Raw genomic sequence first — 57,671 nt, 5'->3', positions numbered from 1 at the left:
GCCGGAAGTGCGGCTTCTTTGGCTGCAATGGCGAAGTTCGGTTCAAGCGCGCCGATTTCGTCGCGCACCTCAGCCGCAAAGACAGAAAGTGCTGCGTCAAACGCACCAACCTTGCCTTCTGGCAGAACGATGGTCGCAAAGGATTCACGCGGGATGGCATTGCGCGCCGTACCGGCATTGATCGAAACGATCCGGGTGTCGAAATCACGAATGGCGGTGCGCAGGAAACGCGCCATCAGCTTGTTCGCATTACCAAGACCCAGAATGATATCAATCCCCGAATGACCGCCCTTAAGACCGGTCAGGGCAATATCGCGAGCAACATAACCGGCAGCAACTGCTTCGGGCGTGTAATCAAAGGTCGCGACCAGATCGCCACCACCGGCACAACCGACGCAAAGCTCGTACTCGTCTTCAGTATCAAGGTTCAGAAGGATCTCGCCCTTGAGACGACCCGGCTCAAGATTCATCGCACCGGTCAGCCCGCGCTCTTCGTCAACCGTGAACAGAAGTTCAAGTGCCCCATGCTCCAGCCCCTCTTCAGTCATGAAGCCCATCATGGCAGCAGCACCAATACCGTTATCCGCGCCAAGCGTGGTGTTGTCTGCGGTGATCCATTCGCCATCAATCAGCATTCGGATCGGATCGGTATCAAAATTGTGGGTCGAACCGGAATTCGCCTGGGTCACCATATCAACATGGGCCTGAAGGATCGTCATTTTACGATCTTCATATCCCGGTGTTGCCGGTATGGAGATCACAAGATTCTGACCACCGTCACGGAAATGCGTCAGACCTTTGTCATCTGCCATTTTTTCAAGAAGCTGAAGAACGGCTTCTTCCTTGGTCGACGGGCGCGGGGTATCGCAAAGTTTCTGAAAGTTTTCCCAAATTGCGACTGGCGCAATTTTGCTGATCTCGTTCACGGTGGCGCTCTCCTGTGTGGTCTGACCAGCCGTTTTCGGCTGAATATCTGGACTATGCGTTTTCGCGGGTTATCCTTGTTGATTACCCTATCGCAGGCCGAATTTAAAGCGCATCTACGTATTTTTGCGCAACCTGCAAATAAAGCGACAAAAAGCCCGCTACACTCGCAGAAAACAGCCTGAATTTAAGGAAACACGCAAATAAATGTCAGCCTAGTCGACCCCGACGGTTGTACTGCGCCGCTGCAAAAGCATCACATCGCGCCATTGTCCCGCCATTGGACCATAACCCATCCGTCCAAGACCACGTCGAAGACCGATCTCTTCAAAGCCAAGCCGCTTATGAAGGGCGATACTTGCAGTGTTTTCGGGAAAGATCCCGGCCTCCAGAGACCAGATACCCAGTGCCTCGCTTTCTGTGATCAGGCTGGAAAGAAGAGCCTTTCCAATCCCCTGCCCCTGTACATCCGGGTCAACATAAACCGATATCTCGGCAACACCGCGATAGACGCATCGGCTTGAAACACCCGACAGTCCTGCCCAGCCGGTCACACGGCCGGTATCATCGCAGGCAACCAATCGGCATTCCTTGAGATGTCCGTCATCCCAGTTTTCCCAGGTTCCTGCATTTTCCTGAAATGTTGCATTCCCGGTTGAAATACCGCGCGCATAAATATCAACCACAGAAGCCCCGTCCTCAGGACGCATTGCACGAATGATCATGCTTCATACTCCGGCACAAACACGGTTTTGTCACAGGCAAGATTAAATCGGGAAGAGTGGGAAAAACTCAACCATCAAACGCGAGACTGATCAAGAACTAGCTATCCTGTTCGCGCTCGAACGTCCGGAAGATCAGCTGGTCGCGACCGGCTTCCTTGGCGGCATACATAGCCTCGTCGGCAAGTGCCATTGCTTCGGCCAGCTCAATGAACCTTTGCCGACCTTCACCGCCAACTGTTGCGCCAAAGCTTGCGGTAACTTTGGCAACAGCATCACCATCCTTTTCAACCGGCACTTCGATCGCGCGGATCATATTTGCAAGTCGTTCGCCAATGCGCTTGGTCACGGCTGCGGTTGCAGATGGCAACAGGACTGCGAATTCCTCACCGCCCAGACGTACAACGAGGTCATCATCACGCAATGCCTGACGCAGGGTCTCGGCCACTTTTTCCAGCACCCTGTCGCCAATAGCATGACCATAGGTATCGTTGATATCCTTGAAGTAATCCAGATCAAGGATGATCAGACCAAAGACCCAGCTTTTGTCTTTCAGATGACGAATTTCACGCAATCGACTGACGGCGATTTCAAAACCACGCCGGTTCAAGGCACGGGTCAGCGGATCGGTCGATGCAAGAGTATCAAGCATCTGTTCCTTGCGCTTGTGATCGGTGATGTCGGTGGCAGATACCATCACCCCGCCACCTTCCATCATATTCATGCGAATATCGGCCAGCCGCCCGGACGGCGTTTGCATTTCATCAAGCGTCGCGTGCCCGTGACCATTTTGCTTCATCTTCGCATAGCATTCACGAAGGGCTGAAATATCAAATGACGGGCTATCATCCTCGGATTTCGGAACGCCAAACAGACGGGAAAATTCGTAATTATGATGAATGACCTTAAGGTCGCTATCAAGCATCGCCACCGCTGATGGCACAAGCCGGATCACTTCGGTTACCGCCTCTTCAAGGCTTGCCTTGGCGCGTACCAATTCTTCATTCATTTCAACTTCGTCGCGCACATCATGCGCGGTCGTAAGAATGGCGGGTTTTCCGTCATGCCAAAGAATGCGTTCGTCAGTCAGGTCACGCCAGACCGAACTTCCATCATCAAGGATGTCCCGGACGCGGTGTCGTTCACCGCGCAACGCACCACTAAGAATACCTGCGACATGCTTCAGCGCGCGTGGGCGGTTCTGTTCCGGTATAAAGCGCAGAACATTGGGGTTTTCCATGAACTTGCTGGCATTTTCCGACCCCATAAGATGGGCAAAGGCATCATTGACATACAGCGCGGTCATATTGCGATGGACCATAACCCCGATAAAGGAGCGCCCCAGCATGTGGTCGACCTGCATGGCGGTAGTGCCATTGTCAATCATCTGTGCCGTGGTCAGAACAGCGTTACCCTGTCCCCATTCAACAGTTTCGTCGCTGATTTCCATCCAGACCGGCGTACCATCCGTACGGATGTTGTAGACTTTCTTCCAGCCGTGAAATCCGTGACCTTCCTGAAAGCCTTCGGACAGTTTGGCAGCCTCGTGGTGGAAACTTGGCGGGATGTATTGCCGCATGTCAGGTTCGCTCATGAAGTCCTTGACATCCCGGCGACCGAGCATCTTCGCATAGGCGTCATTGACATACACGGCTTTCAAATCCTGATGTACGACAACTCCCACGCGTGACCGCCCATACAGACGTGCGATTTCTGTTGGCTCAAACCGCATCAACGTCTTGTTTCCCCCGAAACTCTGAAATGCGAAGCCACATGTTTTCCCGTCACGTGGCTTTAATGATGCCTTAAATAGTACAACAGTTCAGGTATAATTAAAACATAGGGATGCCCTACCTATCCCAACGACGACCTGTTAAACCGGCATGGCCAGCACCACTACAGCCATGCGTTTCATCAAACACATACATAAGAATAAAAGAATATCACTTCCAGTTTAAAATTATTCCATCTTTTCGCGCATTCAAAACATGCCCGTCAACGAACAATCATGGAAAAGAAGCAATGCCTCACAAAACTTTTGACATCATCCAACGCAAACGTGGTTGGGACGGGTATTTCAAACTTGATGTCTATCGCTTACAACATGACAAGTTTGATGGCGGGAAAAGTGCAATTCTTCAGCGCGAAATCCTGGAACGCGGGCATGCTGTCGCCGTCCTGCCCTATGACCCTGTACGTGATGAAGTCATTCTGATCGAGCAATTCCGTCCGGGCACATTGTCGGTTCAGGAGCGCTATCCTGATATGCCCGTATGGCTGATCGAAATTGTCGCAGGCATCATCGAGGATGGCGAGACCGCCGAAAACGTCGCACTCCGTGAAACCATCGAAGAAGCCGGTTGCGAGATCATCGCACCGCTTGAAAAGATATCACAATATTACGTGACACCGGGCTGTTCGAGCGAAACAGTCACCATGTTCTATGGGCGGGTTGATGCATCAAAGGTCGGCGGCATTCACGGTCTCGACGAAGAAGGCGAAGACATTCGCGTCTTTACCGTGTCCGCAGAAGAATGCTTTGCCATGTTGCAGAATGGACAACTCTGCAATGCAACGACAACCATTGCCATTCAATGGCTGATGCTGAACCGCGACCGCATCCGCAAGGAAGCTGGCATTTAGCATCTGTTTCGCAGCATTTCGACGACTGTGAAATTCAACACAAACTTTTCGTTGTAATTTCCAAACTATCTTGACTTTTGTGTAATAAAGTCCCAATCAACAACTAATCAAATTTTGAACCCAACCACGTTTGGAGTCTGTCATGGACATACGCAATGGCACCATCGAAGCCATTGGCCGCACCCCGCTTGTGAAGCTGAAAAAGGTTTCCGAGCTGACGGGTTGCACCATTCTTGGCAAGGCCGAATATGCAAATCCGGGCGGATCGGTCAAAGACCGTGCTGCCCTTGCCATCATTCGTGATGCCGAGGCCCGCGGCCTTCTGAAACCCGGCGGCGTGATTGTCGAAGGCACGGCTGGCAATACCGGCATTGGCCTTGCTGTTGTGGGCAACGCGCTTGGCTATCGCACCGTGATTGTCATTCCGGAAACCCAGAGTCAGGAAAAGAAAGATCTTCTGCGTCTGCTTGGTGCTGATCTGCGCGAAGTTCCGGCTGTACCCTATCGCGATCAGAACAACTATGTGCATGTTTCCCGCCGTCTGGCCGAAGAACTGGCACAAACCGAACCCAATGGCGCCATCTGGGCCAACCAGTTTGACAACGTTGCCAACCGTCAGGGCCATATCGACACCACTGCACCCGAAATCTGGGAACAGACCGACGGGAAGATTGATGGCTTTATCTGTGCAGTCGGCACTGGCGGCACGCTTGCCGGTGTTTCGCTCGCGCTGAAAGAGCGCAACAAAAACATCCAGATCGGCCTTGCCGATCCGATGGGTGCGGCCCTTTACAGCCACTACAAGTTCGGTGAACTGAAATCCGAAGGCAGCTCGATCTCCGAGGGCATTGGTCAGGGCCGTATCACCGCCAACCTTGAAGGCGTTGACATCGATCACCCGTTCCAGATTTCGGATGAAGAAATGCTGCCGATCGTCTTTGACCTGCTTAAGGAAGAAGGTCTGTGCATGGGCGGATCGACCGGCATTAACATTGCCGGTGCAGTGCGCCTTGCCCGCGAACTGGGCCCGGGCAAAACCATTGTCACGATCCTGTGCGACCTTGGCACCCGCTATCAGAGCAAGCTTTGGAATCCCGAATTCCTTAAGGAAAAAGGTCTTCCAAGCCCCGATTGGCTGTAAGTCCCAACGCCTTGTCCAACACAAAACCCCGCCAGTCGAACTGGCGGGGTTTTGTTTTTGTCATCTGCCTTGAACGCAGTTTCATGTCGCGTCGGCCAGTTCCACTGACAGGGACGAACGCCCTTTCTCCTTGGGAACGGCCTGAGCCGCTTGCGATGCCAACCGCCACAGATAAATGCCGCACAGAAGCGCACCAACCAGCAAGGCACCGGCAAATCCCGCCACCGCATTCCAGCCACCATGTGACCAGAACCAGCCACCGACCGAGCCCATGATGCTTGACCCAAGATAATAGGCCAGCAGATAGAGCGACGATGCATGGCCTTTGGAGGTCTCGGCAAGTCGCCCGACCCAGCCGCTTGCAATCGAATGGGCAACGAAAAAGCCACTGGTCAGAACCACAATGCCACCAATGATCCCGCCAAGGCTTTCAAGCATGGTGAGCGCAACACCAAGACCGGCCAACAAAATCCCGACCACAAGAACCGGCCCCCGGCCTAGCTTGTCTGACAAAGCCCCGGCAAGGGATGACATCACCGATCCACACAGATAGACCACAAAGATCAGACCGATCTGACTTTGACTAAGGCCATAGGGCGCATCAGATAGCCGGAACCCGACATAGTTAAACACCGTGACAAAACAGCCCATGGCAAAGGCACCGACCAGAAACACAAACGGCAATCCGGCATGTTTAAGGTGCCCGCCCCAGGCCCGCATATGGTAGCGCACCTGAAAGCCCGGACGGCGAACAAAGTTGCGCGATGCCGGCAACAAAACAGCAAAGCCAAGGGCTGCAAGCAATCCAAGAGCCCCCATGGCCCCAAGGGCCGCGTGCCAGCCAAACAGGTCAGTCAGAAAACCGATCACGACACGACCACTCAGGCCACCGATTGCCGTGCCACTGATATAGATGCCCATAGCCATGCCCAACCCTTTGGGGTCGATTTCCTCGGCCAGATAGGCCATGGCAACAGCGGGAACACCACCAAGTACAAGTCCCTCAACCGCGCGCAGCGCCAGAAAGGCATGCCAGTCCGAAAGAAACGGCGCGATCACATTCAGGATCGATGCCACACACATCGACACCAGCATCAATTGTTTGCGCCCGGTGGCTTCGGACACGGCACCGGCCAACAAAATGGCAAAAGCCAGAAGCCCGGTGGTCAGTGACAGCGCAAGCGAGCTTTCAGCAGGCCCGACGCCAAAATGATCGGCCAGTTCGGGCAACAGTGGCTGCACACAATAGATCAGGGAAAAGGTCGCATATCCGGCAAGGAAAAGCGCAACACTGATCCGGCGAAATGCGGCAGAACCCGGACTGATCCAGACCGGTTCTGCAGGCATATGCGCATTGGTGGACGCGAGTGGGTTATCAGTACGCTGGGGAAGCGCACTTATCGACGATGCCGACATGGCTGTTACTTCTTGCACATGGGACTCAGGTTCCTGTTCCGAAGAAACAGACATTTGCGACCTCGTTTAGAAGGGTTCGTGGGGTATGGTTATGATTGCATTCCTTTCGTCATCCGTCCAATATATGGAACAGTCATTCTTGATATTCTTTGGATATATCGTAAATGGAACTTCGTCATATTCGCTACTTTCTGGCCGTCGCCCGCGAAGGCAATTTCACCCGCGCCGCCGCCCGGATCGGCATCGGTCAACCGCCACTTAGTCAGCAAATCCGCGACCTTGAAACCGAAATTGGTACGGCCCTTTTCCATCGCGTACCCCATGGCGCCGAACTGACAGAAGCCGGATCAGCGTTTTACGATGTGGTTGTCCAATTCCCCGATCTTGCCGAACGTGCCATTCGCGCAGCCCAGCGGGCCGGTCGTGGCGAAGTCGGGTCCATTCGCGTCGGGTTCACCGCCTCTGCCGCATTCAGCCCGTCCGTACCTCGGGTCTTTCGCGACTTTCGCCGTGCCTATCCCGGTGTCGAAATGACGCTTGAAGAAGCCAACTCGGCACAGCTTGTCGCAAGCCTGCGCGAAGAACGCCTTGATGCGGTGTTTCTTCGCCAGGATGCGATTGCAGGAGATGGCATTCGCCTGCATGTGATTTCATCCGAACCGATGGTGGCCGTGCTTCCGGCCGGTCACCCGGCCGCACGGCACGACAAGATATCGCTGGCTGACTTGCGCGATGATGCATTGATCCTGACGCCGCGGGCCGTTGGCCCCACCCATTTCGACAAGGTGGTCACCGCCTGCCGTGACGCCGGGTTTGAACCGCAACTGGGTCAGATCGCCCCGCAGCTGGGATCGGTCATTAACTTTGTTGCTGCCGAACTTGGCTTTTCACTGGTACCCAAACCAATGACACAGCTTCAGGCCAATGGCGTTGCCTATCGCGAGATCGAGGGCAACGTTCCAATTGCCCAGTTGTCACTGGCCTATCGCAGCAACGATATTTCGATCGCGCTTCGAAATTTCGTCAGCCGCACGCTTGCTGCACATCGAAAACCTGACATCGATAGATAGGCAAACAAACATATTCTATTCAGATGGTTGCAATCCGTTCCCGAACAAAACTGACAAGCATATCGGCAGATGCATCAAGGGTCTGCAAAGCCGTATCAATCACAAGATCCGCTTCGGCCCAGGAATGATATTCTCGGTCACAGACCTTTTGCCAGTCGGGCAGTTTCAGGTTGTCGATATCGCTCTTGCGGGTTTCAACCCGATGGCGGTGCTGATCACAATCAGAACAAATCAGTTCAATCTGAACAAAGGGTTTATCTGCCATCCTTGCAGCTTCTCGCCATTCGGCACGGGAAACTTCAATCGGATTGACCGCATCCCCGATCACCAAGTGCCCAAGACGCAAATTATCCGTGGCAATCCGGTTTGCCACAACATATCCGACCGGCCCCATTTCATCGGATGGAACAACACCACAATCAATAATCGCCTGCTCTATCGTGTCAATTCGCAGATGGATCGCACCGAGTTCCCGGGCAGCCAATCTGGCAATCGACGTTTTACCCACACCGGGCAATCCACCAAGAATGATCAACATTTTCAATGCTCCAAGATAGGGCATCCATATGACCATTCCCGTTTGGGACTGGCAAGACGATGATTTCGGGCTAGATTAAGCCCAACTGTGAAATCTCGCACCCCGCATTGCGGCCTTGTGCGCCAAACCGAAAGTCTGGCTGATGCTACGATATTCCCTTCTTGATCTTTGCCCGGTAAATGCGGGCGAACATCCTTCAGATGCCCTGCGCAATACCCTTGAACTTGCCCGGCATGCCGAAAAACTCGGTTATCACCGCTATTGGCTGGCCGAACATCACAATATGCCCGGCATTGCCAGTGCGGCGACGTCCGTTGTCATGGCACATGTCGCGGCTGGCACCAAAACCATCCGGGTTGGATCGGGTGGCGTGATGCTGCCAAACCACGCGCCGCTTGTGATCGCTGAACAGTTCGGCACCCTTGATGCGCTTCATCCCGGCCGCATTGATCTCGGCATTGGACGCGCGCCGGGCACGGATCAACGCACCGCTGCCGCCCTGCGTCGTGACATGCATGGATCCGAAGAACGCTTTATTCAGGATGTCTTGCAAGTGCAGGCCTTCCTTGCCCCCCTTGAAGGCAACCCGCCGATCCGTGCGGTTCCCGGTTACGGATCTCAAGTGCCAATGTGGCTTTTGGGAAGCAGCCTGTTTTCTGCCGACCTTGCCGCACGCCTTGGCCTGCCCTTTGCCTTTGCATCGCATTTTGCCCCTGACATGCTGATGGATGCCCTGACCCTTTATCGCCATCGCTTTGAGCCAAGCGAACAGCTTGATAAACCCTATGCGATTGCCGCGATGGGATTCTTTGCCGCCGACACGGACGAGGAAGGCGAATATCTTGCGACATCGATGCAGCAACAGTTCCTGAATCTGCGCCGTGGCACGCCAGGCCAGCTGCCCAAACCGGTCAGGGATATGAGCGAAATCTGGAACCGTGTCGAAAAGGCCGGTGTGGATCACGCCATGCGCTATGCCGCAATTGGCGGACACGACACTGTACGCAAAAAGCTTCGCGAATTTGCCTATATGACCAATGCCGACGAGATCATGGTGACGGCAAATATCTTTGATCAGGCTGCACGCCAGAAATCCTTTTCGATTGCCGCAGAATTGTTTGCCGAAATGAATGCGCAAAGCAGTGACAAGGATTGCGCATAAGCCATCAAAAGCTCCAAGGCAGGAAGTGGCGGCAGATTTCTATTTGCCGCCATTTTTGTATTTGGATGGCTTTACCCCACAAGCGAAGCCACCTATCGTGTTGGCATAAATCACACCACCACAGAATACGGGATTTCAGGTGTTTATCCTTTTGAACGGCACATCGAGTGCAGGCAAAACAAGCATTGCCCATGCGTTGCGCAAACAACTTGCGGACCCGACCCTGATATTCTCGCGCGATCAGTTTCATCAATCCCTGCCCGCGCAGTTTTGGGAAGATGCAGCGCTTCGTCGTCTAATCGGCCCGACTCTCTTTCGCCAGTTCCATCAATCACTGCTGCCGTTTTGTACCGAGGAACAGAATGTGATCATTGATCACGTTCTTAATCAGGCGGAATGGGCGCCTGAAATTGCCGGAATATTTGAAGGTGTCGATCTGTATTTCATCGGCGTGAAATGCCCGATTGAAATCACAGAAGAACGCGAAAGATCACGAGATGATCGCCCGAACGGTTTGGCAAGGTCGCAAATCGATGTCGTGCATGCTCATGGCGCTTATGATTTCACAGTTGATACATCCCGCTTGTCTGCACAGCGGTGTGCCGCAGACATCATCAATCATGTCAGAAACAATCCGCCGACAGCATTTCATCGCCTTCTTGCGTGATAGAACCGACACACCTAATCGCGTTGGAACGCATAACAGTCAAAGAAACCTACGCCATTCGTCATCAGGTTCTGAGGCCCAATGAGCCAGTTGAATATTGCACGCTTGCTGACGATGGTGGGGCCTTTCATTTCGGCAGATATGTGGATCATCAAGTGGTGTGTCTTGTGTCGCTTTCATAAAGGCTGAAGACAAGGTCCCTTAACAATCGTTCCGCGTTAAAATCATAACAAACGTATCGCCATAGCGGGCACCAACCGTCGGATCACACTAGATACAGCACATGATTGTTCATTGACTTGGCTTGATGTGCTCCAGTTCGTATAGGTCGTTTCATCATACGAAATACCAACTTACGCTACTTGCGCTTGCATCACAGCTCGGACAATATGCGCATCCCGTCGCATCGATCGACGACAGCCCCATTGTTTCAAAAGGTTATGGTGCGCCACCCATGAGTGACTTTTTGCTGGCAGCATTGCCAATCGCAACCATCCTGTTTCTGATGATCAAGGCAAACTGGGGGGCCGCACGTGCAGGTGCTGCCGCGTGGTTTGTCACCGCAATCATCGCCGTCTTTTTCTTTGGCGCACCAACCGAAATGCTGATCATCGCCCAGGCCAAGGGCGTGATGCTTGGCCTTTATATTCTCTACATCGTCTGGGCGGCGCTCATCCTGTATTTCGCTGCCGACGAAGCCGGTGCAATCAAAACCATCGGGCGCGCCATCCGGTCGCTGACCGATGATCGCCCCTTGCAACTTCTGATCCTTGGCTATGTGTTTGCAAGCTTCCTTCAGGGTGTTGCCGGCTTTGGTGTGCCGATTGCAGTTGTCGCCCCGCTGCTTCTGGGCATGGGGTTCTCGCCGGTACTGGCCGTTGCAGCCCCGATGATCGGGCACAGCTGGTCGGTGCTGTTTGGCAATATGGCAACCTCGTTTGAAGCATTGATCGGTGTGACCGGCATTCCGGGCACGGAACTGACCCATTATTCCGCCATCCTTCTGGGACTTTCCGGCTTTAGCTGTGGCGCTGCTGTTTTGTGGCTTGATGGTGGTTTCCGCACCATTCGTCGCCGTATTGTGCCACTTGTCCTGATTTCCGGCGTCATGGGTGTGGTGCAATATTGCATGGCCAATTACGGCGTTTGGACGCTGGGCGGCCTGACTGCGGGCATCGCCGGTCTTGTGACGTCAATCATCGTCACCCGTTTCTGGAAACCGCATCCCGATGACGTCGCCGAACAGGTCGCCGATGATCATCATCACATGCCATTGCTTGAAGCGCTGACACCCTATCTGGTCTTTATTGGTCTGGTAACACTGGCAACCTTTGTTCCCGGCCTGGAAAGCATTCTGGGCAAAGTGCGCTTCACACTTGATTTCCCGGAAACGGCCACCTCTTTGGGCTGGGTCATCAATGCCGAAAGCGCCAAGTCGATTGCCATTTTCGGCCATCCCGGCGCGCTATTGCTTTATACCGCTGCGATCAGCTTTACCTTCTTCAAGCTGCGCGGCCATTATGATGCAGGGATTGGCAAGCGTATCTGGCAACGCACGCTCAAAAGCGGCCTGCCAACCAGCATCGGCATGGTGCCGGTGATCGGTCTTGCCATCATCATGGATCATGCCGGCATGACCTATGCCCTTGCCGAGGGCGGTGCGGCGATTTTCTCGGGTGCTTTTGCTGTTGCCTATCCGGTGATATCGCCTGCCATCGGAGCGCTAGGGGCCTTCATGACCGGCAGCACAAACAATTCCAACGTCGTGTTCGGCATGTTCCAGCGCCATACAGCTGAATTGTCGGGACTTTCAACCTCACTTATTCTTGCCGCACAGGCTACCGGTGCCTCGCTTGGCAGTATGCTGGCACCTTCAAAGATTCTGGTTGGATGTTCGACTGTTGGTCTTTCGGGCAAGGAAGGCCCGGTATTATCCGTGGTTCTGAAAACCGGTGTGATCCTGACAGCCCTTTGCGGCTTCATGGCACTTGGTATCATGTTGATCGCAACGATGAACGGGGGCTCCTGAAATGAAACAGAAACTGTTCAACCCGGTCTTTCTGGTTCTGGCATCAATCATCCTTCCGATTGCCAGTTTTGAGGCCCTTGTGATGGGCAGTATTGTTGCAAGTGACATCCTTCTTGCGCTATTTTGTGCCGTCATGGCGTTGATCATTGTCCGCAAATAAAAACCCGCCGGGGCATGACCACCGGCGGATTTGCAGATCGGCTGGAATGCGATGCCTAGGGGCGGAAGGTCGCAAGCTTCAGCCCAAAGGCAATAAAGACCGCACCGGTGGTTGCCTTGAGCGCGCGCTGGAACCGGCCACTCCCGGCAAAGCGCGTCAAGCGCGCCAGCAGCAGGATAATAGCCCCGAACCAGATGGCGTTGATTGCGGCATGCACGCAGACCAGCATGAAGGCCGATGATACCGCCCCTTCACCCGCCGGAATGAATTGCGGAAACGCTGCCAGATAAAAGATCGATACCTTCGGGTTCAGAACATTGGTCAGGAACCCTTCGCCATAGGCCATGACAAGGGTCCGCTTGCGCTTGGCCGGGGTAACTTCCCGAACGGTCTGAACACCGCGCCATGCATCGCGCAATGCCTTGAAACCGATCCAGCATAGATAGGCCGCCCCCAACAACTTGACGACCATAAATGCCTGTGCAGATTGCACAAGGATCACCGATATCCCGAGGATCGATAATGTCCCGTGGATGTAAAAGGCTGTGACAAATCCGGCGACATTGGCAAAACCGGCTGCACGACCGGATGTCGGCACCGTTTTGGCCACCAAAACACCATTCGGCCCGGGCGACATCACCAGAAGCGACGTCACGAGCGCAAAGCTCAAAAACTGGGTCCAATCCATGGGGCAGCTCCCTGCTACGTGGTTATGCATGTTGACAGCGCATGACGACTATAGCTCCACACGGTATTCCAACAAGAAAATGATTGTGACCATGACATTTGCCCAGAGGTCACGCCCCTCGCGCTCTTCGCGTTCCTCGCGTCCCCGAGGAAAATGATAACTTTTCGAAAAATGATAAAGAATAGAAGTGGTTCCGGCACCCGCATCCCATTAGATTTTTAGTGAAAATACAGATGCGGCGCACAGTCGCACATTTACGGGGCACCAATTTCCCCATGAGCCAACAGACCCCTGCTTCTCGCAAGTGCATCGGCATATCGCTGTTGCGCAATGAACTTTTCTGACCAGATTGATCATGTACATGACCAAAGCCACCCTGCCCGTCTTCCTGTTTGCCATCACTTTTTTTGCAACATCCACGACTCAAGCCGATACCTTGCCAAATACGGATAAATGGGGTGGCCATATTGATCTTGAAGGCAAGGCAGGTACAGATCGCAACCTTGGTGAAACAGATCTGTTCATTCCGCTTTGGCAGGATGAGGACACACTGACATTCACCAGCCTTCGCGCCCGGATGGATGACAATAACAGCCACGAAGGGAACTTCGGTCTTGGCATCCGTCAGATGCTTGATTCGGGATGGAACATTGGCGGCTATGGTTACTTTGATCGCCGCCACAGCCCCTATGGCAACAAATTCAACCAATTGACCTTCGGCGCAGAGGCCCTGTCGCTTGATTGGGATTTTCGCGCCAATGCCTATGTCCCGATTGGCACGACACAATACTTCGAGGACAGCCTCAGTACTGTTGATGTGAGCGGCACCTCCTTGATGTACAATCAAGGTGAAGAACGCGCATTACGTGGCTTTGACGGGGAAATCGGCTGGCGCATTCCGTTATTTGCGGCTGATGCCGGACAGCAACTCCGTGCCTATGCCGGTGGTTATCGCTTTACGGAAGACGGTGTTGATACAGTGCAGGGTCCGCGTGGGCGACTGGACCTGACCTTTGATGAAGTCCCCTTTTTGTGGGAAGGGTCGCGCTTCTCGCTCGGGGCGGAAATTCAGCATGACAGCCCACGGGGCACGCAGGGCTTTGCCAGCTTCCGCCTTCGTATCCCGTTGCAAGGCTTCGGCGATACTCCGAAACCCCGCCTGAGCGCGATGGAACGGCGCATGACCGATCCCATCATTCGCGACATTGATGTGGTCAGTCAGGCCGGACAGTTTTCTGAAGCAAGTGAAATCACCCAGACTGCGGACGGGAAAACGATCACAGTTCTGAACAGCAACTCGACATCGGCGGCGAACTTTGCCACTGACATTGCCAATGCAGGTGCCAATTCAACCGTGATCCTGAGCGGCAATTACACCGCAATCAATTCCGTCACAACGATTCAGAGTGGACAAACAATTGTCGGGGGTGGCGCACTCGACATCAAAACCCCGACAGGACGGTCGGTTACGGTCACCATTCCGGATGCATCAATCTCGGGCACCGGCAGTAATGGCGGCGCCGGCGGTGGTGCACGTTTCTTTAACATGGCCGATAACAGCAGCCTGATTGGTGTGACCGCGAACGTTAACACGACCGGGTCAGCATACATCGTCCACATCGAAGGAAAGCAAAATGTTACCATTCGGAACAACAACCTGACAACGCAGAACGACAACTCAACCGCAGGCGCTATCATAATCAGAGACAGCCAGGATGTGACCATCAAGAATAATGTTTCATCCATTACCTCCAATGCAAATGGTGCCCGATTCCTGGCGATTATCGGCAACAATTCCAACATCAGCATCGATGACAACAAGCTTTCCGTGAGCGGAGCAGGCTTCGACAAGCGATTTGTGTTCTTCGCCAATTCATCAACCATAAATAACCTGTCAGGGACAGGTAATACCACCAACAACGTCAACCCATGCGGTGACGGCGGCGGAACCCTTCCCACCGTTACTGGCACAGTCACGGTAGACGGCACCGCGGTAGACGGCAGCGCCTGTCCATAACGTGATGCTGTAAAAATCTGGACATATCGGCTTTGGCTTGAATGTTCTTCTTTTGTTCTTTATTGTGAGCGCATGAAGAACAATATCAGCCAACCCCATGCCCACGCCCACGCCCGCGCTGTCATTTTTGATGATGGATGGTCAAACGCGAAATGTGATCTGAACATCTTGCCCGCCCGCGGTCAAAAAGGGCGCGGGGCTGTGTCCAATATTGACGGGCGATTTGAACGTCACATCCATCAGGCGGTTGATGATGGATGGCTAGGGCAATTAATGGAAGATGCCCCGCCGCGCATCAAAACCACCCTTGGCATTGATGGCGCACGCAGCGTCATCACCAGAAACCAAAGCCCGGATGTTCCCTTTGACCGGTCGATCAATCCCTATCGCGGGTGTGAGCATGGCTGCATCTATTGCTTTGCCAGACCCACCCACGCCTATCTGGGCCTGTCACCGGGGCTTGATTTTGAAACCCGCCTGTTCTGGAAACCGGAAGCCGCATCCCTGTTACGCAAACAACTTTCAAGCAAGGCCTACAACCCTGCCCCGATCGTGATCGGCACCAGCACCGATCCCTATCAACCGGTCGACCGTGACAAGAAACTGACCCGCGACATCATCAAGGTTCTGACAGATTGCCAGCATCCATTTTCGATCATCACCAAAAGTGCGCTGGTGACCCGCGACATTGATCTTATTGCCCCGATGGCGGCGCGCAATCGCGCATCGGTTGCCGTTTCAGTCACGAGCCTTGATCACAGACTTTCCAATCTTTTGGAACCGCGTGCCTCTGCACCACATCGCAGGCTTGATGCCATCCGCAAGCTTTCAGACGCAGGGATTCCGGTCACTGTGCTTGCCGCCCCGATCATCCCGGGCCTGAATGATATGGAGATTGAAAACATCGTGGCAGCCTGTGCCGATGCCAGGGCCTGCGCGATCAGCCACATTGTCCTGCGCCTGCCGCTCGAAATTGCCGATCTGTTCGAAGAATGGCTGGAGGCAAACTATCCCGAGCGCAAGGACAAGGTCATGTCTCTTATCCGCCAGATGCGCGGTGGCGAACGCTATCAGTCGGAATTTGGTAACCGTATGCGCGGCACCGGTCCGATTGCCGAACTGATCGCCCATCGTTTCAAACTGGCACGCAAGAAATATAACCTGACCGGCCGGTCGATGGATCTTGATTGCAGCGGCTTCAAGCGGCCCAGCGCGGACGGGCAGATGTCGCTGTTCTGACATCTGCCCGTCAGATATCAAGCTGCCATGCCCTTAGCCGACACGCTTGATCGCGGCATGACGCTTTTTGCCAACTGAAAGCTGCAGCAACTCCCAATCATCAAATGCGTAATGCAGTACATGATGTTCCGGGTCGGTGATTTGCTTGTCATCAATGCGCACTGCGCCCGCTTCGACCAGACGGCGGGCTTCGCTATTGGTTTTGGCAAATCCGGCCATGACAATCAGGGCAAGGATCCCGATCCCGTCTTGTAGCGCATGGGCAGTGAATTCGAGTGTCGGCAAACCACTGAGATCACCGTTGGCACCAAAAATGCCATCGGCGGCTGATTTGGCAGCTTCAAGTTCAAACTCGCCATGGGCAAGCCTTGTGGCTTCATCGGCCAGAACAACCTTGGCGTCATTGATGTCGGCACCGGACAATTGTTCAAGCTGTTCGATATCAAGCAACGGAAGATCGGTGAACAGACGCAGGAAACGCCCAACATCACCATCCTCGCAATTGCGCCAGAACTGCCAGTAATCAAAGGTACTCAGCCGGTCGGCATTCAGCCACACCGCCCCTGCCGCCGTTTTGCCCATCTTCACACCCGATGACGTTGTCAGAAGCGGTGCTGTCATCCCGAACACTTCATTGCCATCGACCCGGCGCACAAGATCGACACCATTGATGATGTTGGCCCATTGATCGCCCCCGCCCATCTGCGCGCGGCATCCAAAGCGCCGCGACAGCTCCAGAAAATCAAAGGCCTGCAAGATCATGTAGTTGAATTCAAGGAAGCTGAGGCTTTCCTGACGTTCCAGACGTGATTTCACGGAATCAAATGACAGCATCCGGTTGACCGAAAAGTGTCGCCCGATATCACGCAAAAGATCGACATAGCCCAACTGGTCAAGCCAGTCGGCGTTATTGACCAGAACCGCATCGGTTGGGCCATCGCCAAAACGCAGGAAACGACCAAACACCTTGCGAATGCCATTGATATTGGCGGTGATCTGTTCATCAGTCAGGATCGGACGCGCTTCCGAGCGAAAACTGGGATCCCCGATGCGCGTCGTCCCGCCACCGACCAGAACAATCGGCTTGTGCCCGTGGCGCTGCAACCAGCGCAGTGTCATGATCGGCAACAGATGGCCCACATGCAGGCTATCAGCCGTGGCATCAAATCCGATGTAGACCGGCACGGCTTCTTCACTGGCAAGAATACGATCCAGCCCCGCAAAGGAGGTACATTGATGGATAAAACCGCGTGCATGCAGGGCCAGCAACGCATCGGATTCAAATCCGTTTGCCGTCACTTCACTGGCATTTTGCGGCGTCGTCGGGTGATCAACAGGTTGGGATATTGTCATTTCGGTTTTCCTTGATGGTGGGGCCACCTCGGGCAAACCGGTTTATGGAAAAAACAAAGGCCGCCCAAGGGCAGCCGGTCTTGGTTTAATTTACAAACACATCAACAGGCGCCGCACTATGTGTGCAGCGGATAATACGAGTTGAACTGTGCAAATACGTTTTCCATGCCCAAATGCATATGGCGCATTTCATGATCAGTCAAGACTGTTTGCATCACCATCCCTTTACGCGCCCCCTGATCCCAAAAACGAAAACACCCGCCAGACGATGGCAGGTGTTTGTCACAAGACCGGTTTCTAATGATCAGCTGACAACGCGATAACGTGCATGCAGGGCCGGATTATTGATCATGGTTGCACTGATCATGGGCTTGCCCGCCGCCTCTTCGGCACTTTCCAGCGCCATAACCGCAGCCTGATCATCCTGACTGATATTCCCCTGCTCGGTCAGGGCAAGATCACGTGCCGTTTCAAAGAAACGCAGGCCTCTCTTTTCCATGACATAAAGGGTTTCGCCACCCCATTCCCCTGTCCAGACCAGACCGGAAAGCCCGGCCATTTCCTTTTCGATGCGGCTCGGCGAGATCGGCATGCCAAGACAGGTGGTCAGAAGAAATGAAAGTTCGGCTGCTGTAACCCCGTCTTCGCAACATTCTTCGGCCAGAACCGACATAACGGCCATGGTAACCACGCGAAGCGATACCTTGCTGGTTTCCAGACCCGGAAACCGGTTTTGTTGAAGTTCGACAATGTCATTGGCAATGCGATCCACATCCCCACGGATCACATACCGCCCGCGCCATACACGACAGCTTGTTCTGACTTCCCATTCACGCATTGTTGGTCCCACCCGTTTTTTATTTGTCCCAATGTAAAAACGATACATTACACATACATATAGTCAACATTTTTTTCGACATTATGTATCAATTTCGACATTCGGATTGGAACCACTGATAGCCAAGCTGTGACACGATGTAACCATCTTCATTTTCGACGGCGTCAAGATAGCCGCGTGAGACGGCAACATGAAAATCACGGCTAAAATTGCGCGGCATCCGCAGATGTTCCTGGCGACGCAGAACACGGCGGACGTCATCACGCGTCACGAAGCCCCGTCCATCCCGGTAATGCAGCCAGATCGCCGCAATCAGGATGGTTTCGGCAAAACCGCGCGGCTGTATTCGCGCGACCAGATCACCAAGCGACCCCATGAAACTGGTAATGAAGGCGCCCGGTTCGATGGCAGAAAATGCCGCCTGCGGATAGTCTGTTTGCGGTGAAGTTCCAGCAAGTTCAGCCCCATATGCACCCTCTGCTGCATGAACGGGCACGCCCCCCGGTATATCGTCTGTATGTCGATCTATACTCTGTTGTCTGTTCGGGGTGTGAGGCCGCGCTATCGCGCTGTCGCCTGCTTGTGCGGCGTTGAGTATCGTCGACCGTGCGGCATTTCCAGTCAAGCCGGATGGTGTTACTTGCGCAACAGGCGCCTGCACTGGCTGTCCGAACAAGGCAGCCATAACCACAGGCAAGCGTGCTGGCGGGATCGCGCATTCGAGATCCACCGGGCCAAAATCCCCCTCGCCGGTCAGTTTGACGTGAATTATTGCTGCCAAGGTTGCTGCTTCTCCTGATTTGCACAACCCAATACCATACATATTGTACGATATTCAACATCATTTTCCGATTCACGTACACAAACATACATTCATAGTATTGTCGCCCGACAATTTTACCCTCGACAATCAGGACGCGACCACCACACCATGAACAAAACACCCGTGAAGATGACAGATGTTCATTTCCGGTGAAGAACATGCGCAGCCGCCCCGCCTATCACAGGTCGCGCAAATCTGAAGCCACCATCAGGGAAGGATAAACAATCATGACACGCCTTTTGTTTCGCGAAGACGCCTATGCCCAAAGCTGCGATGCGACCGTGAAAAGCGTTTCAGAACGCGGCATCGAGCTTGATCAGACTGTCTTCTACGCCACCGCTGGCGGTCAGACCGGGGATATTGGCATCCTCAAAACCGCGTCCGGCACTGTTCTTCCTGTTGCCACCACCGTCAAGGATCGCGAAACCGGCCGAATTCTTCATATTATCGCCGATGACCACCCTCTTCCGGCGGTTGGCGATGCAATCACAGCCGAACTTGACTGGGACAACCGGCACAAACTGATGCGCTTTCACACCTGCCTGCATCTTCTTTGCGCGGTCATCGAGGGCGACGTGACCGGCGGCAACATTGCCGCACACAAGGCGCGCCTTGATTTCAACCTGCCTGATATCGCTTTGGACAAGGACGAGATCACTGAAAAACTCAATGAACTGATTGCACGTGACGCCGATGTTTATGATGGCGAAATCAGCATCGCCGAACTTAAAGCCAATCCGGAACTTGTGCGCACCATGTCAGTGCAGCCACCCATGGATGGCAATTCGATCCGGACCGTGACGATCGAGGGGATCGACTTCCAACCCTGCGGCGGTACCCATGTACGCAAAACCGGTGAAATCGGCCCGGTGAGTGTTGCCAAAATCGAGAAAAAAGGCCGTCAGAACCGACGGATCAATATCGTATTCGCCCAATAGGATTGGCACACCAGACGGCCAAAGCACTGCATTCCGGCATCAAAACACCGGAAATCAGGGCTGCCGACATGACTGCCGGTTGCCAGTTTCCGCAAGTACCATTACAAATTTGAACAACAAGAAGTCATATAAGACCATCAGGACCACACAATATAATGATCCCGGGATCAACCGGGGTCGTGCAATACCCACATTGCTAATCGGAGCTTGTCCATGACTGACCCACTTTCCGATGCCCTGGTCACAACCCAGTGGCTGGCGGATCACCTCGACGCACCGGATGTCCGCGTCGTGGATGCAAGCTGGTACATGCCAGCTGACAATAAAAATGCCCGCGAGATCTACGATGCGCAGCACATTCCCGGTGCGGTGTTTTTTGACATTGATGAAATTGCCGCTGACGACAGCGCCCCGCTGCCGCACATGATGCCCGACGCGATCAAGTTTTCGGCCAAGGTACGCAAACTTGGCCTTGGGGATGGCGTACGCATTGTTGTTTATGGTCAGACGGGATCGGCTCTTGCCGCCTGCCGCGCATGGTGGATGCTGCGTCACTTCGGTCATAATGACGTGGTTGTGCTTGATGGTGGCCTGCCCAAATGGCTTGCCGAAAACCGCCCGGTTACCGACACACCGACCCCGCCACGCGAACGCCATTTCACTGCGCGCGCCAACAGCTTCCTGCTGCGCGAGATTGATCAGGTGATGTCAAACGTCAAGACCAAGCGCGAACAACTTGTCGATGCCCGTGCTGGCGAACGTTTCCGTGGCGAAGTTGCCGATCCATGGGGTAAATCGGGCCACGTTCCGGGTTCCTACAACCTGCCTTTCAATGTGCTGTTGAATGCCGATGGCACCTTCAAGGGGCCAGAGGAAATCAAGGGCGCGTTTGAACAGGCTGGCGTCAATCTGGACAAGCCGGTTGTTGCAACCTGCGGGTCGGGTGTTACGGCCTGCGTGCTCGCCATGGGCGCCTATATCGCCGGCCACAAACAGGTTGCCGTCTTTGACGGGTCCTGGGCGCAGTGGGCCACAACCGAAGACAGCCCGGTTGATACTGGTCCTGCCTGATCAGGACCACCCGGCATCTCGAAAAGTTCAAGAGTTTCATATGCCTGCACCGTCGCAATCTGGTCTGAATATTCATGAAACAGCCCGCGGCGGAGCAGGCATTATTCTTGAACAGCTTAAATCCCCGACCAGTGACGATATTGCGGCCATCACCACCCTCTGGATTGCAACCAGATTGATCCCGGCAATTCGCGATGCCAGGCAGGATATCGAAAACTGTGTTAATTCCGCCCATGGCAGCCTGATTATTGCCCGCCACCCCCAAAACCATCAGATCATCGCCACCATGATGACCGGCCATGACAATTTTTATGGCTGGATTCATTATCTGGCGATTGCCCCGGACATACAGAATTCGGGACTGGGTCGTGAACTGGTCACGCTGGCCGAAGATATCCTGCGCGCCATCGGCCTATCCGAAATCCGGGTCACGATTGAAAATGCCACAGCGGGTGATTTTTACGCCAAACTCGGCTATGACTTGATTGACGGCGCCCCCACACAGCCAACACCTGTCTGCCGTCAAAATACAATCATGCGCAAGAGTTTAGACCAATGAGCCCATCCAATCCGCGCAAGCTGGAAGTTGTTGTCAGCTTTCTGGAAATGCAAAGCCCGCCCGACCGTGCACCGGCAATCATTCCGCCGGGCAAGGTCGCGATCATCCGTGCCGAAGACCCCACCCTGTCTTTTTATCGCTACTTATATAATACCGTCGGGGAGCCATGGCTTTGGTGGCAACGCCGCCTGATGAGCGACGAGGAACTTGCTCCGCTGATTTCCAACCCGGAAACACATGTCTATGTGCTTTATGTCGCGGGTGTCCCTGCGGGCTATTGCGAACTTGATCTGACCGGACTTGAAAAAGACCGCACCATTGACCTGCATTATATGGGGCTGATCCCGGAATTCATTGGCAAGGGATATGGCAAATATCTGCTGAACTGGGCGATTGATACCGCCTGGAGCCTAAAGCCCGCGCGGGTTACGGTAAATACCTGCACTTTGGACCATCCAAGTGCATTGGGGGCTTACCAAAAGGCAGGCTTTGTTGTATACGACCAGCGAACGGACATTATCGACGATCCGCGCGATGTTGGGCTGATCCCGCATATTGATCATCATGTTGATCGTGGTGGACAATCTGGTGGTGACGCGCCTGATGCCGAAAGTAGGCCGGAAAATGCAAATAATGCAGATTCTGGCACTTTGGTCGTTGACTTTCCCGACCGCGCAAGGTAACAAGCGCGCCTGAGTTTACCCAAGCCAGAGGATGATGACCCATGGCAGTGCCAAAGAAAAAAGTGACCAAGTCCCGTCAGGGCATGCGTCGCTCGCATGACAAGCTCGCCAAGGGCTCGTACCGCGAAGACAAAGAGACCGGCGAACTGCATCGCCCGCACCACATTGACCCGAACACCGGTATGTACCGTGGTCGTCAGGTGGTCGAGCCGAAGATGTAATTCCGTCCCGGAGAGCTCTGGCTCTTTGGCGGTTTGCGACGCTACAAAATTCCACGCTATCTGATTTCAGATGGCGTCTGGTTTAAAAAGGGATGGAGCCCAATGGTTCCATCCCTTTTTATTTGCCCAAAGCTCGAACAAAACGGGCTACAGACAGAAACGGACAAGGAAACTCCCTGCCCGTCTGTCTTTTGGGATTTACTTGATCCCGTCGGTCCCGGTGCCGCAAATGATAACACCAACCCGGCCCGGATCATTCACCCCCAGACGATCTGTCATGATTGCCGCAATCCCGGCCGCAGCAGAAAGTTCGACAGCAATGCCAAGGTCCTTCCAAAGCCAGTTTGCGGCTTTTTGCATTTCCTCGTCACTGACCAATGCAATGCGATCAACATTCTTGCCGATCAGATCGACATTAAGGGCCGATGACTGACGCGGGGCCAGACTGGTCGCGGCCGTATTGACACTTGGCAGGGTCACGACTTCATTTGCCTTTAGGCTTTCAAACAGGGTCGCAGCCCCGGTCGGTTCAACCCCGATCACCCGAATGGACGGGCGCAACAACCGGGCCGCGGTCGCGACACCGGAAATCAGCCCACCACCACCAATCGCAACCACAAGCGTATCAAGATCGGGTTGTTGTTCCAGAAGCTCCAGCGCAATGGTGCCCTGGCCTGCAATTACCCTGGGATCGGCAAACGGATGGATATAGGCCATGCCGCTTTCGCGTGCATGGTCCATGGCCGCACGGTTGGCGTCGTCCCACACAGCCCCGATCAGGGCTACATCAACACCTTGCGCGCGCAGCTTTTCGATTTTGGGCTTGGGCGTATTGGTCGGCAAAAAGATTTTGACCGGCACACCAAGGGTGCGCGCGGCATGGATAACCCCCATGCCATGATTGCCACCCGATGCGGTGCACAGCCCCATGGATCGCTTTGCGTCATCAAGGGCAAGGGCCGCATTCATCGCCCCGCGTGCCTTGAACGATCCGGTGACCTGCATGTTTTCAAGTTTCAGGAAAAGTTCCGGAATGCGCTTCGCACTGCCAAAGGCCATGTTATCGGCAAAGTTGCTTGCGGCATAAACTGGCGTCAGACGCATATGGTCGGAAATGGCACGACGCGCAGCGCGGAAATCCTGAAGTTCGATCACGGGGCCTCCTTGGGAACTGGATGTTCTTTTTATCGGATTTGTGGTGGCGACCAATTGGTCAGACATCCAGAAATAACCCGGATCACTGATTTCACAATGACTTTTGCGCAAAAATCCTTGATGGCAGCCGCCCAAGATGGTTTGACTTAGTCATAACAAAAATGACGCCACGCCCCGAACTCGCCCATCAAGGAGAAGCACCACCAATGTCTGCCAACAGCCCCAAAAAGACGGCAACCCAACTGGTTCATGCCGGTCGCCGGTCGAGCCAGTATCATGGCGTGGTCAATCCACCGGTTTTGCACGCATCGACCATCCTGTTTGACAGTCTTGCCGAACTTGAAAAGGCTGGTGCATCTGCACCGGGCAAGGTCACCTATGGGCGTCATGGCACCCCGACCCGCTTCCTGCTGGAAGAAGCCGTGGCTGAACTTGAAGGCGGCTTTGGCACGCTTTGCGTATCATCAGGCGTTGCGGCAATCACCAACACGATCCTGGCTTTTGTAAAGCCGGGCGATCATATTCTGGTCACCGACAGCACCTATTATCCGACTCGCAATCTGTGCAACAGCTTCCTTAGGAAGTTTGGTGTTGAAACCGAATATTACGATCCGGCCATCGGTGGTGATATTGCCGGTCTTATCCGCGACAATACCGTTCTTGTCTGGTGTGAAAGCCCGGGTTCCCTGACGTTTGAGATGCAGGATATCCCCGCAATTGCCGCAGCAGCTCATGCACGTGACGTCAAGGTGCTGCTTGATAACACCTGGGCATCCCCGATCCTGTGCCGTCCGTTTGAACTTGGTGTTGATGTCTCGGTTCAGGCTGGCACCAAATATATCGTCGGTCATTCCGACGTCATGATGGGCACGATCACGACCGCGACCGAAGAAGACCTTCTGACTATCAAGAAACAGATCATCATTTCGGGCGATGCGATTGGTCCTGATGATTGCTATCTCGCACAACGTGGTCTTCGCACTCTTGGTGTGCGCCTGAAACAGCATCATGAAAGCGGCCTTAAGGTCGCCAACTGGCTGCAAACGCGCAGCGAAGTCAAACGTGTGCTGCACCCGGCCCTGCCCGATGATCCGGGCCATGCGATCTGGAAACGTGATTTCACCGGTGCCTGCGGCCTGTTTTCCTTTGTGATGGAGCCGGTCGAAAAGGCTCAGCTCGCCAATATGGTCGACAACATGGAACTGTTTGGCATGGGCTTTAGCTGGGGCGGGTTCGAAAGCCTGATCCTGCCATCAGATCCGAAAGGCATCCGCACGGCGACGAAATGGGACGAGGAAGGCCAACTTATCCGTCTTCATATCGGTCTTGAAGACCCGGATGATTTGATTGCCGATCTTGACGCCGGTTTCCAAAGACTGAAGTCGGCCTGAATCGCGGCATCAAAGATCGTTGAAAAGCAAACGGGCGGCACATGATGCCGCCCGTTCCTCATTGTGTCAGGCTGCTTCGGCTGACACATAATCCGTATATCCCCTGGCATCACCGCCAAACAATGTCGCACCATCAAGCTCGTCAAGGGGCAGATCGCCCTTGAACCGGGCCACCAGATCAGGATTGGCGATAAATGGACGTCCATAAGCCACCAGATCGGCATATCCCGTTGCAAGGATCGCCTCGCCGCGTTCCTTGGTATACTTGCCTGCGACAATGATGGATCCGGAATAGGCCGCACGCAAATCCTTACGGAACTGTTCGGGGATTTGCGGCGCATCGTCCCAATCGGCCTCGGACAGATGGATATAGGCAAGACCGATCCGGTCAATTTCCTTGGCGGCCAGCAATATCGTATCAATGATCGTCGGATCATTCATATTGCGCTGGGTAATGAATGGAGCCAGACGGATACCAACACGATCCGCACCGATCTCTCCAACCACGGCCTCGCACACCTCGGTCAGGAAGCGAATGCGATTTTCCGCCGTTCCCCCATATGCATCATCGCGCTGGTTTGACGTGGTTCGCAGGAACTGGTCAATCAGATAGCCGTTTGCCCCATGGATTTCGACACCATCAAAGCCCGCCTTGACGGCATTGGCCGCGCCGATACGAAACTGTTCGATGACATCATTGATATCATCAATGGTCATTGCGCGTGGCGGTGTGCAATCGACCATACCGCCCTGCCCGGTTTCGGGATCGACCACCCAGACCTGGGCGTCGGGCGACAATGCGGATGGCGCAATCGGCATACCATCATCATGGAAGCTGGCATGGCTCATACGTCCGACATGCCAAAGTTGAAGGAAAATGCGACCACCCGCGTCATGAACCGCCCTGGTAACCTTTTGCCAGCCTGCCACCTGTTCATCCGTGTAGATGCCCGGCGTAAAGGAATAGCCGCGCCCCTGTTTGGAGACCTGGGTGGCCTCGGTCACGATCAGGCCAGTACTGGCACGTTGCGCATAATAGGTCGCCATCAGATCATTGGGGATGTCACCGGGTTGATCGGTGCGGCAACGGGTCATCGGAGCCATCACCATCCGGTTTGGCAATTCAAGTCCACGCAAATCATATCGGGCAAACAGATTGTTCGTCATTTCATTGATCCTGTCACTGGTATGTGGACGCCCTGAAAGCGTGTCGATCAAAAAGTATCGACTATGCGGATGGGGGACCGGCGAACGGTAAATCATGCGAAATATGCCGTTCTTTCAGCCTGATAAGTCTTTGATTCTCACATTTTCAGGGCGCTCGTCGTCATTGCCCTGACTTTATCGATTGCGGATTTTCAAAATAATTGCCAAAATTATGCAGTATATTTTTGGAAATTCCGAACAATGGATTTATTGACCAACCTTTCGCTTTTCATCCGGATTGTTGAAAAAGGCGGCCTTGCAGCGGCCGGGCGTGATTTCGGATTTTCCCCGGCAACGGTTTCGGAACGGGTCGCTGCCCTTGAAGACCATTACGGCACCCGTCTTTTGACCCGCACCACGCGCGCGATCAGTCTGACGGAAGAAGGACGAACCCTTCTTGACGGTGCAAGACAACTGGTTGGAGAGGCCAATGACCTGCAATCACAGATCCGCCATGGTGCGGATCGCCTGTCGGGCCCGATCCGGATCAGCGTGACCTTTGATCTTGGCCGTCACCGGATTGCGTCGATCCTCAACGACTTCATCGAAAAACATCCCGATATCGAAATCGATCTGTTCTTGTCCGACGGCTATATTGATCTGGTCGGGCAAGGCATCGATCTGGCCGTGCGTTATGGCAAGCTTGCCGACAGCAGCCTTAAACGTCGCAAGCTTGGAGATGTTCATCGATTTGCCTCTGCATCCCCCGATTATCTTGCCCGTTACGGCACGCCACAAACGCCTGCGGACCTAGAACAGCATAACTGCCTTGTCATGCGTTTTGGCAACGAACCCGAACAGGAATGGCCCTTTACGATTGATGGTCGTGAAAGAATGGTTCAGATCAAGGGCAACCGGACAGCCAATGAAGGATCATTGATCCGCCAGTGGGCTGTCGAAGGATTTGGTATCTGCATGAAATCGCACTGGGACATCGAAGACGACGTAAAAAACGGGCGCCTTGTCCCGATCCTGGCTGATTTTGCACCGCCGCCTACGGATTTACAACTTGTCTATCCGTCCGGGCACAGTGTCCCAAAACGCGTGCGATGCCTGATTGATGCGATATCGGCTTATTTTTCCCGTGACGACGTAACGCAATATCCTTCGGGCTTTAGCGCCGACGCAATCCCATCATCACGATTGAACTGATCACAAACAATCCCGCTGCCGAGATCACGATGCTTGGCCCGGCTGGCGTATCAACATGCCATGACAGCGCAATGCCTGTCAGAACCGATGCTGCCCCGAACAATGCGGCCCCAATCGCCATCTGTTCCGGCGTTTTGGCAAAGAACCGTGCACTGGCGGCTGGCACGATCAAAAGTGCCGTGATCAGAAGAACACCGACAATCTTGATCGCAAGACCGATCACAAGCGCCATCAGCAACATGAAAATCAAACGCAGACGTTCGACCGGGATACTTTCGGCAGCGGCAATTTCCGGACTGACCGTCAGGGCGAGCAGCGGTCGCCACATCCAGATCAGGCCACCAATTGCAACGACACCCCCACCCAGCATCAGCCAGATATCGCCCATGGTGATGGCAAGAATATCACCAAACAGATAGGCCATGATATCAACCGCGACACCCTGTACGAAGGCAAGAGCAACCATGCCAAGTGCCAGGGTCGAATGGGCGAGCATGCCCAGAACCGTGTCACTGCCGATCTTTGATTGCCGCTGCCCAAAGGCCAGGATCAAGGCACTGGCAAGACAGGTCGCAATCATGCCCAACCGCACGTCCACCCCGATCAACAGACCAAGAGCAACGCCAAGCAAGGCGGAATGGGCCAGCATATCGCCAAAAAACGCCATCCGCCGCCAGACGATAAAAGCCCCGAACGGACCGCAGATGCAGGCCAGCAACACGCCACCAACAATGGCGCGCACAAGAAAATCATCGATCATTTTGCTGTGTCTGCCTCTTGTCGGATGGGTGCATCTGCATGGTTATGAGGGGCATGAGAATGCCCGTGCCCATGGTTATGGCCGTGATTATGGTTGTGATGATCATGGGAATGGTCATGACCGCATCCGCCAACCACATGGCCCGAAAGATCATGTTCATGATCATGTTCGTGGGTATAGATGCCAATCGCATCCGCCTCGCGCACGCCAAACAGCGAACGGTATTCCGGATGCTGACGCACGGTTTCGGGGATACCCGAACAACAGACATGACGATTGAAACACACCACCTGATCGGTCTTGGCCATCACCAGATGCAAATCATGCGAGATCATCAGAACCGCGCAATCAAGCTCATGGCGGATTTCATCAATCAACCGGTAAAGTTCGGCCTGCCCGCTGACATCCACGCCCTGTGTCGGTTCATCAAGGACGAGCAACTCGGGGCGCAGCAACAATGTCCGCGCAAGCATCACGCGCTGTGCCTCGCCACCCGAAAGGCTGCTCATCTGGGCATCAATAACGTGCGACGCCCCGACCTGTGTCAGGACCTTTTCGCAATGGTTGCGTGTTGCTGATCGCGTCAGGGTCAGAAACCGCTTCACGGTCAGCGGCAACACCTGATCAATCGCAAGCTTTTGCGGAACATAGCCAACCCGAAGACCCGGCTTGCGGATTACTTCGCCGCTATCGGGCTTTTGCAAACCCAACAGGGTTTTGACCAGCGTTGACTTACCCGCACCGTTCGGCCCGATCAGGGTAATGATTTCACCAGCCCGGATCGAAAGCGATACCTGATCCAGAACCCGTTCACTGCCAAATGACAGGGTAAGTCCCCGCCCCTCAATGAGTGGCGCAGTCATGGCACAGCCCCTTGATCTCGACCGTGGTCGCCTGAATGGTAAAGCCGACACCGATTGCCGCCTTGCGCACGGCGTTGCTCATTTCCTCGTTCACGGCTTCGGCAACCCGGCCGCAATCGGTACAGATAAAATATTGTCCCAGATGTTCGCAGTCAGGCCGGTCACAGCCGAAATAGGCATTCAGCGATTCAATACGATGCACCAGACCAAGCTCGGTCAGAAATTCCAGTGCGCGATAAACCGTTGGCGGTTGCACGCGCTGCCCTTCGGCGGTCAGCGCGTCAAGCAGTTCATAGGCTGTCACCGCCTTGTGCGATTGCCAGATCAGGGTAAAGACCTTGCGGCGCATATCGGTAAAGCGCGCATTTTCCGCGTCACAGACTTTCTCTGCCTGCGCAAGTGCGCTATGCACACATCTATCGTGATCGTGGCCCTTTTTCGGGAAAAGATCGCTCATATCTGGATAACTCGTCTCGATGGCTTTTCGGCTATGATCCCAATCATTCCCAAAAAGCCATGGCATCTGATGAAGTGTTATAATATATCATTTTCTGACGTGCCGAACGTAAAAAGTCAACCATCATCGACCGGAGCACCCCATGACGGCTGCCAATCAACAGATTGCCGACAAGCTTAAATTCAACGAAAACGGCCTGATCCCGGCAATCGCCCAGCAGCATGACAGTGGCGAGGTTCTGATGATGGCCTGGATGAACCGTGACGCGGTGCTTGAAACGCTTGAAACCGGTCGGGTCTGCTATTTCTCGCGCTCACGAGGGAAACTCTGGCGCAAGGGTGAAAGCTCCGGCCAGGTACAGAAACTTGTCGATTTCCGCTATGACTGCGATCAGGACACCATTCTGGTGCAGGTTGATCAGCTTGGCGTTGCCTGCCACACCGGACGTCGCAACTGTTTCTATTTCGCCGCCCGCGATGGACAGGAAGTCGTGATTTCCGAACCGGAAGTCTCCGTCGATGAACTCTACGGCAAGAAGTAAGATACAAACGACATGACCATTTCCGACGAACAGTTTGAACGCATCGCAACCACGGTCATTACCGGCTTTCTGGGCAGTGGCAAGACCACGCTTCTTAACGGCCTTCTGACTCAGGACGGCATGGAAAGCACGGCTGTCCTGATCAATGAATTTGGCGAAATCGGGCTGGATCATCTTCTGGTGCGCGAAGTCTCCGAAGATGTGGTGTTGCTGAATTCAGGCTGCATTTGCTGTTCGGTACGCGGTGATCTGATTTCGGGTCTGCGCGATCTGTTTGTCAAACGCACGCGCGGCGAAATCCCCGCCTTTGACCGGGTGATCATTGAAACCACCGGCCTTGCCGACCCGGCACCGATCCTTCATACCCTGATGACCGATCCGTTGCTCACCACCAAGTTTCGCCTTGATAGCGTGGTCACCACGGTTGATGCCATCCATGGATCAGGGCAGCTTGACCAGCATCCTGAAAGTGTCAAACAGGCTGCTGTTGCTGACCGCATCCTGATGACCAAGTCCGATCTGGTCGATGAGGCTACCCGAGACGCTCTTTCTGACCGCCTGCGCGCCCTTAATCCCGCCGCGCCGATCTATCCGGTGGTGAATGGCGATATCGCGGTATCAAAGCTGTTCAATGCCGGGCTTTATGATCCGGCGACCAAAAGCATGGATGTCCGGAAATGGCTGCGTGACGAGGCCTATGACCATCATGGCGATGATCCGCATGAACATGAACATGAACATGCACATAGTCATGATCATGACCACGATCATCACAATGAACACCACCATCACGACCACGCCCATGACGTAAACCGCCATGACGATCATATCCGGTCATTCTGCATCACCTTTGATGAACCACTGCATTGGGATGCCTTTGTCACCTGGGCCGAGATTTTTACCCAGATGCGCGGTGAAAGCCTTTTGCGCGTCAAAGGCATTCTCAACCTTGTTGGCGAAGACGCCCCGGTCGCCATTCACGCGGTTCAGCACATTTTCCATCCGCCGGCATCGCTTCCGGCATGGCCAAGTGACGATCATCGCTCAAAGATCGTCTTCATCACCAAGGATCTTGGCCCGCAGGTCATCCGGGATTCCCTCTATCACCTTAATGCTGCGGTCAGTGAAACCGGAGAAGATGGAAAACCGGCCTAATTTTCGACGGCTTGAGGCAAATCAAGGATATCGTCTGCGATCTGGTGCAAGTTTGTTCTTGGCTTGATACAGCCTCACTCTAAGTCCTGAACTTCGGGCGACCCGACATACCCGGTCGCCCTTTTTCTTTGGCAAAAGCTCTTTTGACACAAAGACATTGCCCGGGCGTCCTTCCCCATTGAACAGCACATCTCATCCAACCGTACAGGTTGCGAATTTGTGGCACTGCACTAAATCTGGCGCATATCAGCCACATTGACACCTGATCGTCATTTGCACATGGCAGTGACAGCAGCCAAAATCACAACAAACTACACAGAGGGGGTAAAACATCATGATCTACCGGAACTGGCAGGGTATTGAAATTCCGGCCCTCGGGTTTGGGACCTACGAGCTTAATAATGATGATGCGGCCAAAATGGTAACCGAGGCCGCCAAGATCGGCTATCGCCACTTCGATACAGCCCAGATGTATCACAACGAAGAAGGCGTTGGTCACGGCCTTAAGGCTTCGGGACTGGCGCGTGACGACTATTTCCTGACCACCAAGGTCTGGTACGACAAGTTCCAGAGCGGTGATTTGCAAACCTCGGTCGTCGAAAGCCTTCGCAAGCTTGATCTTGACCATGTTGACCTTCTGCTTTTGCACTGGCCGACCGATGAAGTACCGCTTGCCGAAACGCTGGCCGCTCTGAACGAGGTCAAGAACCTTGGCATGACGCGCCTGATCGGGATTTCAAACTTCCCGACTGCCCTTATTGAAAAGGCCGTCGCGCAAAGCGCCATACCGCTCACCGTCAATCAGGTCGAATATCACCCCTATCTTGACCAGTCGAAGGTGCTTGAAAGCCTGCGCAGCCATGACATGCTTCTGACCGCCTATTGCCCGATTGCGCGCGGCACTGTTCTGCATGATCCGGTCCTTAAGGAAATCGGCGCCAAATACGGCAAGTCCGGCATTCAGGTCACGCTGCGCTGGTTGATGCAGCAAGACAGCGTGATGGCGATCCCGAAATCGGGTTCGCCGAAAAATGCCGCGGCCAATTTCAACATCTTTGATTTTGAATTGTCAGATGCCGATATGGCAGCAATCAATGAACTATCCAAACCCGATGGCCGCCTGATTGACCCGTCCTTTGCCCCGAAATGGGACGAAGCCGCCTGATTTCTGCCCCATCGCGACCACCGGAACTTATATTTTCACGCATGATTTTACCAAGACCGGCCTTTATCAGGCCGGTCTTTTGCGTGCAGGAACCCGGCCCTGTCAAAAACGGGCGAATTAGGCCTGCCCTTTTCCACCAACTTGTTTCGCACGTGCGAAAAGCGTAATCTGGTCCTATTCATCAGACAAAAGACTGTTGTCCGAAATGGCCGAAACCACCGCATCCACAACTGTATCCGCCAACGCCTCCGCACCTGACAGCGGCACGATTGATGCCGCACAGGCATCGTCAAAAAAAGACGATATTTCCCATCGCCTTTACGAAGACGTGCTGGCTTTGCTGCTGGGGACAATGGTGGTGTCGCTTGGGGTGACGCTTTATAGTGAAAGCGTTCTGGTCACTGGCAGCACGGCCGGCGCGGCGCTTTTGATTGAACATGCCACGGGGCTTTCATTTGGTCTGATCTTCTTTGTGATCAACCTGCCCTTCTACTGGCTGGCCTTCAAGCGCATGGGCGTGGCATTTACAGTCAAAACCTTTATCGCGGTCGGTCTGGTATCGGGCTTTTCAAAGCTCACCCCGATGATGGTTGATTTTCAGATGCTTAATCCGGTCTATGCCGCAATTGCTGGCGGCGCGCTGATGGGCATCGGCTTGCTCATGCTGTTTCGCCACCGTGCAGGCCTTGGCGGCATCAATATCCTGGCCCTTTATCTTCAGGAACATTTCGGCATCCGTGCCGGTTACTTCCAGCTTGCCGTCGATATGGTGATCCTCGTCATCGCCTTCCTGACCCTGCCCTTTGACAAGGTCCTGCTGTCGATCCTGGGCGCTGTCATTCTCAACCTTATCATCGCACTGAATCATCGTCCGGGTCGGTATTTCTCAGCGCGATAACCCGGCTAGCACTCGAGCATATTCCCCTCACCAAGCAATAGTTCCTAGAAATCACCTACCCTCCTATTTCTTTTGACCAACCCGCAATCCACGGGGCATGATCAATGCCATTTTTCAACTTGGCAGAAATACAGTGACTTGGACTAGGGAAAACTGGCCTAAATGGCCAATCGCAGTTGCAGCGATTATCGGTCTACCAGCTATGTTTATGACCATTGACAATGCATGTAGCCCAATATCCAACGGTTTTTGCCGTCAATGGCTGAGCTTTCAGTGGGAAACTATTGTAGCCGGACTACTTGGCCTTGGCGGTGGTTATCTTGCGCTGACGGCGGTCAAATGGCAGGACACAAATCAGCAACGTCGAACAATCGATACCTGCCGGAAGGAGCTTGTCGAACTTCGCACTCTGATCCACGGTGCCAAAAACAAACACAAGGCAATATCGAAAGAACTGGGAGACGCCCTCGAAATTTGTCGATTAATTGAGCAGGGTGACGACATTTCACCGGTGCAAGAGCATTATGTCGCGCTTGCCCAACAAAACAAACCACAGGAAATCGACGAACTGGTTAACGACATGCTGACCATTCAAGATACCGTTAAACAAATTACGCTCGATTTCCGCACTGTCATCTCGCTAATCAACCGTGTTGGTCTTAACCGTCATGTCAGTGGATTACCATTGAAGGCCTACCAGTCCGCAAGCACGGAAATCTCCAATTTCGAAAACATCTATTTTGCGGAAAATGGTATGGTGCGGGGCATCGATGAAAGGCGGGCTATGATCACCAGCCAATTATCGTTTATGCATCTCACCGTTCACGGCCACCTAATCGGGAGCACAAACCCAACCATATGGCACATAGACAAGGTTATTAGAGACCTTGACGGACAGATTAGAAAACTCGCCCGCCTATTGTGATGATGTGAGAATATAAAAATGGCGATCCCTGCAGGACTCGAACCTGCAACCTACAGATTAGAAGTCTGTTGCTCTATCCAGTTGAGCTAAGGGACCGCTGGGTGGGGTGGTTTGCTGACCCCGGGGCATGGCATTGGTCGCCTGCCCGATATGTGTTCAGGATTTAACGTCCCCTGTCAGACGAAACGGGGCGGATGCCCGCCCCGATGGTATGGTCAAAAGCGGCTGACAGCCAGCCTGTGTCAGACAACGCGCTTGAAAGCGAAGTTATCGGCATAGGACTTGATCTGGACCTTGCGCGGCTTGGGCTGCTCGATATCGGCGATCAGCTTGTGCTTCACAGCAAAGGCCTGGGCTTCCTCAAGGGTTTCGAAATACATGCGAACCTGGCCACGGGTATCGGTCGAACCGATCCAGCCCATCAGCTGATCAGCAACCTTTTTCGCACCCGGTTCAAATTCCATGACCCAGTGCTTGGTCGCAGCCTGACCGGACTGCATGGCGTTTTTGGCAGGTTTGTAAACACGGACCTTCATCGGGACCCTCGTCTTGACCGTCGGGATAAGATGGTTATGGCAGTTTGACGGGTCTCTCTAACCCCTGCCAATACTTCATCTTTTACACCTTTTATCGCGAATTGGAAATCCTGATGGATCACCGTCGAACAACAAAAGGGAAATGGTCGGGAAGGCGAGATTCGAACTCGCGACCCCCTGCTCCCAAAGCAGGTACGCTACCAGACTGCGCTACTCCCCGACGCGGATGTGGATTTAGCACCATCCTGCCGGGTGGGCAAGACCGCATTGTGCTTTTTTGCCGAAAAAGTTGCACAAAAACCAAAGGCCGCAGATATCGTCCGCGGCCTTGCTATTGCTGATTGTTCTTTAATCTCGGAAAGCACCGGAAAACCGGGCCTAGCGCGGCAGGCCCTCGACCTTTTCACCGACCTCAAAGCCCATCTTGTCGGCTGTACCACCATTGAGCTCAAGCACGAAGCGCACCGGCTTTGGCGACGGGATGATGGTTTCCGATTGCGGCACTGTGCGTTTTTCAATGCCGACAATCGTGCCGCTGCCATCGATGAACAGCATATCAAGCGAGATAAAGGTGTTTTTCATCCACATTGAAATGTCGCGCGCGCCACCGAAATCAAACAGCATGCCTGCATCATTTGCCATTTCGGTGCGGAACATCAAACCGCGTGATCGTTCTTCGGGTGTGACGGCCATTTCAACATTATAAACTTCGCCATCGACCAGAATGCGCGATCGTTCAAATCCTGTCGCCTTGGCATTAAGCCCGGCAACCACCGCTGCGCTGATAAAGCACACCACCAAAGTCATCTGAATGAACGACTTCATACCCCATACCCTCTTAGTCTTTTGACGCGTTCCCGGACCTCGCCCCGGATTGCGCCACCCCGCCATGGATCAGCCAAGGTTGTAAACAACTCATCGGCCGGCTGTCTGCCACGGCTATGCGACCATTTTATGACACGCAGGATATTTTCCGCTGTGATGGGTAGCACAGGTGGTATTTCGATCTCGTTAACGGTCGCCCAGACCCCGGACCAACAGCGTGCAACCCCGTATGGACTATATCCTCCGCCTCCAAGAACAAGACTTCTTGGGGCCAGTCTGGTCATCGCCGCCACGACTTCCCAGATCGACTGATTGCCCAAAAGCTGCCTTGAGAGTGGATCTTCGGCAAGCGTATCACATCCGCATTGTAAAACAACAGCTTGTGGCGCAAAACTTAATGCAAGAGGAATCAAATATTCGTGCAGCACAAAGCGCATCTCGTCATCATGCATGCCACCGGGCATCGGAAGATTGCGCGCCATGCCCCCGGCGACATCATCAATCGGCCCGGTCTTTGGCCATAAATCTTCCTGATGCATCGAGACGGTCAGGACCCGGTCATCATCAGCAAAGGCATATTGCACTCCGTCGCCGTGATGGGCGTCAATATCGACATAAAGGACCCGATCAAGCCCCGAATCGAGAAGCGCATAAATCCCCAGAACCGGGTCGTTGAAGTAACAAAATCCCGATGCCCGGTCGCGCAATCCGTGATGGGTTCCGCCTGCCGGATGATGGATGATGCCACCATCAGCAATCAGCTGGGCAGCCATGATCGATGATCCGGCGGCTGTTGCCGGACGCCGGAAAATTTCCGGATAGATCGGATTGCCATTCTTGCCCAGTCCAAAGCGCACCATCATCTCTTCGGGAAGGGATTGATCGCGTTCTGCCTGCATCACGGCATCAACATATTCGCGGTCATGAAAGCGCGATAACTGATCGGCGGTTGCGACCGGACCGGTCAGATAGGTGTCTTCATCCACCCAGCCCAGCGCATGTACCATATCCACCACCAGCGAAACACGCGGGATCGCCAATGGATGTTTGGGACCATAACTTGAACCACGGTAGATCTCGGCCGCGATCATGCGCGGTGTTTTGTCGGGATGTCGTAAATCAGGCGAGGTCACAATATGCATTCATCTGGTGTTTTAAGTATCGGCATAGCGCAAAGAATTGACGCGTCCCCCCTGTTCACGCAAGCTCTGTTTCACAAGCCTCGCATCCTGACGCTCAACCAAAAGGTTCCGACGTGCCATCGCCCCGCCAAAGCCGCCCTGTCAACAAGTTCAATACGACGGCCCTTCTGATTGCAGCACTGATCATTTTACCCGCCGTCTATTTCATGAACGGGATGATGGATTTTGATCTTTCGGAACGATCCGTTACCGAGATCGGCTTTGATCACGGCCCAGACCACCTGTCCGGGTCGCTTATCCTTCCAAACCAAAATCATGACGGACCAATTGCCCTGATCATTCATGGCGACGGCCCACAGGATCGCTTTTCGGGTGATGGATATTTGCCGCTGTTCAGTGCCCTGCTGGATCAGAATATCGGTATCTATAGCTGGGACAAGGCCGGCATCGGCGAAAGCACAGGCAACTGGCTGGATCAATCCATGAATGATCGCGCGACTGAGGCAGTGGCCGCATTCAAGATGATCACATCACAGCGCCCCGGGAATGCCGGAAAGATCGGTTTTCTTGGTTTCTCGCAGGCCGGTTGGGTCATCCCCAAGGCCGCACAGATTACCCCTGATAACGCATTTGGCGTTATTATCGGCGGGGCTGTTAACTGGCAGGATCAGGGGGCGTACTACACCCGTCAACGCCTGTTGGCCGAAGGCAAAACCGACCGCGAAATCACCGATGCAATCACCCGACGCAAGACACGTGATGCCGTGGTTTTTGCCCCTGATGCTGATTACAATTCATATCTTGAAACCGTTAGACAAGATACCCCAGCCCCGATGTCAGAAGACCGGTTCAACTTCGTCAAACGCAACATCTCTGCAGATGCAAAAGACGATCTTGCGCGTACCACGTCGCCAATTCTCGCGCTGTTCGGGACAGATGATCTGAATGTCGATGCCAAAACCGATTTCGCAACCTATCAGTCGATTCTGACCGGTCGCAACAAGCATAACGAAACCATCCTGTTTGCCGATGCGACCCACGGGCTTTTGCGCAGCGGCCTGTTTAACTATCAGCTGGCCTCTGACATGCCGGCCACCACACAACTGCTGTTTACCGTTATGGGCCGGGATGCTTATGCCCCGGGCGTGTTGAACAGGCTTTCGACATGGATCGGGAACGTTACGGACCGATCAGATTAAATCATCCTGTCTCTGGTCCGGTGACGATTTCCCGTTTTGCTTCTGCCAAACCGGCGAACTGCGTGGCCCCTCTTTACCTGTGTCGATTTCTGAGCGCGCACTCGATCCCGATGTCATTCGCGGGATGACACCGGGCAACGCATCCCCATATGGGGATATCAGAACCTATACAAACAACTAGTATGATTCTCATACAAAGTGCCCCGCGCCGGGCCCCGCCACCGATATGAAGAGAAGCGCCTGTGATCACCTCAAAAGCACGTCCGTTAAATGTCCTGATCATCGATGACGAAGCCGATATGGGTGAATTCGTTGCCGATGCCATAAGCGCGCTTGGCAACAATGCCGTGGCCGTTTCCGACACGGACGATTTTGTTCGAACCTATTCCACGGCCTTTGACGTCATTATTCTTGATCTGTTCATGCCCAAGCTCGACGGTATCGAAATCATCCGTTTCCTGCATGAAAACAGATCAGACGCATCCCTGATCCTGATGAGCGGCAAGGACAAATCGATCCTTCATGCCGCCTCCGAACTGGCAACCGAACGCAATATCGAAGTTCTCGGCGTTCTGGAAAAACCCTTTACGATTGATCAGCTGGAAGAACTGCTGGGCAAATTCAATATGCCACAGCCCAAGACCGACGAACCGCCAAGCATTGCACCAACCGAAAGCAGCCTTCGGCGCGGTATTGCCAGTCAGGAATTCTTTCTGGTCTATCAGCCGCAATTCAGCATTGCGACCGGCAAGATCGTTGGTGTCGAGGCTCTTCTACGCTGGCAGCACCCGACCCTTGGCCTGCTTCATCCCGGACTTTTTATCCCGCTTGCTGAACAATCGGGGTTGATTAACCAGCTGACCGAGCAGGTTCTCGAACAGGCCCTTGCACAGATGGCGAAATGGGATCACGCCGACATCACAATGTCGATCAATGTCTCGCCGACCACGGTTGTTGATCTTAATATGCCCGAAAAACTTGATGCGATGACAACTGCGCTTGAAATCGATCCGGAAAAGATCGTGATCGAACTGACAGAAACAGCGCTGATGGAAAATGCCAGTCTTTACATGGACATCCTGACACGGCTGCGGATGAAACGGTTCAACCTGTCGATTGACGATTTTGGTACCGGTTACTCGTCCATGCAACATCTCGTACGGATTCCCTTTAACGAACTCAAGATCGACCAATCCTTTGTCCGCCAGATGCTTAAGGATACGGAATGCCGCACGGTCGCACAAATGTCCATTTCCCTTGCGCATGGCCTGAATATGCATGTTGTCGCCGAAGGCATTGAAGATCAGGAAACATTCGATTTGCTCCGGGAACTCGGTTGCGAAATCGGTCAGGGATTTCACATGTCCCACCCGGTCTCGGCCTGGGAAATCGAACATCTTTATCTGTCCTGAGCAGCCCGGCTTCAGACGTTACACCCAACGCCTTGTCACAATATTGGTGATCCCGACATGAAACGCCCCGTCCTTCTTGCCAAGATACTCGCGCCCTTGATTGTGGTGGCCTTTGTCATTGGCGGGGGCGCGCTTTTTGTGTTGTACAAGGAAATCCTTGAAGATCAGCGTCATGCTTTCCTGCGTCTTGCGGTTATCAATGCAGAACTGATCAATGCGGTTGCCGCCGACAACAGACCTGATGAACCGGGAAATGACAAGGACCCGGCATTCAACGCCATCCTTTCGCAAATACATTCTGCCTTTAACAACCTTTCATCACTGGATGCATCCGGGGAACTGTTCATTGTCCGGCGTGAAGGCGATCAAATTCGAATTCTGGTGCATCAGGAACGCAAGGCCGAAAAAGATGACCACCCTGCCCTGATCAGCATCACCGATCCATATGCCGAGCCGATGCTTGCGGCACTGTCGGGATATGCCGGTACAAGCTGGGTCACCGACAGCCATGATCATGACGTTCTGACTGCCTATGCCCCGGCACAAAATCTGGGTGTTGCTGTGGTGGTTGGCATCCCCAAAGACAAGTTGCTTGAACCCTTTGTTTCAACCAGTATTGCCCTGATTATCATTGGCATCGCCGCCATTGGTCTCGCCACTGCCTTTACCCATTCCCAGGTGACCTATGTCATCAACCGGTTCCTTTATACGCAAAAACATTTGCAAAAAGCTCTGGAGGAAACGCACAGAGCGCAAGACATGCTTGAACAGGCGCTGAACTCAATCAGCGAGGGTTTTGCCCTGTTTGATGCCCAAGATCGGCTGGTGATTTGCAATGATGTCTATCGCCAGATTTATCGAAACCACGCAGATGCGCTCAAACCCGGTGCCAAATTTGAAGAAATTCTGCGTATCGGACTGGCACGCGGGACATTTCCAGATGCATTTGATGTCGAGGAAATCTGGCTTGCCGATCGTATGGCAGAGCATCACAAAGACAACAGCAAGCTGGAAGAACAGGTTGGAGATCGCTGGATCCTGATCTCGGAACGTCGCACTCAGGATGGTGGCATCGTTGGCGTCCGCACCGATATCACCGAGCTGAAACGCAAAGAGCGTGAACTGCGCGATAGCGAGAAAAAATTCCGCGACTTTACCGTTACTGCGTCTGACTGGGTCTGGGAAACCGATCCGCAACATCGCATAAGTCAAACCAGTATACAGCACATTGGAAACGTCAATATTGACCTTGACGCACTGATCGGCAAGCGGCGTGACGAATTCACAGCGGAACCGGCAAATACGCCCAAATGGCACGACCACTATCAAGCACTTGATGAACGCCGTCCTTTCAAGGACTTTCAATATCGCATCACCATGGCCGATGATGCGATCAGAACCATCTCGATTTCCGGCATCCCGGTGTTTGACGATTACGGAATTTTTCGGGGCTATCGCGGCACGGGCCGCGACATCACTGATCTGATCGAAAGCCGCGAACGGTTTCGCGTGGCATTTGAAAGTGTCACGGTTGGCATCATCTTTGCCGATGAAAAAGGCACGATCGAAGGGTTCAATCCCGAAGCCGAGAAGATCTTTGGCTATGCCGCCGAAGAAGTACTGGGACAGAATGTCTCAATCCTGATGCCCAACCCGGACCATGCAAGTCATGACCGCTATATCAAAAATTACCTTGGTACGGGTAATGCCCAGATCATCGGCATCGGCCGCGAGGTCAAGGGCAAGCGCAAGAATGAGGCGATCTTCCCGATGAATCTCGGTATTGCCGAGATGAATGTTCAGGGCCGCCGCCACTTCATCGCATCCATCACGGACCTGACAGCTGAACACGCACTTGAACGACAATTGCGCCGATCACAAAAGATGGAGGCCATCGGCCAGCTTACCGGTGGTGTCGCCCATGACTTCAACAATTTGCTCGGTATCATCATCGGCAATCTTGATCTTGCCCGCCGTCAGATTGACGAGACATCACCCGTCACCAAGTTTATCGGAAAGGCACTGACCGCAGCTGATCGCGGCGCGACCCTGACGCGCAGATTGCTGAATTTTTCCCGTCAGGCCCCCGAGGAAAACGCCGCAGTCATCCTCAATGACGTTCTGGGCGACCTTAAAGAACTTGTTGGAAAATCAATAACATCAAGCATCGCCTTTACGCTCAGCCTGACGGAAAACATTCCCCCGGTTCGCATTAACCAGGGGGATTTCGAAGATGCCATTATCAATCTTGCCGTCAATGCACGCGATGCCATGCCAGATGGCGGGCGACTGACCATCAAGACCAAACTGACCCGGATTGATGAGCTGAGCAGCAACATCGTTCAGCGTATTCCCCCCGGCACATATGTAGAACTTGACGTCAGTGACAATGGCGCTGGCATGCCCCCCGAGATCGGCGATCAGATTTTTCAACCCTTCTTTACCACCAAGGAACGCGGCAAAGGTACCGGGCTTGGTCTTGCAATGGTGTATGGCTTTGTCAAACGTTCGGGCGGATATATTTCGGTCTATTCCGAACTTGGTATCGGAACCACATTCCGCATCTATCTGCCCGTCGCCGACGAGGCAAGCCAAACCGAGACTGGCAATCAGCGCAGGGACGACACCGAACCTGTGCATGGTACGGAAACGATTCTGATCGTTGATGACGAACAGGAACTGGCCGAAATCGCGTCCATAGTCCTGAACGAATATGGTTACAGGACCATTTTGGCCCATAGCGGCAAAGAGGCCCTTGAACAGATCGAAAAACATCCCGAAATCGACATTCTGTTTACCGATGTGATCATGCCTGGCGGGATGAACGGCATTGAACTTAGTGACAGGGCCTGTGAAATGCGCCCGGGCCTTGCGGTGCTGACCTGTTCGGGCTTTACCGCCGATGTGTTACAGGAACGCCCCGACGACAAACCGATCTATCCCCTGATCAGCAAACCCTATACGAATATCGAGCTTGCCCACGCGGTCCGCAAAACGCTTGATATTACAGAACCGGCGTTATGAATGGGCAAGAGCTGATTGTGTGTTCAGGAAGTACTCGCGCGCGGACGGATGATCTTGCCGCTTTTGCGTTGTTCAAACAGATGTGCAATCCAGCCTGCCATGCGCCCGACAGCAAAGATGCCAAGTCCAGCCCCCTTCGGCAGATCAAGTTCACGCTCAATCAGGGCCAGACCGAAATCCAGACTGGGATACTGGCCTGTTCTGTCAGCAACTTCGCGTGCAATCCGTGCCCAGAATGCGTCGCCTGTTTGCCCGCAAGCTTCCATGATCGCACGTGTGCGCGGATCACCATCGGGATATAGGGGATGCCCAAATCCCGGTGGCACCTGCCTGATTTCATAATACCCCTTGATCCCCGTTTCCTTTTCGACCTGATCCATCCATGCCCGGCATCTGGGTGTCAGGCCGCCATGTCGCGCCCCTGAAAGGGTTGAAAGACCTGCCATCAATGACGCGGGCAACGTCGCCCCTGCCGACGCAGCCACCCGCACGGCATAGGCTGACGCATTAAGTTCATGATCGGCACACAAAACCAGAGACAGTCGCAACAGTTCTGCAGCGTCATCACGTTTCGACCATGCCTTGGCCAGCACCAAATGGATCGGGCTTTGACCATCGTCGGGCTGTCCGGCGGCAGCCAATGCAGCGAGACGCATGATCTTTGCAGCGGCCGGTCGCCCGTCACCTTGCCCTGCACCTGTCATCAGATCCGCCATCATTGCCACCATGCGCTGGAACGGCAATGCGTGGTCAGCGGGAATGAAATCCGCCGCCGCATTCAGGGCCGGGTCGCATCGTAGACCGGCAAGAAGGTTGGCGGCCTCTTCAAGTGTCATGGCTTGCGCAAGCGTCACTGCATTTCGGCCGCGATAATAAAACTGCCCGTCGGCAATGCGGGTGATGTCCGACACAAGGATCGGCTCCCCCCAATCGATGGTCGATGCCGCGACGGATTGCCGTGAACGGCCACGTCTTTTGCGGTCGTGAAGCTTGGCAACGTCACGCCGGTCATACAGGCTTTTGCGGGCATCGCCGGGATGGGCAATGGCACGAACGATCCCGCGACTGACATAGGCATAAAGCGTATCGCGCGATATCCCGACCTGCGCACAGACTTCATGTGCCGCAAGGGTACAAAATGATCCGTCATCAGAATTTTTCATATTGATTATCTTGATCAAGATTGACGATTTGTCCAGTCCCGCATGATGCTTTCCTGACGCGCCGTTTTGTTTGCAAAAAGGAACTGCCCCATGCTTGACTGCTTCAATGACCAGATTGCCGATGCGCTTGGACTGGCAACCACGCCGAATTTCGAAGTCACCGGGACTGAAAGCCTGCCATCCTTCTTTGCTGTGACCGATCTTGCCTGTGCGTCCATCGGGATGGCAACCGCAATGATTGCACACTGGCGCGGGCTTCATCACGGATCGGATGCACCGGTTCAGATTGATCGCAGATTGGCATCCAGGTGGTTTGACATGACCATCCGCCCGCAAGGCTGGACCTTGCCCGGCACATGGGATCCGCTGGCGGGCGACTATGAAACCAGCGATGGCTGGATCCGGCTGCACACCAATGCCCCGCATCACCGCAAGGCGGCTTTGTCTGTTTTGGGGCACCATGAAACGCGCGACAGCCTTTCGCCAGCCGTTCGCGGGTGGTCGGCAGATGATCTTGAAACTGAAATTGTTGCGGCAAATGGCTGTGCTGCAACCATGCGCGGTATTGCGGATTGGGAGAACCACCCGCAAGGTCACGCCGTTCGCGCCGAACCACTGATCGACTGGCTCGACCATGGAAATGTTTCGATACCGGCCAAATCAGTTGATCCGGCACGTCCGCTTGCTGGTGTTCGTGTCCTTGACCTGACCCGTGTCCTCGCCGGGCCGGTTGCCGGCCGCTTTCTTGCGGCGTTCGGTGCAGATGTTCTGCGCATTGATCCGCCGGGCTGGAACGAAGGTGCCGTCATTCCTGAAGTTACCCTTGGCAAACGCTGCGCAGGACTTGATCTGCATACACCTGAAGACCGCAAACGGTTTGAAGACCTTATCTCGGATGCCGATATCCTGTTGCATGGCTATCGCCCCGATGCCCTGTCCGGACTTGGCTATGACGGCAAGACCCTTCGTTCGATCAACCCGGCATTGATTGACGTTACGCTCTGCGCTTATGGCTGGACCGGACCCTGGGCGCAACGTCGCGGTTTTGACAGCCTTGTCCAGATGAGCTGTGGCATCGCCGACTGGGGCATGAAGCACGCAAAGGCATCCAAACCTTTACCGCTTCCGGTTCAGGCCCTTGATCACGCCACAGGGTATCTTATGGCTGCCGGTGCGGTGCACGCCCTGATCAAGCGCCAGAGCAGTGGTACAATCACGACTGCCCGCCATTCACTGGCGCAAACAGCACATCTGCTGTGCCAATCTGCGCGCACCACGCTTGACGGTATCATCCGGGATGAACAACCGAATGATCTTGACAAAACCATTGAAAACACCAGCTGGGGACCGGCTCATCGCATTGCCTTTCCTGCAAATATCAAGGGCGTTAGGCATCATTGGGCGCACCCGGCCGGATCACTGCGTCGCGATGCCCCGCACTGGTGAATTGAGATCGGGATTAAAGACACAAATTGTCACAAACCTTGACGGGAGCAATTTGTCTGCGCATAGTCCCGTCATCTCCGGGGGGGCCGATCGTGAATTGGCTGAGAGGTTCGGTGTTGCCGAACGACCCTTTGAACCTGAACCGGTTAAGACCGGCGTAGGAAGGATCGAATGCGCAACACAGAACAAACGTCCGTCGGGACGCAAAATCCAACCAGATTTGATGTTCACCTGTCCGGTGCCCGTGTGGCCTTTGGCAGCGCGGATATTTTCCATGACCTTGACCTGACCCTTAAGGCCGGAAGCTTTACCTGTTTGCTTGGCCCAAGCGGCGTTGGCAAAAGCACGCTTTTGCGCTACCTCGCCGGTCTGGTCGAAGGCGATGTTAGCGGCAATATCACCTGTTCGGACGGCCAAATCCTTAAGAACCGCGTTGCCTATATGGCGCAGCAGGACCTGCTTTTGCCCTGGCGCACCGTGCGCGAGAATGTCGAACTGGGCGCGGTCCTTCGTGGCGAGCGGCCAGATCATAAGCGCGCCGAACAACTCATTGCACAAGTTGGCCTGACGGATGCCGCACATCTGCGTCCGGCAAAACTTTCGGGCGGGATGAAACAGCGCGCAGCCCTTGCCCGTACCCTGATGGAAGATCGTCCGGTTGTCCTGATGGATGAACCGTTTTCCGCCCTTGATCCGGTCAACCGCCTGCGTTTGCAGGAACTGGCCGCACGGGTACTGCGCGGCAAGACGGTTCTGCTTGTGACCCATGATCCGCTCGAAGCGTTGCGGCTTGGCGATAATGTTCACGTCCTTTCAGGTACCCCGGCGACCCTTCAGGACGCCATCACGCCAAGCGGCCAAAGCCCGCGCGAGATTGCTGATCCCGACATTCTGGCAAAGCAGGCCGAATTGCTGCGTCAACTGGGTGCGGAGATCGCATCATGAGCAGTCAAAACAATCCTCATACCAATGCAAAATCAATCCCGCTGTCAGAACGTCGCTGGCTCAAACTTGCGCGACCGGTGATTATTGTTGTTGCCCTGATTGCCACATGGCAGGTGCTGGTCATTATGACCGGTGCGCCGAAATACATGCTGCCGCCCCCGGCAGATGTCTGGAACACCCTGATTTCCCGGCATGACGTTCTGTTTGATCACGCCCGCTATACGATTGCGGAAACCGTGATCGGCCTGTTTGCCGGGGCAGCTCTTGGCACGCTGGCGGCCATTCCGATGGCATTGTTTTCACCGGTACGGTTCTGGTTGATGCCGATCCTTCTGGTGTCCCAGGCCATTCCATTCTTTGCGCTTGCCCCGCTTCTCGTCCTTTGGCTTGGCTTTGGCCTGGCATCCAAAATCGCCATGGCCGCGTTGATCATTTTCTTCCCGGTCACCGTGGCCTTCTTTGACGGGCTGGCACGCACCGAAACCGGATGGCTTGATCTGGCACGCACCATGGGGGCAAGTCGCTGGCGGCTTTTGACCCATATCCGTTTGCCAGCGGCCCTTCCGGCCTTTGCGTCGGGGTTCCGGGTCGCCACCGCCGTCGCCCCGATTGGCGCGGTGATTGGTGAATGGGTGGGGTCCAGCCACGGGCTTGGCTATCTGATGCTGCATGCCAATGCCCGGGTGCAGATTGATATGGTTTTTGCCTGTCTTCTGATCCTGTGCGCTTTTTCGATCACGCAATATTTCATTGTTGATCGCATCCTGCGCGCCGCCCTGCCCTGGCAGCCCGACAGCCTGAAACCGGCCCGGTAATACAATTCCCCGCCGCCAGATTGGCTGCGGTTTAAATCCTCACACTTATAATCTGGCGCATCTTACGGAGGTTCATCCATGTCACGCCTTAAATCCATGATCACCGCGACCGCACTGGGCGCAATTGTTCTTGGAACGTCTTCAACCGCCTTTGCCGCAGACAAGCTGGTCATTCTTCTTGACTGGTTCGTGAACCCCGATCACGCACCGCTGATCGTCGCCAAGGAAAAGGGCTTCTTTGCCAAGCATGACCTTGATGTTGAGCTGATCGAACCAAGCGACCCGTCAGCCCCGCCGCGCCTTGTCGCTGCCGGTCAGGGCGATGTTGCCGTTAACTATCAGCCCCAGCTTCATGTTCAGGCCGCCGAAGGATTGCCGTTAACGCGTATCGGCACGCTGGTCGCCACCCCGCTTAACAGCCTGATCGTCCTGAAAGACGGTCCGATCAAGGAGATTGCCGATCTTAAGGGCAAGAAAATCGGCTATTCTCTGGCCGGGTTTGAAGATGCGTTGCTTGGCACCATGCTGGGCAATCATGGAGTATCGATGGATGATGTCGAGCTGATCAATGTGAACTTCTCGCTGTCGCCTTCGCTTTATTCCGGTCAGGTCGATGCCATTATTGGCGGCTATCGCAATTTCGAACTCAACCAGATGGAAATCGAAGGTAAACCGGGCAAGGCATTTTATGTCGAGGAAGAAGGCGTTCCGCCCTATGACGAGCTGATCCTGACCGTGCGAAACGACAAGATCGATGATCCGCGCTTTGCCCGGATGCTGGCCGCCCTCGAAGAAGGCGTGCAATATCTGATCAACCATCCCGATGACAGCTGGAAGGCCTTTATCGCGGCCTATCCGAACCTTGATGATGAACTCAATATCAAGGCATGGGCAGATACCCTGCCGCGCTTTGCCCTGCGTCCGGCGGCATTGGACAAGGCACGCTATGCCCGTTTTGCCGATTACATGGTCAAACAGGGCCTGATCAAGGAAAGCCCGGCGCTTGAAACCTACGCCACCGTGATCGAATAACCAACAAGCCCCCTGCTTCCGCAGCGCTTTCCCGGTGGATGCGGAAGCATTGGTCTGTATATCCGCATGTGCAGACCAAACCGGAAGGCCGGAACGTGCGCCCCTCGTTCCGGCCTTTCACTTGCAATGGTCTGATTGACGTTTACCTTATGGTCACCTGCACATGCCGCAAAGATCATGTGTCTTCCATTTTTCGTCAGGCCATTTTGCGTCAGGACAGCCACGTGCAAATCAGAACCAAGCCCGATCACCATACCGAAACCGGTTTTGAAAACCGTCATCCCCTGCCAGATCCGGTCAAACGATCTTTCTGGCGGTTCTTGCGGCGGCGGTTCCTTGGCAATGACAATTGGCCCAAGGCAAAGCACCAGATCGGCAAAATCCCGACCGAAGCCCCCGACCACGACGCCATTCAAAACCCCGACCCGGCGCGTCTGCAGGTCACATGGGTCGGTCATGCCACGGTTCTGGTCCAGTATGGCGGGCTTAATATTCTAACCGATCCGGTCTTTTCAGATCGGGCATCGCCTTTTAAACGGGTTGGTCCAAAACGATACAGCCAGCCGGGTTTAAGCATTGATCAGCTGCCTGAACTTGATCTGGTATTGCTGTCACACAATCACTATGACCATTTCGATGTCGCCAGCCTGACCGCACTTGGCAATGCGCCACGCTATATCCTGCCGCTTAAAAACGGCGCCTTGCTTGAAAAGGCGGGCGTGACGCCAGATAGGTATAGCGAAATGGATTGGGATGACACGATCCTGCATGGCGATGTCAAAATCACCCATGTCCCGTCCAACCATTGGTCAAGCCGCACCACCAAGGACCGCAAGGAAATGCTTTGGGGTGGTTATATCCTTGAATTCGGGGATGGCTACCGGTTCTATTTTGTTGGCGATACCGGCTGGAACGAAGCCCTTTATACCGAGATGGGCGAAATCCATGGTGGTATTGACTTTGGCCTGATCCCGATCGGGGCCTATGACCCGCGCGATTTCATGCGCAATTCACACTGCAATCCCGAAGAAGCGGTTCAGATCATGCAAGTCATGGGCGTCAAGAAGGCCCTTGCCATTCACTGGGGCACATTTGTTCTGACCGCTGAACCGGTTGATGAGCCGCCCGTCCGACTGGCATCCGCGCTTAAACGTGCCGGACTTGGGGATGATGATTTCATCGCCCCGCCGATTGGCGCGACCCGGTTTTTTGAGGGTAGAATGGCAAAAGACCAGACAACCACACCACAAGCCGCCAAAACAGTGGCCCCGGCATAACCATCTGGTCCTGAAAATCAAACGCGTGTGCGCGGACGACGGACCGAACCATCTTCAAAGCGCGACAGTTCCATACCGGCAAGGGTGATGGATGGCTGACCGGTGGTGATCCAGTCGGCCAAGACCTTGCCAACGACCGGCCCCATGGCAAATCCGTGGCCCGAGAAACCGGTGGCGACAAAGAAGTGTTTCGGGTTGTCGAACTGATCAATCACCGGTACCGCATCCGGCGTGACATCAATGTCACCGGCCCATTTATCGACAATGCCGACCTGCTTGATCTGCGGAAAGACCTTTTGCAGATTGGCCATCGCGTTGCTGACGCGGACCTTATAGGGCTCCGCCTGATTGGTGCGGCGTCCGATCATCGGTTGTTTCGATGCCTCTGATCCCGGCATCCGGTCGACGAGATCGTCAAAGAACCGCTTGTTAAAGTGAAACTTGAAGGTCGCCCAGTTATCAAAAAGCCCCGGTGCAAACGCCTTGGCATATTTGAAGCGCCCCAGTGTCAGGTCAATATCGGTCATGAATTCGTCGGCAATATTCATCGAACCGTCGGTGCGCTGACGAAATGCCAGACCGGCGGCAAGCGTTCCGGCCGCAGAAATATCAGGAACCGGCGTTGTTCTGATCACCGTACCACGCGTGGTTTGCTGCGGAAGCCTGCGGCCAAATTTGGCAACGAATTTATGGGTGGCGGCACCTGCGGCACAGATCACATATTTGCATTTGATCTCACCCTTTTCCGACACGACCGAACTGATCGCCCCAGCCGTTGTTTCAATCGAAAGCGCACCGCATCCTTCGGCAATCACGGCCCCCATTTCACTGGCGCGTTTGGCAATTGCCGGTGCGGCCTTTTTGGGTTCGGCCTGCCCGTCGGATGGGGTGTAAATGCCCCCAACTCCCGGAGTGGTGATACCGGGCGTGATTTTCTCGACCCCTTTGGGGGACAGCACCTGGGTTTCGATTTCAAATCCCTTGGCATCTTCGATCCACTGTTCGTAGTCCGCCATTTCCGCGTCATCGCGCGCGACAAACAGAACCCCGCCCTGACGCCATTCAAGATCGGTATCCAGTTCCTTTTCAAGCCCCTGCCAGATGCGGTTGCATTCGATCATCAATGGCAGTTCAACCGGATCGCGTCCCTGTTGACGCACAAAGCCCCATGCCCGGCCCGACTGATGGGATGCAATCGTATCCTTTTCCAGAAGGACGACTTTCATGCCCGCCTTGGTCAGGTAATAGGCACTGGACGCGCCATGAATTCCGCCGCCAATAACAACGACGTCACATTCCTTGGGCAGTTCGATTTCGGGGTATTTCGTCATGTGGGGACCCTAAACAGGATTACAGTTTGGTGTGTGGCGCGAACCAAGTTATGTTGCGCGCCAATAAATCTCAACCAAATCAGGTAGCCACCATGTCTGATCATGCAAAAAAACAGAAACCAGCCACCATTACCGCCCAGGCACTGGGCTGGGTCGATGCCGCAACCAAATCTGTAACACCGCCGCTTTATCCATCGACCACGTTCGAGCGCAATACCGATCTGAGCTATCATGACGGGCGTTGCTATACGCGCGCGGATAACCCGACCTATGATCAGGCCTGTGAGGTATTGGATACCCTTGAAGGTGGCGTTGAAACCCGTCTGTTTGCATCGGGGATGGCTGCCGCAGTTGCGATCATTCATGCGCTGAGCCCCGGCGATCATGTTGTCGCCCCCAAGGTCATGTATTGGGCGCTGCGCAGCTTCATGCTTGAAAGTGGCGTGCGTGCGGGTCTGTCGTTTGACTTTGTCGATAATGCCGACATTGCCGAGTGGGACAAACATATCGTTGCCGGCAAAACCAAGATTGTCTGGCTTGAAACCCCGGCAAACCCGGATTGGCAGATTACCGATATCGCCGCCGTCGCCGAACTGGCCCATAAGGCCGGTGCACAGGTTGTCGTCGACAATACGGTTGCCACCCCGCTTCTGACCCGCCCGATTGATTTTGGTGCTGATATCGTCATGCATTCAGCCACCAAATACCTTAACGGTCATAGTGACGTTCTGGCCGGGTCATTGACCACCGCATCGAACAATGAATTCTGGCAGCGCGTCTGCAAACAGCATGCATCGGGTGGTGCGGTTCTGGGCGTATTTGAAACGTGGCTTCTGTTGCGCGGGATGCGTACCCTTGCGATCCGTGTCGAACGGGCATCGGCCAATGCCATGACGATTGCCAAGCATTTCGAAAACCACCCGGAAATCGAGCAGGTCCAGTATCCCGGCCTTGAAAGCCATGCCGGTCACGAAGTTGCGAAAAGACAGATGACCGGCGGATTTGGCGGGATGCTTTCGCTACGTGTTAAAGGCGGTGAAAAGCGTGCGGTCGATTTCCATAACCAGTGCAAACTGTTCAAGCGTGCAACATCGCTTGGCGGTGTTGAAAGCCTGATCGAGCATCGTTCATCTGTCGAAGGTCCGACCAGCCCGGTTCCGGTTGATTTGCTGCGTTTGTCGGTCGGGATTGAAGATGCAGAAGATCTTGTTAACGACCTGGAAACGGCCTTGCGGTTAAGCAAGTAAGCCATAACGTTTTCAAACTGGAATACCTGCCCGATGTCACAACAACCTGTTCAAAGGTTTTACACAGCAACAATGCGACGCAATGTGTGCGTGTTGGCGGTGGCATCGGGTTTGTTTACGGTTATCGCGCCCGGCCAGCTTGCCGCCCACGATACAAATGGCAAACCACATCAGCACGAAACAGATATCAATGCCCTGCCCCCGGCACCCGGTCTGATATTTGATCTTCTGGCTGGTGAATACATCATGTTTGACGAACTGGTGCGTCGGCTGTCAGATCGGAAATATGTTCTGATCGGCGAGAAACATGACAATCCGGTTCATCACCATCATCAGTCCCACCTGATTGATGCACTGAGCAAATCCGATCAGCGCCACCGAGCTGTGGTCTGGGAAATGTTTACCCGCGACCAACAGGCTTCTCTTGATCAGAAGTGGCAGGACGTGCCGGTTCTTGATCTGGGGCAGGAACTCGATTGGGAAGAGCGCGGCTGGCCGTCATGGCATGACTATGCCCCGATTGCCCAGGTCGCCCGCGATAATGATCTGAAAATGATCGCAGGCAATCTGCCGGACGATCTTTTGCGGCCACTCATTTCGAATGGCGTATCAGCCCTGCCCGATCAGTTGGCGACAAAGCTTGATCTGCCTGAAATGCCTGAGGATATCCTGACCCGGTTTCGCGTCGAGATGGCAGAAAGTCATTGCAATGCGCTGCCCGAAAGCATGCTCGACGGGTTCGCAACAGCACAGTTTGCGCGTGATGCGTCACTTGCCCGCGCAATGGTCGATGCAACTGCCTTACAGGGATCTGACGGTGCGTTTTTGATTGCCGGTGCCATGCATGTGCGTAACACGATTGCCGTTCCCTGGCACCTTGCCCGGTTTGAACCTGACCTGCCCCCGAATGAAATTGCCGTCGTCAGCCTGATCGAAGCGGATGATCCAAGTGACAATCCGCCAAAACCGCAAGACTATGCTGAGCGTTTCGGGAATCCCAACGATATTGATTTCCTGTGGTTTACCAACGACATCCTGCGCAAGGATCCCTGTGCTGATATGACAGCCGGGCAATAAACCAGACAGAATTCCAAGTTATTTGATGCGGCGTGGAAGCCAGTCGGTGGTCGCAACCGGTTTGCCCTTGTGCGAGCGCATGACACGCGGGCGCACGACTTCCTTTGCCTCCGGGGTCGTCGCCGTTTTGCGAACAGAGGCATAGAACTCAACCAGTTCATCAAAGGGAATGATCGTTCCGATCCCTTCCTTATAGGCCTTGGTAAAGGGCGGATGGTTGCGCACGGTCATGCTAAGATGTTCAACCGTGTGATGGCCAAATTGCGACCAGATGCTTTCAAGGAAATGGGACGTTTTGGGATCAATGGCCTTTAGACGTACGTCAGGACGGCTTTCTTCCATCACCGCATAAAGGTTAGGTTCGACCGGTCCGAATTCCTCGGCAACGAAGATGGCGGGCATCAGCATATTGCCGTGATAATTCGCCCCGTAATAGGCCTGCGCCAGATACAGAAGGCGATGCAATTTCTGTGGCTGCAAATATTCGTTATCGTTCAGCGCGAGATCGATAAATCTGAAAGCAGCTTCGAAAACTGTACTGAGAACCGGCTTGTTCTTCATGCTTGGCCCGATGGTCTGACGGAGATATCGGCCATCATAAGGCCATTGGCATATGCCAACAAGCATCCGCACAGAGATTTGGGAAATTTCGAAAAGATCGGCACAAAGTCAAACGATCCGCCTAGACTGATGCATCAAGCCGGGTTCCACGCATGCCATAACCATGGGCCACCGCATTGACCAATGCATAGAACGATGTGCCGCTATTGGCGGAAAGATCAAAGGGAATTGACGGGTCCAGCATCGACGCAAAGTCCTGATCGGAGGCGGCATCAACGGCCCCTTCGCGGTCACTGGAACGCCTTGCTGCTGAAAGATGACGCTGTTCGGCGCGCTGGTCTTTTTGTTCACCCGGATTGCCCTGCCCCGGCTGACGCTTGTTCTTGCCGTCCACATAGGCGTTGAACAAAATCCCGTCATCATCAGGGTTATAGGTATAATGCTGCGAGGATTCTTCGACCTGCGTACTGCGGTCAACTGTCGATACACCGCGCGCACCGGCCGCCGCAAGTCGGCCATACTGGCTGACCTGTGAGACTGTCTGTGCTGTCTGAACCGGTGTAAGCATTTCCTTTTCCTGCCATATCAAGGCAATGAGTGAAACCTAATTCAACTCATGCATTATACATCAAGATAATGGGAAAAGGCAGGGATTTCGAAAATCCGTCACAAAGGCGTATGTTTAGTCGCCTTCAAATTCGACAAGATGGAATTCCTCGACGCCGCGATCACGGATTTTCTTTGCGCCGCCAAGGTCAGGCAGATCAATGATAAAGGCACAGGCAGCAACTTCTGCCCCGACCTTTTCAATCAGTTCAATCGCCGCCAGTGCAGTGCCGCCCGTCGCAATCAGATCATCCATGACCAGAACACGGCTGCCCGGCTTGATTGCATCCTTATGGATTTCAATGACGTCAGAGCCATATTCAAGTTCGTATTCAACACCAATGGTTTCCGCAGGCAGTTTGCCCTTTTTGCGGATGGTGACAAATCCGACACCCAGTGCAAGTGCGACAGCCGGACCAATGACAAAACCGCGTGCCTCGATCCCGGCGATCATGTCGATCTTTTTGTCCTGAAATTCGGCGGCAAAGCTGTCAATGACGTCGCGCAGGCCGTCAGCATCCTCGAACAGTGTCGTGATGTCGCGGAACATGATCCCCTTTTTCGGGTAATCAGGAATGGTACGGATCAACGACTTAATCGACATGGAATACTCCGGCCAGCTTTCAGGTGGTTTTCGCAACAATCAACGAGGTCCCTGAATATCAGAATCCCGTTGTACATACGGCGACACTTGATGCCTGAAAGCTGCCGGATTGGCAAGTCTCATCGGGTCCTATGCCCGGAAACCCTGAACGCGCGAATGCGTTCAGGCAGCGTGCGGTGCTGACACCCGAAGATGGGTGCGGTGATTTGAATTACCCAGTGCGATAAAATCATTTGCAAGTTTCTTGCTGATTTCAGCACGCGTGCCACGCGGCAAACCGGTCTGGGCGGCCTGACGATTGCCCCAGACAGCACGGTAAAGGCGGAAATCATGGTCATTGATCTGACCGAATACTTTTTCGACTTCCATCAGAGTTTGGACATAACTCTTTTTCATGTCAGCCATCCTGTTGCTCGTTGGACTTTCGCGGGTTGTGTCTTGCGAAAGAAACACACCTTTTTCGGTGCATCTTTTACAGCAGCCATATAGTCCGAACTTCATGGCCACTCAACTGCACGACGGTGACAAGATCAGGAAGATTTTGTGACAGGGTGCCCGAATTGAAAAACGGCTCGTCTTCATGTTTGAAAACGAACCGTTATTTCATCTCACGCAGGCGACAAGTGGTAAACCTAGTTCAGCGGTTTGGCCTGTTGTGCCTTGGCTTCTTCGTCGATCTGCTTTTGCAGGGCATCACCATATTCACCATAAATCCGCCCTTCAAGCGACAGCTCAAGGAAACGGATATAGTCGTTCTGATCAGAGATCTTGGTGCGCGCGACCTCGATCACATCAAACGGACTGGCAGCATCAAGATCATATTTTCGGATCAGCCCCAACATTTCGGCTGTGATCTGATCAAGCTTTTTGCGGGTTTCACTATATGAAAGCGCCATGAGGCAATCCTGTTTCATTCAAATGTCATCATTGGCGTGGTTATGCCCGTTCCACCGGTCAGAAACAAGCCCGCTACTGTCTGTTTTGTTGCAAGATAATCCCCGATACAATGTAAACTAGATCAGACACACGACCCGATATGAAGATCGACTTGAGTCATATCAAGGCGCAACTTTCACGATCATGCATTGTTTTACCGATTCAGGACAACGCGAAACCGGCTGATGCAAAAAGCTGCTTTCCGTCACCGCACCGGGGAAGAAACATGAAAATTCTGTCTGCCTTCAACGCCATGGGTATTCGCAAGCGCTTTATGTGGGCATCCGCATTCGGTGTTACGTCGACTGTCATTATTTCTCTGTTGATGATGACCATCGTTGAAGAAAAAGCGATGGATAGCAAATTGCGACAGCTGAGCGAGAATGAATTGACCTCGCTTCATGCTCTGATTGTCAATGTTATGGCCGCCCGTCCCGATGATGCCGACGACATCGGCATTCAGGTTTTCAACAACTGGTTTGACAGCCGTAATGGTGATTATCCTGGGGAACTATGGTCCGCCTGGGGCCCCACTACGCAAGCCTATATGAAGGAATATGGCGACAAACCGATCAAGGCCCCGCGTGACGAGATCGACATCGAAGCAATTGAAACCGGCCAACTTATCGGGCGCTATACGGAAAACGGCACTTATCGTATGTCGATGCCGATTATCCTTGGTGAAACCAAGGGCGCGGAACGTGAAGTCTGCTTTAGTTGCCATGGCGCAATGGATGCACAAAAAGGTGACGTCATTGCCGTCCTGTCATCGAGCCTGTCGGTTGCCCCGGAACGTGAGAAAACCAACAATATCCTGATCGGCATCGTGATTGGCGGTCTGGCCATTGCCCTTGCGACCATCATCGGCATGCGCGTCTTGCTTACGCGCATTGTGACAGCCCCCCTGTCTGACCTTGGACGGGACATGACCGCCCTTGCCGAAGGCAATACCGATTTCGAAATCAATGCCCTGACCCGTCACGACGAAATCGGGCGCATGGCACAATCGGTGGATATTTTCCGCACCAACGCCATTGCCAAAAAGCAGATGGAAGCAGAACAACAGGCAGAATCGCATCGCCGGGACGAACGGATGAAAAGCCTGGAACGTCACATCGGCAACTTCGAGGGCGTGATCGCCAAGATCGTCAGTGCCGTTTCAAGTTCAGCCCAAAAGATGCAGTCAACCGCAAGCGGGCTGGTTGAATCCGCTGACCGGGCAAGCAAAAGCGCAACCACGGTTGCCGCCGCATCCGAACAGGCGACGGTCAATGTCCGCACCGTTGCCGATGCCGCCGATCATTTGTCTGAATCTATTTCGCGCATTGGCGAACAGGCTCAGCAATCCACACAGGTTGCCGCCGAAGCATCACGAGAAGCCGAGCAATCGTCGGAAACCGTTCAGGGCCTGTCCGAAGTTGCAAACCGGATTGGCGAAATTGTCGCCCTGATCAGCGATATCGCCGGACAAACCAACCTTTTGGCTCTGAACGCGACAATTGAGGCCGCCCGTGCCGGTGAAGCCGGCAAAGGGTTTGCCGTGGTCGCAGCCGAGGTCAAAAACCTTGCCAACCAGACCGCACGCGCCACCAACGAGATCGCCGAACAGATCACCGCCATTCAGGAAGAAACAGGTAAAACCGTCACATCGATTGGCGATATCTCTGCGGTGATTTCACGCATCACCGAGATGGCCAACACCATTTCCACCGCTGTTGGCGAACAGGCCGAAGCCACTGATGAAATCGCCCAGAATGTCGAACAGGCGGCAATTGGCACCCAGGAAGTCAGCAGCAACATCGAACGCGTCAGCAACACGGTTGCCGATACGGATCAGGCAGCCCATCTGGTTCTTGATGTTGCCCGCGAACTTGGAACCTTGTCGGATAACCTGCGTTCTGAAGTTGACCGGTTCCTTGTCGA

The 57,671-nt window shown here is 54.1% G+C and carries 56 protein-coding genes, 2 tRNA genes and 1 riboswitch (2 of these 59 cut by a window edge); of the genes, 32 read left to right on the top strand and 26 right to left on the bottom strand.

Annotated elements, in window-relative coordinates; genetic code table 11:
- The 3 genes from TH30_RS08400 to TH30_RS08390 form a co-directional block, all read right to left on the bottom strand.
- A protein-coding gene (locus TH30_RS08400) for an aminoacyl-histidine dipeptidase (protein ID WP_114097630.1) crosses the window boundary here: on the bottom strand, positions 1–926 show its 5' portion. Its footprint begins 535 nt before the window's first position; 926 of the gene's 1,461 nt are visible here — the first part of the coding sequence; it begins with the start codon at positions 924–926; the stop codon falls past the left edge of the window.
- Positions 927–1,139: 213 nt separating this feature from the next.
- Complete coding sequence (locus tag TH30_RS08395; RefSeq protein WP_114097629.1) at positions 1,140–1,649, bottom strand: GNAT family N-acetyltransferase; 510 nt, start codon at positions 1,647–1,649, stop codon at positions 1,140–1,142.
- Positions 1,650–1,746: 97 nt separating this feature from the next.
- Positions 1,747–3,378, bottom strand: coding sequence for a sensor domain-containing diguanylate cyclase (locus tag TH30_RS08390; protein ID WP_114097628.1), 1,632 nt, complete (start codon positions 3,376–3,378; stop codon positions 1,747–1,749).
- A 290-nt stretch (positions 3,379–3,668) separates the two neighbouring features.
- Between TH30_RS08390 and TH30_RS08385 the strand changes: the two genes are divergently transcribed.
- Positions 3,669–4,289 carry an NUDIX domain-containing protein gene (locus tag TH30_RS08385; protein WP_114097627.1) on the top strand — a complete coding sequence of 207 codons (621 nt, stop codon included), beginning with the start codon at positions 3,669–3,671 and terminating at the stop codon, positions 4,287–4,289.
- 142 nt (positions 4,290–4,431) lie between these two features.
- Positions 4,432–5,430 (top strand): cysteine synthase A, encoded by a 999-nt coding sequence (locus TH30_RS08380; RefSeq protein ID WP_114097626.1) that lies wholly within the window; start codon positions 4,432–4,434, stop codon positions 5,428–5,430.
- Between the two features lie 81 nt (positions 5,431–5,511).
- Here the strand turns inward: TH30_RS08380 and TH30_RS08375 are convergent, their stop codons facing one another.
- Positions 5,512–6,900 carry an MFS transporter gene (locus TH30_RS08375; RefSeq protein ID WP_114097625.1) on the bottom strand — a complete coding sequence of 463 codons (1,389 nt, stop codon included), beginning with the start codon at positions 6,898–6,900 and terminating at the stop codon, positions 5,512–5,514.
- A 110-nt stretch (positions 6,901–7,010) separates the two neighbouring features.
- On the opposite strand from TH30_RS08375, the gene TH30_RS08370 reads away from it, so the two are divergent.
- Entirely contained in the window at positions 7,011–7,916 is a 906-nt protein-coding gene (locus tag TH30_RS08370) for a LysR family transcriptional regulator (protein WP_114097624.1), read from the top strand.
- 19 nt (positions 7,917–7,935) lie between these two features.
- On the opposite strand, the gene TH30_RS08365 is transcribed toward TH30_RS08370, so the two are convergent.
- Positions 7,936–8,454, bottom strand: a complete 519-nt coding sequence (locus TH30_RS08365; protein WP_114097777.1) for a P-loop nucleotide/nucleoside kinase family protein — start codon at positions 8,452–8,454, stop codon at positions 7,936–7,938.
- Between the two features lie 142 nt (positions 8,455–8,596).
- Between TH30_RS08365 and TH30_RS08360 the strand changes: the two genes are divergently transcribed.
- From TH30_RS08360 to TH30_RS22080, 4 genes are all read left to right on the top strand, one after another.
- Positions 8,597–9,616: an LLM class flavin-dependent oxidoreductase gene (locus tag TH30_RS08360; protein WP_114097776.1), complete on the top strand. Its 1,020-nt coding sequence runs from the start codon at positions 8,597–8,599 to the stop codon at positions 9,614–9,616.
- A 139-nt stretch (positions 9,617–9,755) separates the two neighbouring features.
- Positions 9,756–10,283, top strand: coding sequence for a chloramphenicol phosphotransferase CPT family protein (locus TH30_RS08355; RefSeq protein ID WP_181850186.1), 528 nt, complete (start codon positions 9,756–9,758; stop codon positions 10,281–10,283).
- Between the two features lie 454 nt (positions 10,284–10,737).
- Positions 10,738–12,312 carry an L-lactate permease gene (locus TH30_RS08350; protein WP_114097622.1) on the top strand — a complete coding sequence of 525 codons (1,575 nt, stop codon included), beginning with the start codon at positions 10,738–10,740 and terminating at the stop codon, positions 12,310–12,312.
- A gap of 1 nt (position 12,313) precedes the next feature.
- Positions 12,314–12,472 (top strand): hypothetical protein, encoded by a 159-nt coding sequence (locus TH30_RS22080; protein ID WP_181850185.1) that lies wholly within the window; start codon positions 12,314–12,316, stop codon positions 12,470–12,472.
- Positions 12,473–12,527: 55 nt separating this feature from the next.
- Here the strand turns inward: TH30_RS22080 and TH30_RS08345 are convergent, their stop codons facing one another.
- Complete coding sequence (locus TH30_RS08345; protein WP_114097621.1) at positions 12,528–13,160, bottom strand: LysE family translocator; 633 nt, start codon at positions 13,158–13,160, stop codon at positions 12,528–12,530.
- 361 nt (positions 13,161–13,521) lie between these two features.
- Here TH30_RS08345 and TH30_RS08340 point away from each other — a divergent pair, with 361 nt between their 5' ends.
- Together TH30_RS08340 and TH30_RS08335 are read left to right on the top strand one after the other, a co-directional pair.
- On the top strand, positions 13,522–15,177 hold the full coding sequence (locus TH30_RS08340; RefSeq protein WP_258548656.1) for an inverse autotransporter beta domain-containing protein: 1,656 nt from the start codon (positions 13,522–13,524) through the stop codon (positions 15,175–15,177).
- Between the two features lie 72 nt (positions 15,178–15,249).
- Positions 15,250–16,416: a PA0069 family radical SAM protein gene (locus TH30_RS08335; RefSeq protein WP_114097619.1), complete on the top strand. Its 1,167-nt coding sequence runs from the start codon at positions 15,250–15,252 to the stop codon at positions 16,414–16,416.
- A gap of 33 nt (positions 16,417–16,449) precedes the next feature.
- Here the strand turns inward: TH30_RS08335 and tyrS are convergent, their stop codons facing one another.
- From tyrS to TH30_RS21975, 3 genes are all read right to left on the bottom strand, one after another.
- A complete protein-coding gene (gene tyrS, locus TH30_RS08330) occupies positions 16,450–17,769 on the bottom strand; it encodes a tyrosine--tRNA ligase (protein ID WP_114097618.1) in 1,320 nt (439 codons plus the stop codon).
- A 304-nt stretch (positions 17,770–18,073) separates the two neighbouring features.
- Positions 18,074–18,607 carry a hypothetical protein gene (locus TH30_RS08325; protein ID WP_114097617.1) on the bottom strand — a complete coding sequence of 178 codons (534 nt, stop codon included), beginning with the start codon at positions 18,605–18,607 and terminating at the stop codon, positions 18,074–18,076.
- A gap of 88 nt (positions 18,608–18,695) precedes the next feature.
- Positions 18,696–19,388, bottom strand: a complete 693-nt coding sequence (locus tag TH30_RS21975; RefSeq protein WP_147251948.1) for a hypothetical protein — start codon at positions 19,386–19,388, stop codon at positions 18,696–18,698.
- A 269-nt stretch (positions 19,389–19,657) separates the two neighbouring features.
- Between TH30_RS21975 and TH30_RS08315 the strand changes: the two genes are divergently transcribed.
- From TH30_RS08315 to rpmF, 5 genes are all read left to right on the top strand, one after another.
- A complete protein-coding gene (locus TH30_RS08315) occupies positions 19,658–20,368 on the top strand; it encodes an alanyl-tRNA editing protein (protein WP_114097615.1) in 711 nt (236 codons plus the stop codon).
- Between the two features lie 213 nt (positions 20,369–20,581).
- Positions 20,582–21,439 carry a sulfurtransferase gene (locus tag TH30_RS08310; protein ID WP_114097614.1) on the top strand — a complete coding sequence of 286 codons (858 nt, stop codon included), beginning with the start codon at positions 20,582–20,584 and terminating at the stop codon, positions 21,437–21,439.
- 40 nt (positions 21,440–21,479) lie between these two features.
- The gene (locus tag TH30_RS08305) at positions 21,480–21,998 is read left to right on the top strand and encodes a GNAT family N-acetyltransferase (RefSeq protein ID WP_114097613.1); all 519 of its coding nucleotides are present in this window, start codon (positions 21,480–21,482) and stop codon (positions 21,996–21,998) included.
- Positions 21,995–22,681, top strand: coding sequence for a GNAT family N-acetyltransferase (locus TH30_RS08300; protein ID WP_114097612.1), 687 nt, complete (start codon positions 21,995–21,997; stop codon positions 22,679–22,681). The genes TH30_RS08305 and TH30_RS08300 overlap by 4 nt, the downstream gene beginning before the upstream one ends.
- 41 nt (positions 22,682–22,722) lie before the next feature.
- Entirely contained in the window at positions 22,723–22,902 is a 180-nt protein-coding gene (gene rpmF / locus TH30_RS08295) for a 50S ribosomal protein L32 (RefSeq protein WP_007090029.1), read from the top strand.
- A gap of 198 nt (positions 22,903–23,100) precedes the next feature.
- Here the strand turns inward: rpmF and TH30_RS08290 are convergent, their stop codons facing one another.
- Positions 23,101–24,057: a threonine ammonia-lyase gene (locus TH30_RS08290; RefSeq protein ID WP_114097775.1), complete on the bottom strand. Its 957-nt coding sequence runs from the start codon at positions 24,055–24,057 to the stop codon at positions 23,101–23,103.
- Between the two features lie 206 nt (positions 24,058–24,263).
- Between TH30_RS08290 and metC the strand changes: the two genes are divergently transcribed.
- Positions 24,264–25,448 carry a cystathionine beta-lyase gene (metC, locus tag TH30_RS08285; protein ID WP_114097611.1) on the top strand — a complete coding sequence of 395 codons (1,185 nt, stop codon included), beginning with the start codon at positions 24,264–24,266 and terminating at the stop codon, positions 25,446–25,448.
- Positions 25,449–25,514: 66 nt separating this feature from the next.
- Here the strand turns inward: metC and TH30_RS08280 are convergent, their stop codons facing one another.
- The gene (locus TH30_RS08280; RefSeq protein WP_114097774.1) at positions 25,515–26,615 is read right to left on the bottom strand and encodes an alkene reductase; all 1,101 of its coding nucleotides are present in this window, start codon (positions 26,613–26,615) and stop codon (positions 25,515–25,517) included.
- Positions 26,616–26,855: 240 nt separating this feature from the next.
- On the opposite strand from TH30_RS08280, the gene TH30_RS08275 reads away from it, so the two are divergent.
- Entirely contained in the window at positions 26,856–27,806 is a 951-nt protein-coding gene (locus tag TH30_RS08275) for a LysR family transcriptional regulator (RefSeq protein WP_114097610.1), read from the top strand.
- Here TH30_RS08275 and TH30_RS08270 read toward each other — a convergent pair.
- From TH30_RS08270 to TH30_RS08260, 3 genes are read right to left on the bottom strand one after another with little or no spacing between them, the layout of a single operon-like run.
- Complete coding sequence (locus TH30_RS08270; protein WP_181850184.1) at positions 27,769–28,566, bottom strand: iron chelate uptake ABC transporter family permease subunit; 798 nt, start codon at positions 28,564–28,566, stop codon at positions 27,769–27,771. The two genes, TH30_RS08275 and TH30_RS08270, sit on opposite strands and share 38 nt — an antisense overlap.
- On the bottom strand, positions 28,563–29,429 hold the full coding sequence (znuC, locus tag TH30_RS08265; protein ID WP_114097609.1) for a zinc ABC transporter ATP-binding protein ZnuC: 867 nt from the start codon (positions 29,427–29,429) through the stop codon (positions 28,563–28,565). Before znuC ends, TH30_RS08270 begins: the two co-directional genes overlap by 4 nt.
- On the bottom strand, positions 29,410–29,886 hold the full coding sequence (locus tag TH30_RS08260) for a Fur family transcriptional regulator (RefSeq protein WP_114097608.1): 477 nt from the start codon (positions 29,884–29,886) through the stop codon (positions 29,410–29,412). The genes znuC and TH30_RS08260 overlap by 20 nt, the downstream gene beginning before the upstream one ends.
- A gap of 142 nt (positions 29,887–30,028) precedes the next feature.
- Here TH30_RS08260 and hisI point away from each other — a divergent pair, with 142 nt between their 5' ends.
- From hisI to TH30_RS08235, 5 genes are all read left to right on the top strand, one after another.
- Positions 30,029–30,427: a phosphoribosyl-AMP cyclohydrolase gene (gene hisI, locus TH30_RS08255; RefSeq protein ID WP_114097607.1), complete on the top strand. Its 399-nt coding sequence runs from the start codon at positions 30,029–30,031 to the stop codon at positions 30,425–30,427.
- Positions 30,428–30,439: 12 nt separating this feature from the next.
- Positions 30,440–31,582 (top strand): CobW family GTP-binding protein, encoded by a 1,143-nt coding sequence (locus tag TH30_RS08250; protein ID WP_114097606.1) that lies wholly within the window; start codon positions 30,440–30,442, stop codon positions 31,580–31,582.
- Positions 31,583–31,916: 334 nt separating this feature from the next.
- Positions 31,917–32,747, top strand: coding sequence for an aldo/keto reductase (locus tag TH30_RS08245; protein WP_114097605.1), 831 nt, complete (start codon positions 31,917–31,919; stop codon positions 32,745–32,747).
- Between the two features lie 205 nt (positions 32,748–32,952).
- Positions 32,953–33,645: a YitT family protein gene (locus tag TH30_RS08240; RefSeq protein WP_258548655.1), complete on the top strand. Its 693-nt coding sequence runs from the start codon at positions 32,953–32,955 to the stop codon at positions 33,643–33,645.
- A gap of 97 nt (positions 33,646–33,742) precedes the next feature.
- Positions 33,743–34,570 (top strand): hypothetical protein, encoded by an 828-nt coding sequence (locus tag TH30_RS08235; protein WP_114097604.1) that lies wholly within the window; start codon positions 33,743–33,745, stop codon positions 34,568–34,570.
- A 19-nt stretch (positions 34,571–34,589) separates the two neighbouring features.
- Here the strand turns inward: TH30_RS08235 and TH30_RS08230 are convergent.
- The 5 genes from TH30_RS08230 to TH30_RS08210 form a co-directional block, all read right to left on the bottom strand.
- A tRNA-Arg gene (locus TH30_RS08230) sits at positions 34,590–34,666 on the bottom strand.
- A gap of 146 nt (positions 34,667–34,812) precedes the next feature.
- A complete protein-coding gene (locus TH30_RS08225) occupies positions 34,813–35,106 on the bottom strand; it encodes an ETC complex I subunit (protein WP_114097603.1) in 294 nt (97 codons plus the stop codon).
- Between the two features lie 143 nt (positions 35,107–35,249).
- Positions 35,250–35,326 (bottom strand) — tRNA-Pro (locus tag TH30_RS08220).
- A 158-nt stretch (positions 35,327–35,484) separates the two neighbouring features.
- Positions 35,485–35,931, bottom strand: coding sequence for a DUF192 domain-containing protein (locus TH30_RS08215; RefSeq protein ID WP_114097602.1), 447 nt, complete (start codon positions 35,929–35,931; stop codon positions 35,485–35,487).
- Positions 35,928–37,064, bottom strand: a complete 1,137-nt coding sequence (locus TH30_RS08210; RefSeq protein WP_309471207.1) for an acetoin utilization protein AcuC — start codon at positions 37,062–37,064, stop codon at positions 35,928–35,930. Before TH30_RS08210 ends, TH30_RS08215 begins: the two co-directional genes overlap by 4 nt.
- Positions 37,065–37,186: 122 nt before the next feature.
- Here TH30_RS08210 and TH30_RS08205 point away from each other — a divergent pair, with 122 nt between their 5' ends.
- The 3 genes from TH30_RS08205 to TH30_RS08195 all read left to right on the top strand — a co-directional run bounded on the left by TH30_RS08205 (position 37,187) and on the right by TH30_RS08195 (position 42,708).
- Complete coding sequence (locus TH30_RS08205; protein WP_258548654.1) at positions 37,187–38,272, top strand: alpha/beta hydrolase family protein; 1,086 nt, start codon at positions 37,187–37,189, stop codon at positions 38,270–38,272.
- Between the two features lie 242 nt (positions 38,273–38,514).
- Positions 38,515–39,684 carry a GGDEF/EAL domain-containing response regulator gene (locus tag TH30_RS08200; RefSeq protein WP_114097600.1) on the top strand — a complete coding sequence of 390 codons (1,170 nt, stop codon included), beginning with the start codon at positions 38,515–38,517 and terminating at the stop codon, positions 39,682–39,684.
- 57 nt (positions 39,685–39,741) lie between these two features.
- Positions 39,742–42,708 carry a PAS domain S-box protein gene (locus TH30_RS08195; RefSeq protein WP_114097599.1) on the top strand — a complete coding sequence of 989 codons (2,967 nt, stop codon included), beginning with the start codon at positions 39,742–39,744 and terminating at the stop codon, positions 42,706–42,708.
- A gap of 23 nt (positions 42,709–42,731) precedes the next feature.
- Here TH30_RS08195 and TH30_RS08190 read toward each other — a convergent pair whose 3' ends face one another.
- Positions 42,732–43,871, bottom strand: coding sequence for a citrate/2-methylcitrate synthase (locus TH30_RS08190; protein WP_114097598.1), 1,140 nt, complete (start codon positions 43,869–43,871; stop codon positions 42,732–42,734).
- A gap of 90 nt (positions 43,872–43,961) precedes the next feature.
- Here TH30_RS08190 and TH30_RS08185 point away from each other — a divergent pair, with 90 nt between their 5' ends.
- From TH30_RS08185 to TH30_RS08165, 5 genes are all read left to right on the top strand, one after another.
- On the top strand, positions 43,962–45,317 hold the full coding sequence (locus TH30_RS08185) for a CoA transferase (protein WP_114097597.1): 1,356 nt from the start codon (positions 43,962–43,964) through the stop codon (positions 45,315–45,317).
- 69 nt (positions 45,318–45,386) lie between these two features.
- Positions 45,387–45,498: riboswitch (TPP riboswitch) on the top strand.
- Positions 45,489–46,262 carry an ABC transporter ATP-binding protein gene (locus TH30_RS08180; protein ID WP_114097770.1) on the top strand — a complete coding sequence of 258 codons (774 nt, stop codon included), beginning with the start codon at positions 45,489–45,491 and terminating at the stop codon, positions 46,260–46,262. Its footprint overlaps the riboswitch before it by 10 nt.
- Complete coding sequence (locus TH30_RS08175; protein ID WP_114097596.1) at positions 46,259–47,077, top strand: ABC transporter permease; 819 nt, start codon at positions 46,259–46,261, stop codon at positions 47,075–47,077. Before TH30_RS08180 ends, TH30_RS08175 begins: the two co-directional genes overlap by 4 nt.
- Positions 47,078–47,155: 78 nt before the next feature.
- Positions 47,156–48,109 (top strand): ABC transporter substrate-binding protein, encoded by a 954-nt coding sequence (locus tag TH30_RS08170; RefSeq protein WP_114097595.1) that lies wholly within the window; start codon positions 47,156–47,158, stop codon positions 48,107–48,109.
- Between the two features lie 179 nt (positions 48,110–48,288).
- Positions 48,289–49,386, top strand: coding sequence for an MBL fold metallo-hydrolase (locus tag TH30_RS08165; RefSeq protein ID WP_258548653.1), 1,098 nt, complete (start codon positions 48,289–48,291; stop codon positions 49,384–49,386).
- Positions 49,387–49,403: 17 nt separating this feature from the next.
- On the opposite strand, the gene TH30_RS08160 is transcribed toward TH30_RS08165, so the two are convergent.
- Positions 49,404–50,717 carry an NAD(P)/FAD-dependent oxidoreductase gene (locus TH30_RS08160; RefSeq protein WP_114097593.1) on the bottom strand — a complete coding sequence of 438 codons (1,314 nt, stop codon included), beginning with the start codon at positions 50,715–50,717 and terminating at the stop codon, positions 49,404–49,406.
- A gap of 92 nt (positions 50,718–50,809) precedes the next feature.
- Here TH30_RS08160 and TH30_RS08155 point away from each other — a divergent pair, with 92 nt between their 5' ends.
- Together TH30_RS08155 and TH30_RS08150 are read left to right on the top strand one after the other, a co-directional pair.
- Complete coding sequence (locus tag TH30_RS08155) at positions 50,810–51,964, top strand: trans-sulfuration enzyme family protein (protein WP_114097769.1); 1,155 nt, start codon at positions 50,810–50,812, stop codon at positions 51,962–51,964.
- Positions 51,965–51,997: 33 nt separating this feature from the next.
- Positions 51,998–53,041 carry a ChaN family lipoprotein gene (locus tag TH30_RS08150; RefSeq protein ID WP_114097592.1) on the top strand — a complete coding sequence of 348 codons (1,044 nt, stop codon included), beginning with the start codon at positions 51,998–52,000 and terminating at the stop codon, positions 53,039–53,041.
- Positions 53,042–53,059: 18 nt separating this feature from the next.
- Here the strand turns inward: TH30_RS08150 and TH30_RS08145 are convergent, their stop codons facing one another.
- The 5 genes from TH30_RS08145 to TH30_RS08125 all read right to left on the bottom strand — a co-directional run bounded on the left by TH30_RS08145 (position 53,060) and on the right by TH30_RS08125 (position 55,708).
- The gene (locus TH30_RS08145) at positions 53,060–53,602 is read right to left on the bottom strand and encodes a Panacea domain-containing protein (protein ID WP_114097768.1); all 543 of its coding nucleotides are present in this window, start codon (positions 53,600–53,602) and stop codon (positions 53,060–53,062) included.
- A gap of 121 nt (positions 53,603–53,723) precedes the next feature.
- Positions 53,724–54,170, bottom strand: coding sequence for a hypothetical protein (locus TH30_RS08140; RefSeq protein ID WP_114097591.1), 447 nt, complete (start codon positions 54,168–54,170; stop codon positions 53,724–53,726).
- Between the two features lie 114 nt (positions 54,171–54,284).
- On the bottom strand, positions 54,285–54,812 hold the full coding sequence (locus TH30_RS08135) for an adenine phosphoribosyltransferase (protein WP_114097590.1): 528 nt from the start codon (positions 54,810–54,812) through the stop codon (positions 54,285–54,287).
- Positions 54,813–54,974: 162 nt separating this feature from the next.
- Positions 54,975–55,208 carry a hypothetical protein gene (locus TH30_RS08130; protein WP_114097767.1) on the bottom strand — a complete coding sequence of 78 codons (234 nt, stop codon included), beginning with the start codon at positions 55,206–55,208 and terminating at the stop codon, positions 54,975–54,977.
- Between the two features lie 236 nt (positions 55,209–55,444).
- Positions 55,445–55,708: a hypothetical protein gene (locus TH30_RS08125; RefSeq protein ID WP_114097589.1), complete on the bottom strand. Its 264-nt coding sequence runs from the start codon at positions 55,706–55,708 to the stop codon at positions 55,445–55,447.
- Positions 55,709–55,974: 266 nt separating this feature from the next.
- Between TH30_RS08125 and TH30_RS08120 the strand changes: the two genes are divergently transcribed.
- On the top strand, positions 55,975–57,671 hold the 5' portion of the coding sequence (locus TH30_RS08120; protein ID WP_114097766.1) for a methyl-accepting chemotaxis protein. The gene runs 16 nt beyond the window's last position; 1,697 of the gene's 1,713 nt are visible here — the first part of the coding sequence; the start codon lies at positions 55,975–55,977; its stop codon lies off the right edge, out of view.

Source organism: Thalassospira profundimaris, from assembly GCF_003326795.1.
GTDB lineage: Bacteria > Pseudomonadota > Alphaproteobacteria > Rhodospirillales > Thalassospiraceae > Thalassospira > Thalassospira profundimaris_C.
Note: the sequence above shows the minus strand (reverse complement) of the source record. Positions and strands in the feature narration are given on the sequence as shown.

Bases quoted from the DNA above. Each gene is read 5' to 3' on its own strand.
- rpmF (WP_007090029.1), top strand. From the start codon at position 22,723: ATGGCAGTGCCAAAGAAAAAAGTGACCAAGTCCCGTCAGGGCATGCGT.
- TH30_RS08375 (WP_114097625.1), bottom strand. From the start codon at position 6,900: ATGTCTGTTTCTTCGGAACAGGAACCTGAGTCCCATGTGCAAGAAGTA.
- TH30_RS08190 (WP_114097598.1), bottom strand. From the start codon at position 43,871: ATGAAAAATTCTGATGACGGATCATTTTGTACCCTTGCGGCACATGAA.
- TH30_RS08250 (WP_114097606.1), top strand. From the start codon at position 30,440: ATGACCATTTCCGACGAACAGTTTGAACGCATCGCAACCACGGTCATT.
- TH30_RS08140 (WP_114097591.1), bottom strand. From the start codon at position 54,170: ATGCTTACACCGGTTCAGACAGCACAGACAGTCTCACAGGTCAGCCAG.
- metC (WP_114097611.1), top strand. From the start codon at position 24,264: ATGTCTGCCAACAGCCCCAAAAAGACGGCAACCCAACTGGTTCATGCC.
- TH30_RS08235 (WP_114097604.1), top strand. From the start codon at position 33,743: ATGATCAATGCCATTTTTCAACTTGGCAGAAATACAGTGACTTGGACT.
- TH30_RS08300 (WP_114097612.1), top strand. From the start codon at position 21,995: ATGAGCCCATCCAATCCGCGCAAGCTGGAAGTTGTTGTCAGCTTTCTG.
- TH30_RS08335 (WP_114097619.1), top strand. From the start codon at position 15,250: ATGAAGAACAATATCAGCCAACCCCATGCCCACGCCCACGCCCGCGCT.
- TH30_RS08370 (WP_114097624.1), top strand. From the start codon at position 7,011: ATGGAACTTCGTCATATTCGCTACTTTCTGGCCGTCGCCCGCGAAGGC.
- TH30_RS08395 (WP_114097629.1), bottom strand. From the start codon at position 1,649: ATGATCATTCGTGCAATGCGTCCTGAGGACGGGGCTTCTGTGGTTGAT.
- TH30_RS08305 (WP_114097613.1), top strand. From the start codon at position 21,480: ATGCCTGCACCGTCGCAATCTGGTCTGAATATTCATGAAACAGCCCGC.
- TH30_RS08215 (WP_114097602.1), bottom strand. From the start codon at position 35,931: ATGAAGTCGTTCATTCAGATGACTTTGGTGGTGTGCTTTATCAGCGCA.
- TH30_RS08245 (WP_114097605.1), top strand. From the start codon at position 31,917: ATGATCTACCGGAACTGGCAGGGTATTGAAATTCCGGCCCTCGGGTTT.
- TH30_RS08385 (WP_114097627.1), top strand. From the start codon at position 3,669: ATGCCTCACAAAACTTTTGACATCATCCAACGCAAACGTGGTTGGGAC.
- TH30_RS08360 (WP_114097776.1), top strand. From the start codon at position 8,597: ATGCTACGATATTCCCTTCTTGATCTTTGCCCGGTAAATGCGGGCGAA.
- TH30_RS08280 (WP_114097774.1), bottom strand. From the start codon at position 26,615: ATGACGAACAATCTGTTTGCCCGATATGATTTGCGTGGACTTGAATTG.
- TH30_RS08185 (WP_114097597.1), top strand. From the start codon at position 43,962: ATGCTTGACTGCTTCAATGACCAGATTGCCGATGCGCTTGGACTGGCA.
- TH30_RS08350 (WP_114097622.1), top strand. From the start codon at position 10,738: ATGAGTGACTTTTTGCTGGCAGCATTGCCAATCGCAACCATCCTGTTT.
- TH30_RS08365 (WP_114097777.1), bottom strand. From the start codon at position 8,454: ATGTTGATCATTCTTGGTGGATTGCCCGGTGTGGGTAAAACGTCGATT.
- TH30_RS08135 (WP_114097590.1), bottom strand. From the start codon at position 54,812: ATGTCGATTAAGTCGTTGATCCGTACCATTCCTGATTACCCGAAAAAG.
- TH30_RS08270 (WP_181850184.1), bottom strand. From the start codon at position 28,566: ATGATCGATGATTTTCTTGTGCGCGCCATTGTTGGTGGCGTGTTGCTG.
- TH30_RS08315 (WP_114097615.1), top strand. From the start codon at position 19,658: ATGACACGCCTTTTGTTTCGCGAAGACGCCTATGCCCAAAGCTGCGAT.
- TH30_RS08240 (WP_258548655.1), top strand. From the start codon at position 32,953: ATGGCCGAAACCACCGCATCCACAACTGTATCCGCCAACGCCTCCGCA.
- TH30_RS08380 (WP_114097626.1), top strand. From the start codon at position 4,432: ATGGACATACGCAATGGCACCATCGAAGCCATTGGCCGCACCCCGCTT.
- TH30_RS08130 (WP_114097767.1), bottom strand. From the start codon at position 55,208: ATGAAAAAGAGTTATGTCCAAACTCTGATGGAAGTCGAAAAAGTATTC.
- TH30_RS08170 (WP_114097595.1), top strand. From the start codon at position 47,156: ATGTCACGCCTTAAATCCATGATCACCGCGACCGCACTGGGCGCAATT.
- TH30_RS08260 (WP_114097608.1), bottom strand. From the start codon at position 29,886: ATGAGCGATCTTTTCCCGAAAAAGGGCCACGATCACGATAGATGTGTG.
- TH30_RS08275 (WP_114097610.1), top strand. From the start codon at position 26,856: ATGGATTTATTGACCAACCTTTCGCTTTTCATCCGGATTGTTGAAAAA.
- tyrS (WP_114097618.1), bottom strand. From the start codon at position 17,769: ATGACAATATCCCAACCTGTTGATCACCCGACGACGCCGCAAAATGCC.
- TH30_RS08125 (WP_114097589.1), bottom strand. From the start codon at position 55,708: ATGGCGCTTTCATATAGTGAAACCCGCAAAAAGCTTGATCAGATCACA.
- TH30_RS08155 (WP_114097769.1), top strand. From the start codon at position 50,810: ATGTCTGATCATGCAAAAAAACAGAAACCAGCCACCATTACCGCCCAG.
- TH30_RS08145 (WP_114097768.1), bottom strand. From the start codon at position 53,602: ATGAAGAACAAGCCGGTTCTCAGTACAGTTTTCGAAGCTGCTTTCAGA.
- hisI (WP_114097607.1), top strand. From the start codon at position 30,029: ATGACGGCTGCCAATCAACAGATTGCCGACAAGCTTAAATTCAACGAA.
- TH30_RS08180 (WP_114097770.1), top strand. From the start codon at position 45,489: ATGCGCAACACAGAACAAACGTCCGTCGGGACGCAAAATCCAACCAGA.
- TH30_RS08340 (WP_258548656.1), top strand. From the start codon at position 13,522: ATGACCAAAGCCACCCTGCCCGTCTTCCTGTTTGCCATCACTTTTTTT.
- TH30_RS08390 (WP_114097628.1), bottom strand. From the start codon at position 3,378: ATGCGGTTTGAGCCAACAGAAATCGCACGTCTGTATGGGCGGTCACGC.
- TH30_RS08175 (WP_114097596.1), top strand. From the start codon at position 46,259: ATGAGCAGTCAAAACAATCCTCATACCAATGCAAAATCAATCCCGCTG.
- TH30_RS08150 (WP_114097592.1), top strand. From the start codon at position 51,998: ATGTCACAACAACCTGTTCAAAGGTTTTACACAGCAACAATGCGACGC.
- TH30_RS08345 (WP_114097621.1), bottom strand. From the start codon at position 13,160: ATGGATTGGACCCAGTTTTTGAGCTTTGCGCTCGTGACGTCGCTTCTG.
- TH30_RS08310 (WP_114097614.1), top strand. From the start codon at position 20,582: ATGACTGACCCACTTTCCGATGCCCTGGTCACAACCCAGTGGCTGGCG.
- TH30_RS22080 (WP_181850185.1), top strand. From the start codon at position 12,314: ATGAAACAGAAACTGTTCAACCCGGTCTTTCTGGTTCTGGCATCAATC.
- TH30_RS08225 (WP_114097603.1), bottom strand. From the start codon at position 35,106: ATGAAGGTCCGTGTTTACAAACCTGCCAAAAACGCCATGCAGTCCGGT.
- TH30_RS08325 (WP_114097617.1), bottom strand. From the start codon at position 18,607: ATGCGTGAATGGGAAGTCAGAACAAGCTGTCGTGTATGGCGCGGGCGG.
- TH30_RS08195 (WP_114097599.1), top strand. From the start codon at position 39,742: ATGAAACGCCCCGTCCTTCTTGCCAAGATACTCGCGCCCTTGATTGTG.
- znuC (WP_114097609.1), bottom strand. From the start codon at position 29,429: ATGACTGCGCCACTCATTGAGGGGCGGGGACTTACCCTGTCATTTGGC.
- TH30_RS08160 (WP_114097593.1), bottom strand. From the start codon at position 50,717: ATGACGAAATACCCCGAAATCGAACTGCCCAAGGAATGTGACGTCGTT.